At 59.1% G+C, this 45,840-nt stretch carries 48 protein-coding genes (1 of these 48 cut by a window edge); 17 read left to right on the top strand and 31 right to left on the bottom strand.

Going from position 1 to position 45,840, the window contains the following annotated elements; all coding sequences use genetic code 11:
- Window positions 1-152: 152 nt before the first annotated feature.
- The 10 genes from tssH to tssB all read right to left on the bottom strand — a co-directional run bounded on the left by tssH (window position 153) and on the right by tssB (window position 12,351).
- A complete protein-coding gene (gene tssH / locus QZ534_RS09510) occupies window positions 153-2,786 on the bottom strand; it encodes a type VI secretion system ATPase TssH (protein WP_296933998.1) in 2,634 nt (877 codons plus the stop codon).
- Window positions 2,787-2,796: 10 nt separating this feature from the next.
- Window positions 2,797-3,624: a type IVB secretion system protein IcmH/DotU gene (gene icmH / locus QZ534_RS09505; protein WP_296933996.1), complete on the bottom strand. Its 828-nt coding sequence runs from the start codon at window positions 3,622-3,624 to the stop codon at window positions 2,797-2,799.
- A 3-nt stretch (window positions 3,625-3,627) separates the two neighbouring features.
- Window positions 3,628-4,962 (bottom strand): type VI secretion system baseplate subunit TssK, encoded by a 1,335-nt coding sequence (gene tssK, locus QZ534_RS09500; protein WP_296933994.1) that lies wholly within the window; start codon window positions 4,960-4,962, stop codon window positions 3,628-3,630.
- Complete coding sequence (gene tssJ, locus QZ534_RS09495) at window positions 4,962-5,495, bottom strand: type VI secretion system lipoprotein TssJ (RefSeq protein ID WP_296933992.1); 534 nt, start codon at window positions 5,493-5,495, stop codon at window positions 4,962-4,964. The genes tssK and tssJ overlap by 1 nt, the downstream gene beginning before the upstream one ends.
- Window positions 5,492-6,808 (bottom strand): type VI secretion system-associated FHA domain protein TagH, encoded by a 1,317-nt coding sequence (tagH, locus tag QZ534_RS09490; protein ID WP_296933990.1) that lies wholly within the window; start codon window positions 6,806-6,808, stop codon window positions 5,492-5,494. The genes tssJ and tagH overlap by 4 nt, the downstream gene beginning before the upstream one ends.
- Before the next feature lie 20 nt (window positions 6,809-6,828).
- Complete coding sequence (tssG, locus tag QZ534_RS09485; protein WP_296933988.1) at window positions 6,829-7,845, bottom strand: type VI secretion system baseplate subunit TssG; 1,017 nt, start codon at window positions 7,843-7,845, stop codon at window positions 6,829-6,831.
- A complete protein-coding gene (gene tssF / locus QZ534_RS09480) occupies window positions 7,809-9,581 on the bottom strand; it encodes a type VI secretion system baseplate subunit TssF (protein WP_296933986.1) in 1,773 nt (590 codons plus the stop codon). The genes tssG and tssF overlap by 37 nt, the downstream gene beginning before the upstream one ends.
- Before the next feature lie 292 nt (window positions 9,582-9,873).
- Window positions 9,874-10,314, bottom strand: coding sequence for a type VI secretion system baseplate subunit TssE (tssE, locus tag QZ534_RS09475; RefSeq protein ID WP_296933984.1), 441 nt, complete (start codon window positions 10,312-10,314; stop codon window positions 9,874-9,876).
- A gap of 3 nt (window positions 10,315-10,317) precedes the next feature.
- Complete coding sequence (gene tssC / locus QZ534_RS09470) at window positions 10,318-11,799, bottom strand: type VI secretion system contractile sheath large subunit (RefSeq protein ID WP_296933982.1); 1,482 nt, start codon at window positions 11,797-11,799, stop codon at window positions 10,318-10,320.
- 54 nt (window positions 11,800-11,853) lie between these two features.
- A complete protein-coding gene (gene tssB / locus QZ534_RS09465; RefSeq protein WP_008175709.1) occupies window positions 11,854-12,351 on the bottom strand; it encodes a type VI secretion system contractile sheath small subunit in 498 nt (165 codons plus the stop codon).
- A 277-nt stretch (window positions 12,352-12,628) separates the two neighbouring features.
- Between tssB and QZ534_RS09460 the strand changes: the two genes are divergently transcribed.
- Both QZ534_RS09460 and QZ534_RS09455 read left to right on the top strand, forming a co-directional pair.
- Entirely contained in the window at window positions 12,629-12,889 is a 261-nt protein-coding gene (locus QZ534_RS09460) for an acyl-CoA-binding protein (RefSeq protein WP_296933979.1), read from the top strand.
- 133 nt (window positions 12,890-13,022) lie between these two features.
- Window positions 13,023-13,340 carry a site-specific integrase gene (locus QZ534_RS09455; RefSeq protein WP_296933977.1) on the top strand — a complete coding sequence of 106 codons (318 nt, stop codon included), beginning with the start codon at window positions 13,023-13,025 and terminating at the stop codon, window positions 13,338-13,340.
- Window positions 13,341-13,349: 9 nt separating this feature from the next.
- On the opposite strand, the gene QZ534_RS09450 is transcribed toward QZ534_RS09455, so the two are convergent.
- Window positions 13,350-13,811, bottom strand: coding sequence for a hypothetical protein (locus QZ534_RS09450; protein WP_296933975.1), 462 nt, complete (start codon window positions 13,809-13,811; stop codon window positions 13,350-13,352).
- Window positions 13,812-13,922: 111 nt separating this feature from the next.
- Window positions 13,923-14,438 (bottom strand): transcription elongation factor GreB, encoded by a 516-nt coding sequence (gene greB, locus QZ534_RS09445; protein ID WP_296933973.1) that lies wholly within the window; start codon window positions 14,436-14,438, stop codon window positions 13,923-13,925.
- Between the two features lie 303 nt (window positions 14,439-14,741).
- On the opposite strand from greB, the gene QZ534_RS09440 reads away from it, so the two are divergent.
- Window positions 14,742-15,023: a hypothetical protein gene (locus QZ534_RS09440; RefSeq protein ID WP_296933971.1), complete on the top strand. Its 282-nt coding sequence runs from the start codon at window positions 14,742-14,744 to the stop codon at window positions 15,021-15,023.
- On the opposite strand, the gene QZ534_RS09435 is transcribed toward QZ534_RS09440, so the two are convergent.
- From QZ534_RS09435 to ftsY, 8 genes are all read right to left on the bottom strand, one after another.
- The gene (locus QZ534_RS09435; RefSeq protein ID WP_296933969.1) at window positions 15,017-16,507 is read right to left on the bottom strand and encodes a HAMP domain-containing sensor histidine kinase; all 1,491 of its coding nucleotides are present in this window, start codon (window positions 16,505-16,507) and stop codon (window positions 15,017-15,019) included. The two genes, QZ534_RS09440 and QZ534_RS09435, sit on opposite strands and share 7 nt — an antisense overlap.
- On the bottom strand, window positions 16,494-17,174 hold the full coding sequence (locus QZ534_RS09430; protein WP_008175694.1) for a response regulator transcription factor: 681 nt from the start codon (window positions 17,172-17,174) through the stop codon (window positions 16,494-16,496). The genes QZ534_RS09435 and QZ534_RS09430 overlap by 14 nt, the downstream gene beginning before the upstream one ends.
- A 103-nt stretch (window positions 17,175-17,277) precedes the next feature.
- Window positions 17,278-18,057, bottom strand: a complete 780-nt coding sequence (hyi, locus tag QZ534_RS09425) for a hydroxypyruvate isomerase (protein WP_296933967.1) — start codon at window positions 18,055-18,057, stop codon at window positions 17,278-17,280.
- A 7-nt stretch (window positions 18,058-18,064) separates the two neighbouring features.
- Window positions 18,065-18,976, bottom strand: a complete 912-nt coding sequence (locus QZ534_RS09420) for an NAD(P)-dependent oxidoreductase (RefSeq protein ID WP_296933965.1) — start codon at window positions 18,974-18,976, stop codon at window positions 18,065-18,067.
- A gap of 236 nt (window positions 18,977-19,212) precedes the next feature.
- Window positions 19,213-20,073 (bottom strand): RNA polymerase sigma factor RpoH, encoded by an 861-nt coding sequence (gene rpoH / locus QZ534_RS09415; protein ID WP_296933963.1) that lies wholly within the window; start codon window positions 20,071-20,073, stop codon window positions 19,213-19,215.
- A gap of 192 nt (window positions 20,074-20,265) precedes the next feature.
- The gene (ftsX, locus tag QZ534_RS09410) at window positions 20,266-21,273 is read right to left on the bottom strand and encodes a permease-like cell division protein FtsX (RefSeq protein WP_296933961.1); all 1,008 of its coding nucleotides are present in this window, start codon (window positions 21,271-21,273) and stop codon (window positions 20,266-20,268) included.
- A complete protein-coding gene (gene ftsE / locus QZ534_RS09405) occupies window positions 21,263-21,955 on the bottom strand; it encodes a cell division ATP-binding protein FtsE (RefSeq protein WP_148608588.1) in 693 nt (230 codons plus the stop codon). The genes ftsX and ftsE overlap by 11 nt, the downstream gene beginning before the upstream one ends.
- A 29-nt stretch (window positions 21,956-21,984) precedes the next feature.
- Window positions 21,985-23,190 carry a signal recognition particle-docking protein FtsY gene (gene ftsY / locus QZ534_RS09400; protein WP_296933956.1) on the bottom strand — a complete coding sequence of 402 codons (1,206 nt, stop codon included), beginning with the start codon at window positions 23,188-23,190 and terminating at the stop codon, window positions 21,985-21,987.
- Between the two features lie 161 nt (window positions 23,191-23,351).
- Here ftsY and rsmD point away from each other — a divergent pair, with 161 nt between their 5' ends.
- Complete coding sequence (gene rsmD, locus QZ534_RS09395) at window positions 23,352-24,002, top strand: 16S rRNA (guanine(966)-N(2))-methyltransferase RsmD (protein WP_296933954.1); 651 nt, start codon at window positions 23,352-23,354, stop codon at window positions 24,000-24,002.
- A gap of 78 nt (window positions 24,003-24,080) precedes the next feature.
- On the opposite strand, the gene QZ534_RS09390 is transcribed toward rsmD, so the two are convergent.
- On the bottom strand, window positions 24,081-25,259 hold the full coding sequence (locus QZ534_RS09390; RefSeq protein WP_296933951.1) for a fatty acid desaturase: 1,179 nt from the start codon (window positions 25,257-25,259) through the stop codon (window positions 24,081-24,083).
- A 140-nt stretch (window positions 25,260-25,399) separates the two neighbouring features.
- Between QZ534_RS09390 and mutM the strand changes: the two genes are divergently transcribed.
- From mutM to QZ534_RS09355, 7 genes are all read left to right on the top strand, one after another.
- Window positions 25,400-26,212 carry a bifunctional DNA-formamidopyrimidine glycosylase/DNA-(apurinic or apyrimidinic site) lyase gene (gene mutM / locus QZ534_RS09385; protein WP_296933947.1) on the top strand — a complete coding sequence of 271 codons (813 nt, stop codon included), beginning with the start codon at window positions 25,400-25,402 and terminating at the stop codon, window positions 26,210-26,212.
- Between the two features lie 137 nt (window positions 26,213-26,349).
- Window positions 26,350-26,679: a hypothetical protein gene (locus tag QZ534_RS09380; RefSeq protein ID WP_296933944.1), complete on the top strand. Its 330-nt coding sequence runs from the start codon at window positions 26,350-26,352 to the stop codon at window positions 26,677-26,679.
- 95 nt (window positions 26,680-26,774) lie between these two features.
- Entirely contained in the window at window positions 26,775-27,464 is a 690-nt protein-coding gene (gene yrfG / locus QZ534_RS09375) for a GMP/IMP nucleotidase (protein WP_296933941.1), read from the top strand.
- A 41-nt stretch (window positions 27,465-27,505) separates the two neighbouring features.
- Window positions 27,506-27,913: a ribosome-associated heat shock protein Hsp15 gene (hslR, locus tag QZ534_RS09370; protein WP_296933939.1), complete on the top strand. Its 408-nt coding sequence runs from the start codon at window positions 27,506-27,508 to the stop codon at window positions 27,911-27,913.
- A gap of 68 nt (window positions 27,914-27,981) precedes the next feature.
- A complete protein-coding gene (hslO, locus tag QZ534_RS09365; protein ID WP_296933937.1) occupies window positions 27,982-28,836 on the top strand; it encodes an Hsp33 family molecular chaperone HslO in 855 nt (284 codons plus the stop codon).
- 172 nt (window positions 28,837-29,008) lie between these two features.
- Window positions 29,009-30,544 (top strand): phosphoenolpyruvate carboxykinase, encoded by a 1,536-nt coding sequence (locus tag QZ534_RS09360; protein WP_296933934.1) that lies wholly within the window; start codon window positions 29,009-29,011, stop codon window positions 30,542-30,544.
- Window positions 30,545-30,660: 116 nt separating this feature from the next.
- Window positions 30,661-30,939, top strand: a complete 279-nt coding sequence (locus QZ534_RS09355; RefSeq protein WP_296933932.1) for a hypothetical protein — start codon at window positions 30,661-30,663, stop codon at window positions 30,937-30,939.
- Window positions 30,940-30,960: 21 nt separating this feature from the next.
- Here QZ534_RS09355 and QZ534_RS09350 read toward each other — a convergent pair whose 3' ends face one another.
- Both QZ534_RS09350 and QZ534_RS09345 read right to left on the bottom strand, forming a co-directional pair.
- A complete protein-coding gene (locus QZ534_RS09350; RefSeq protein ID WP_296933930.1) occupies window positions 30,961-33,024 on the bottom strand; it encodes a TRAP transporter large permease subunit in 2,064 nt (687 codons plus the stop codon).
- A gap of 26 nt (window positions 33,025-33,050) precedes the next feature.
- Window positions 33,051-34,115 carry a hypothetical protein gene (locus tag QZ534_RS09345; protein ID WP_296933928.1) on the bottom strand — a complete coding sequence of 355 codons (1,065 nt, stop codon included), beginning with the start codon at window positions 34,113-34,115 and terminating at the stop codon, window positions 33,051-33,053.
- Between the two features lie 294 nt (window positions 34,116-34,409).
- On the opposite strand from QZ534_RS09345, the gene QZ534_RS09340 reads away from it, so the two are divergent.
- Window positions 34,410-34,682: an HU family DNA-binding protein gene (locus QZ534_RS09340; RefSeq protein ID WP_064229608.1), complete on the top strand. Its 273-nt coding sequence runs from the start codon at window positions 34,410-34,412 to the stop codon at window positions 34,680-34,682.
- Between the two features lie 40 nt (window positions 34,683-34,722).
- Here QZ534_RS09340 and QZ534_RS09335 read toward each other — a convergent pair whose 3' ends face one another.
- The 8 genes from QZ534_RS09335 to gshB form a co-directional block, all read right to left on the bottom strand.
- Window positions 34,723-35,688: a putative solute-binding protein gene (locus QZ534_RS09335; RefSeq protein WP_296934002.1), complete on the bottom strand. Its 966-nt coding sequence runs from the start codon at window positions 35,686-35,688 to the stop codon at window positions 34,723-34,725.
- A gap of 285 nt (window positions 35,689-35,973) precedes the next feature.
- Complete coding sequence (locus QZ534_RS09330; RefSeq protein WP_296933926.1) at window positions 35,974-37,278, bottom strand: dihydroorotase; 1,305 nt, start codon at window positions 37,276-37,278, stop codon at window positions 35,974-35,976.
- Window positions 37,275-38,288, bottom strand: a complete 1,014-nt coding sequence (locus QZ534_RS09325; protein ID WP_296933924.1) for an aspartate carbamoyltransferase catalytic subunit — start codon at window positions 38,286-38,288, stop codon at window positions 37,275-37,277. The genes QZ534_RS09330 and QZ534_RS09325 overlap by 4 nt, the downstream gene beginning before the upstream one ends.
- A gap of 27 nt (window positions 38,289-38,315) precedes the next feature.
- Window positions 38,316-38,825, bottom strand: a complete 510-nt coding sequence (pyrR, locus tag QZ534_RS09320) for a bifunctional pyr operon transcriptional regulator/uracil phosphoribosyltransferase PyrR (RefSeq protein WP_296933922.1) — start codon at window positions 38,823-38,825, stop codon at window positions 38,316-38,318.
- 45 nt (window positions 38,826-38,870) lie between these two features.
- On the bottom strand, window positions 38,871-39,302 hold the full coding sequence (gene ruvX, locus QZ534_RS09315) for a Holliday junction resolvase RuvX (protein WP_296933921.1): 432 nt from the start codon (window positions 39,300-39,302) through the stop codon (window positions 38,871-38,873).
- The gene (locus QZ534_RS09310) at window positions 39,295-39,861 is read right to left on the bottom strand and encodes a YqgE/AlgH family protein (RefSeq protein WP_296933919.1); all 567 of its coding nucleotides are present in this window, start codon (window positions 39,859-39,861) and stop codon (window positions 39,295-39,297) included. Before QZ534_RS09310 ends, ruvX begins: the two co-directional genes overlap by 8 nt.
- Window positions 39,858-40,724 carry an energy transducer TonB gene (locus QZ534_RS09305; protein WP_296933918.1) on the bottom strand — a complete coding sequence of 289 codons (867 nt, stop codon included), beginning with the start codon at window positions 40,722-40,724 and terminating at the stop codon, window positions 39,858-39,860. The genes QZ534_RS09310 and QZ534_RS09305 overlap by 4 nt, the downstream gene beginning before the upstream one ends.
- A 48-nt stretch (window positions 40,725-40,772) precedes the next feature.
- Entirely contained in the window at window positions 40,773-41,726 is a 954-nt protein-coding gene (gene gshB / locus QZ534_RS09300) for a glutathione synthase (protein ID WP_296933916.1), read from the bottom strand.
- 297 nt (window positions 41,727-42,023) lie between these two features.
- Here gshB and pilG point away from each other — a divergent pair, with 297 nt between their 5' ends.
- The 5 genes from pilG to QZ534_RS09275 form a co-directional block, all read left to right on the top strand.
- Complete coding sequence (gene pilG / locus QZ534_RS09295; RefSeq protein WP_008175635.1) at window positions 42,024-42,416, top strand: twitching motility response regulator PilG; 393 nt, start codon at window positions 42,024-42,026, stop codon at window positions 42,414-42,416.
- A gap of 31 nt (window positions 42,417-42,447) precedes the next feature.
- A complete protein-coding gene (pilH, locus tag QZ534_RS09290) occupies window positions 42,448-42,810 on the top strand; it encodes a twitching motility response regulator PilH (RefSeq protein ID WP_008939836.1) in 363 nt (120 codons plus the stop codon).
- A 20-nt stretch (window positions 42,811-42,830) separates the two neighbouring features.
- Window positions 42,831-43,376 (top strand): chemotaxis protein CheW, encoded by a 546-nt coding sequence (locus QZ534_RS09285; RefSeq protein ID WP_296933912.1) that lies wholly within the window; start codon window positions 42,831-42,833, stop codon window positions 43,374-43,376.
- Window positions 43,377-43,467: 91 nt separating this feature from the next.
- Window positions 43,468-45,543 (top strand): methyl-accepting chemotaxis protein, encoded by a 2,076-nt coding sequence (locus QZ534_RS09280; protein ID WP_296933911.1) that lies wholly within the window; start codon window positions 43,468-43,470, stop codon window positions 45,541-45,543.
- 27 nt (window positions 45,544-45,570) lie between these two features.
- Window positions 45,571-45,840, top strand: partial view of a protein-glutamate O-methyltransferase CheR gene (locus QZ534_RS09275; RefSeq protein WP_064229598.1) — the beginning only. It continues 630 nt past the right edge of the window; 270 of the gene's 900 nt are visible here — the first part of the coding sequence; its start codon is at window positions 45,571-45,573; its stop codon lies off the right edge, out of view.

Here is a 45,840-nt window from a genome sequence, read left to right as displayed (position 1 = left end):
GCTCCGCCCCTCACTGCTTACTGCTCCTGCGTCGCAGTGAGGGTCCTGGCTTGGCCATCCCTGGCCAACCCGTGAAGAGCTTTCGCTCTTCACCCATGGCTCCGCAGGGTATTTGGAAAGCCGAACCACAGGGTCCGCTACCTCCAGTTACCTCAAGCAACAGTTCCCACAAACTGATGCTCATCTACACCGAGAGTCACTTTTCTTACCGGCTCCCTCGCCGCCAATTTCTCCAGCAACGCCAGTGAAACAGGCGGCAACAATTCACCCTCTATGATCGACTCAAGCATCCTTGCGCCGTTTTCACTTCTTGTCGCACGGCTTCGAATAGCCTCGATAAGTCCTTCTTCCAGTTCCACGTCGGTGTGGTAACGGCCCTTGATCTGGTCTGCCAGCCGCTGGAGTTTGTCGCCAACGATACGGTTGAGGGTTTCCTCGCCCAGGGGTAAATAAGGCACCACTTCCATCCTTGCCAGCAAAGCGGGCTTGAAGAAGTTGGCCAATTCCGGGTACAGGGCCTCTTCCAGGCTGGCCGGCGAGTCGGCGTGGTTGACGATGGTCTGGTAGCCCAGATTGGAGGTGAGGAAGAAGACGACGTTTTTGCAGTCGATCAACCGGCCTTCGCCGTCGGCCAATTCGCCTTTGTCAAACGCCTGGTAGAACAGGTTGAGGACTTCCGGATGGGCTTTTTCGACTTCGTCGAGCAAGACCACGGAGTAGGGTTTCTGGCGGATGGCTTCGGTGAGGATGCCGCCTTCGCCAAAACCCACATACCCGGGAGGCGAGCCGATCAGGCGGGAGACAGTGTGTTTTTCCTGGTATTCGGACATGTTGATGGTGGTGAGGAACTGGCGGCCGCCGTAGAGCAGTTCGGCCAGCTGTACAACGGTTTCGGTTTTGCCAACGCCGCTCGGGCCCACCAGCAAGAAGGCGCCCATGGGGCGGCCCGGCCGGCGCAAGTCGGCGCGGGCGGTAAGCAGATGTTGATGCAGGTAGTCGATGGCGGTGTCCTGGCCTTTGATATGCTCCTGAAGATACGCCGGCAAATGGGTGATTTTTTCAAGTTCGTCGGTGGTCATTCGATTGACCGGGATGCCGGTCCAGTCGGCGATAACTTCGGCCACCTGTCTGGCATCAACGCGGGCGTGTACCAGCGGCTCGTCGGCCTGGAGTTCAGTCAGTTCCTGCTCAATTGCGGCGGCTTCGCTTTTCAGATCCGGGCGTTCTTCTGTATCTCCATCGGTCAACTCAGAGGTATCCGCTTCGCCCTGCGATTCACCGGTGAGCAACTGTTCCCGGATATCCACCAGTCGGGCCACAAGTTCGCGCTGGTCGTTCCAGCGTTGTTCAAGGGCTTCGGATTCAGCAGTGATCCTGGCAATTCGCTGTTCCAGTTCCCGTTCCCGTTCGGCATCCACAGTCTGGCCCAGAGTGTGCTCCCGGCTTAGCAGGTTCTGTTCCATGGCCAGCTGATGCAGCTCGCTGCGGACGTGGCTCAGGCTTCTGGGCGGCGTGCTCAGATTCAGGCTGACCCGGGCGCAGGCGGTGTCCAGTACATCGATGGCTTTGTCCGGTAGCTGACGGCCGGCAAGGTAACGGGCCGACATGTCAGCGGCGGCTTTCAGGGCGTCGTCGGCGATCAGGACCTGATGGGCTTTTTCGTAGACGGTTCGCAGGCCGCGGAGAATGTGGACGGCTTCGCCCGGTGTCGGCTCGTCCAGGGCGACCGGCTGGAAGCGCCGGCCCAGGGCCGGGTCTTTTTCGAAGTATTTCTTGTACTCGCGCCAGGTGGTCGCGGCGATGGTGCGGAGCTCGCCCCGGGCAAGGGCCGGTTTCAGCAGGTTGGCGGCGTCGGAGCCACCTTCGCTGTTGCCCGCGCCGATCAGGGTATGGGCTTCGTCGATGAACAGGATGATCGGCGTGGCAGAGCCTTTGACCGCTTCAATAACGCCTTTGAGGCGCTTTTCGAACTCGCCTTTCACAGACGCACCGGCCTGCAAAGCGCCCATATCCAGCGTCCAGAGTTCGACGTTTTTCAGGCGATCCGGCACATCGCCGTTGACGATGCGCAGGGCGAGGCCTTCTACCACGGCACTTTTGCCGACACCGGCATCACCGACCACGATGGGGTTGTTCTTGCGGCGGCGGCAGAGGATGTCGATCATCTGGTCGATCTCGGCGTCACGGCACACCACGGGGTCCAGTTTGTCTTCCCGGGCGAGTCTGGTGAAGTCGGTGGCGTAGCGGGTAAGCGGATCCATATCGGTCTGCGAGGCCGACCTGGCGTCGCCGTTTTCGCCCAACTGAAGGCGTTCTGCGGAGCCATCGGTGAGCCGGTCAAACTGCTTGCGCAGCTGCTCACGGTTGATCTCCGCCAGTGCCTGAGCCACACAGGGCATCAGATAGCGCTCGGCATTCATCAGCAGGGCCAGGAATACGGCGCCGGAGCAAAGCTCAGTGTGACCCAGTTCGGTGGAAGCCAGCAGCCAGGCATCCTGCAGCAGTTCCACCAACAGTGGTGAGAACGACGGATAGGGCTCAGCGCTTTGGGCCTCACCGTTCAGGCTGTCGCCCACCAACGGTTGCAACTGCTGATGCTCAATGCCGGTATGCTCCAGAATCTGGCGCACATCGGAAAACGGGGTTTCCAGCAGTTTGAACAGCAAATGGGCCGGAGTGATTTCCGCGCCCTGGCGGCTGATGCACAGGGCGGCAGAAGCCTCCAGTGCCTGGCGAGAGATGTCGTTGAGGCGCCCGATCAGCGCCGGCAGTTCTACCCGAATCACGTTGATGTCCTTATTTCGGTAGTTGGTCGAGTACGCGCAATACGTCCGTGATGCGCTCGTTCAGTGCCATGTTATACAGGGAGTAGATGCCGGCCATGGCCGCCACAAACAGACCAGCAATGCCCCAGACGGGCATGCCACTGCGCAACCGGTTCCGGGTTGGCGCTACATTCGCGCGGGCATCCGCAAGAGGCGCCGGTTCCAGCTCCTCCTGCAACGCTTTCAGTTGTTCGTGCAGGCCACGGACAATCTGGTCGTATTCATCCCGGCCGTTTTCCATCACCTTGTACCGCCCTTCGAAACCCAGACAGAGACACAGGTAGATGAACGACAACATGTCGCAGTAACGGGCCGGTTCCTGCTCCATCCGGGCAAGAATCGCAAACACTTTCTCCCCACCCCAGGTCTCGTTGTGGAAGCGGGACAACAGGGAGTGCTGTGACCAGACGCTGTGGGCGCCCCAGTCGGTTCCCAGCACGGCCTCGTCGATGAAGGCGCAGAGAACATACCGGTAGGCGACAACAACTGGCCGGTCGTAACCCTGTTCCACCAGTTCCCGGTCGATGGCAGCGATCTCATCCACCACCTGCTGGTAGAGGGTTTCCACCGCGCGATAGTCTGCCAGCCTGCGTATCCTGATCACCAGGCCAAGCAATGGTGTGGCGGCATCAATCAGGCGGTTATGTTCCAATCCTCTGAGCTGGAACTGCTCGTCGACCTGCCCTTCCCTGTTGCCCTCAGCTGTTCCCCGTCTGTCGGCAAAAATCAGATCACTGAACGCACTGCTGCCGGAATTCCTGCTGCCACTGGGTAAGTCCATTACCTGTGCATCTGCCATGATTTAGCTCCTGATTGCCCAGAACTGCATTTCCATGCCCGGGAAACTGCCGGCCACGTGGAATGCAAAGCCGCTCGCGTTGTCAAGCATTTGCCAGGCCTGGCTCTGGTCGTCCAGGCGGAAGTAGACGAAGCCGGCGTGGTACGGCAATTGCCGGGGTGCGACCGGTAACGGGGCGAGCGGTATTCCCGGCAGTTGCAGGCTGATGAGATCCCGGATTTTTTCCACCGAGGCCACCTTGCACTGCTGGGTGAACTGCTTGCGCAGATCGTCCAGTGGCATGTCGGCTTTGACCGCAAGAATGAATTCCGCATCCCGGACCAACTGGGCGTCCTGAACCGGGGCCACGGTCAGGCCGTACTGGCGCTGCTGGAGCTGGATAGCCAACGCCCTCGGTTCCAGCACCGTGCTCAGGGACTGCCGCAGAACCTGCATGAGCGGGGTAAAACAATCCTCCGGCAGATCGTGGTCATAGGCCGGGTACTCTCTCGGCAGGCGTCCTTCGTCGGTAAAGGTCACCAGCTCGCCACACAGCTCAAGCAGGGCTTCGAACAGCCGTTCGGGATGCAACTGGCGCAGGCGGGCCAGGTGCATGAATCTGGGATGAGCCCGGTTCAGCATCTCCAGCAACATAAAGTCCGCCACGTCCGCAACGCCACCCTGCCCCGGTGCACCGACACGCTCGGCGATATTGCGTGCCCGCTCCCGCATCAAGCCTGCCATTTCACCGACGAATCGCTGCAGCCTGGGTGCGGCTCGCACACTCAGCATGGTGGGGAGGAAGTTCGGATCCATCACCAGGCTTCCGTCCGGGCGTTTTTCAAGAATCCGGCCAATCGCCAAGGCCGCATAGGCGCTGCGATCTTCCCTCTCAAGCATCAGGCGGGGCGCCACTCGGCCCACATCAATGGTGTGGGCATCGCCGTCGATCGAGTGCAGATCCCGGATTTCCCGGGAGTCGGCACGGAACCGACCGGCCACCGGGGCGTCCGGCCATTCCACTTCCGCCAGGCTTTCACTGCCCAACGGCAACGCCAGGTAGACGACCTGATTGGCCACGGAGGCATCGGTGATTTCCATGGGCTCCGGCATCACGTCGTCCTGGGGCAGGCTGAAGCGGGTGCCATCCGGGAACAGTCCGGATGCCCGCACGAGGCCAATCCGTCCGAAACTCAGGTACTCTGCATTCAGTTCCAGGTTGCTGAAGCCATAAAGATAATCGGAGATCGCGAGCGCCCGTTCATTGATCTGGTGTTCCAGATATCGCTGCTGTTGCTGGAAGTGCTGGGGCTTGATGAACAGGCCATCACTCCAGACGACTCGATTGGTTAGTGCCATCAGGTGTCATCCGAATGCTTGAGTTGAACTTCCCGCTCCCGCAGATTCACCAGCAGGTTGTAGCGGCCGCCGATTGGATCCACCTTTACCACCTTCTTCCACTGGGACAGGTTGGGGTAGGCGTAAAAGGCGATCACGCCGATAAATCGGGTATCATCGCCAATCTCGAAAGGTTCGATGAACTTGAACTGGCCCGGCACCAGGGAGTAATCGCTGTGGTCCACATAGTTCTGGCCCAGTGACGCCTCCAGGTCACTCAGTAGCTGGTCGAAATCCCCGGCCATCAACAGTGAGCTGTCCCGCATCTCGATGATCTGAAACGCAATGGGCGTGGGTGCCAGGGATTCATTCGGGTTTACATCCGGTTCGGCCACCATGGTCAGACCAACCCGGCTGGGCAGATCCTCCGGGTATCCCACCGGGATATCCGGGTCCCAGAGCACTTTTGCGGTTTTGGTGACCGCGTTATAGGGGGTGCTGCATCCGGCAAGCACGAATACGATGGCCAGCAAACTCCATTTGCAGGTCTTCACAACGGGTTCTCCCTCTGTAGTTGGCGCAGGTTCTGGTCGTAGGCCTGTTCGAACACTTCCTGGAACAGACGCTCGAATCCCTGCTGACGGCTGGATTTCAATTCCCGGTAATAATGCTGGTACATATCCCATGCCCAGCGTCCCTCGTCCTCGTTCTGGCGCAGTCCCCGTCGGTAACCATGGAAACGACGCAGCAAGGCCTCGGGCGAAAAAGCATGCAGGATGGCCTCCAGTGCCTCGCTGATAGCCTCACGGGTTGCCTGCTGGTGGTGATTGAGGCTCTGCAGACTCTCCCGTACCGCTGCCGGCGCCGAGAGGTGAACCGGGCTACGGTGGCTGGCGAACAGGGTCTGCACCGTGTCTTCATACCCCTCACCCAACCGCAGTGGATTATCCTCAATGGGTTGCAAACGGGTTCGCAGCGCCTGATGTCTGCTGTCTTCGCCCTGGTGCAGAGCCAACAAACCCTCCACGGTCGCCTTCAGAGTCTGCCCCGCTTCCTCCAGGAACAGGCGCATCTCATCGCTGTCGGCAAAGTCCAGCCCGGCTTCCATACCCCGCAACAGGGGGGCACCACTGATGTGTTTGCTGCTCTGGTCTGAAGCCTCCCGGCGATCAGTACTCTTTGTAATCTCAGACATCCTGTCTTTTTCTCCTTTGCGAACGGGCAGGCCCATCGCTACATCGCGGTTTTCACGGTACTCATCCGAAACCTCCCTTCCAGCAGCTCGCCAGGAGGTTTCACTCACCATCAGCGCGTCGGTGTCCGACGTTTGTTCTTCCGGCTGATCGGTCCACGGTGCCAATGGGTCATCACTGGCCGCCTCCCCGGCTACCGGGGCAAAATTTTGCAGCGGCTCCGGGTTCTCGGTCTGGCTGGTTGAGTCCTCGGCCCGCACCAGCGGCCCTTCATAGACATTGATCAGTTGCCCGGCCCGCTCTGCTTCACCGCTCTCAAGCAACGGTTCGCCAACAGCCTCGGCCAACTCCGCACGAAGCTGATAGCGACCGATACTGACGACGTCTCCATGTTTCAGGCGTGCCCGACGGCCCCTGCCCACAGGCTGACTTGCGCTATTGATGTAGGTCCGGCCACTGCGATCAATCAGGCAGAAGCCGCCATCCAGAAAACGGATCTCCGCGTGACCGGGAACCGCTCCCGTTCGCTGGGAGGATAACCGCCAGGTATCACTGGCCGCTGTACCGATAGAGCCACCGCGAGCGCTGAAACAATGCTCGATGGTTGCTCCACCGCCGGCAACGGTCGGATTGGTGACTGTCAGCTTGAGGCCCGCAGCCTGTTGTTCATCCATGAATGCCTTCCCTGCCGGGTTTACCGGCGAATCTGAATCCGGACCGCCGGTCGGCGCCGGGCCTTTTCCGGGGTCACGAAGGAATTCCAGCCAAGCCGCACATCTTCCCCCAACTGCATGGGGCGGATGTCCTTCGGACGCATTTGAAGCTCCAGGTCGTAGGCCAGTTGCTCCCGTGTAGCGAACTCCACCAGTTTGACCAGGCGCTGGTGGTCCTGGCCATTGGGCAGGAAATCCGCAAAGCGCTGTCGACTGAGATTCCGCAACCGGAGTACGAATTTGCCACTGCGATCCCGGATGGCCGATCCCACCAGTGTGTCGCTGCCCAGACAGGCGTTGGTCTGGCCCAGTCGGGTCTGTTGATCATCGGCGATAGCCACCTTACGCAGAACCCACTGTTCAATACTGACATCCTCCAGATCGAAGCAATGGGCAACGATGCCGCTCACTACCTCCGGCGACCGGCTGCGACCGGCCATCAGGCCGGAATAGGCCAGCATCTTTGACCAGTTAACCGGTGTCGCCTCCCGCAACCGGCTGTCGCCAAGCCCGATCAGGGCAAAGATCAGCTCTGAAAAGCCGTCCGAGGCACCGGGTTGAAACCGAACGTAATAGCGATACTTGCGCCACGCCCGGTGGAACAGCGTAACCAGGCGATGATTGAAAAAATCCAGAAAATGCCGGCGGATACCCAGATTCTGGCCCGCTTCCCAGGCCAGATCCTCCAGGTAATAGCCCGGCAGCGGCGACTGCGATCCGTGCAACCCCAGAAAGCTGACTTCCATCTGGTACGGGGCGTGTTCATGTTCCGGCGACAGCGCCGAGACCACGTCGCTGCCGGGAAACCCCAGGCCGGCAGACGCCGAAAACCGGATCCGCTCCTGCCGGGGCTGGTCATCGGCGGTGCGCTCCAGGTCGTCCCCGTGGTGCCGGTGAATCAAGTCCACCAGCTGGAAAAAACTGTATCGCCGCGCATTACCCAGAACGGGTTGCAGCTCGGCTACATCAGCGGCTGCTGACCTTGCTGTAACGTCCATGTGTACCGTTCCTGGTTATCGGTGTTCACCACTTCCAGTTGGTGAAATGCGTTGATACTGGCATAAAGAGCAAAGAACTGGCTGAGAACCGTACCGAACAGGTAGAGATCGCCTTCTGATGCAAAGGCCTGCTGGTCCAGTTTCAGTACCGAGCGAATCCCCCGCACCGGCAGGCCCCTGACCATCCGGTCAACCGGAGCCGTCTCGATACCGGTAATACCAGCCAGTCGTTTCTGGGACACCCGCTCCGCCTGGCGGTCCACCAGGGCCCGGAAATCATAGACTCGAAGCACTGTTCGCAGCGCATCCACGTCCAGCATGGACAGGTAATTGAGGGACAGATTCGAGATCAGCGTCCACAACAGGCTGCCATCCAGAGTTGGCCGCAGGGTCGCAGTGGGCCGGGTAATGTTACTGAAGGTGGCAAACGCCGGCGTGCTCTCGGTGGCCATGCAGATTTCGCCCACCGCCAGCTGGCTGGGGAGCTGGCGGTTGGTGCAGGTGAGGGTGAGGGAGATCGCCTCCTGCCGGTTAAGGCATTCAGACTCGTCGCCCCGGACGAACGATATGTAATGGTCAAAGCCATCCCCACGAACGCTGTCTCGGGCGCGGATCCGGTAGTAAAGGGCGGTGCGCCCGCGGTCCCGTTCCACTTCATGCTGGAAACTTTCAAACGCGGTGTAGATCCGGGGCTCACCGCGCCCTGACCGGCCCTCCAGCCAGCCTTCCACCTGCTCGATGCTGAATACTTCAAAATGATCCGGCGAGCGGCTGGACGGCGAAATCCGGTATTCGGTCTGGCGACCGTTCAGATCCACTGGCTCGCCCTCGTGGGTGAACAGGTTCACCGCCGGGGTGCAGTAGAGTTGGAAATTGTCCTCCCGCACTTTCACATCCGGCGGCAATATCCGGCTGAAATGAAAACGCAGGCTGATTTCGTCCGCCTGCACCGCCGGCAGCCGGCGGGCCAGGCCGTGGATGTCCACGAAACGGAAGGCTTCCGGGAAGCTGAGGTATTCCTGCAGGATGCGGTAGCCGGGGTAGGCGTTCTTTGGGTACGGCAGCAGAGCCTCGTCGTTGCCAAAACCCACCGGCTGCAACAGTGAGGCAGGTAGGCGGTAAACAGCGTCGCCCACCACCAGATCGATGCGTTCCAGGTAATGGTTGAGCCACAGGAACAGCGTCTCGGCAATGTGGCTTTCGCCACCGAGATAAAACCGCAAACTGCCCATGCCGAGAGACGACAGCGGCTGATCCGTATGCAGGGCCAGGTCCACGGTCACGGATGAGACTTCCCGCGAGTGTTCCGCGTGGGCCGCAGCGACGCTGACCGGGTAAACGTCCACCGCCCGGCAGGTGCGGAACCGGCACTGGGTCTGGCGCATGGTGTCGCCCAGGGGCCGGCTTTTGATTTCAGTGTGTCGGTCCACCCGCTGGCGTTCGCTGATGGCATGCAGTTGCGGGTCGAAACGCATGATGGTGCAACTGGGCACTGGTCGAAGGTAATTTGGCCACAGCATGTTCAGCAGCGAATGGGTGATTTCCGGGAACTCGTCTTCGACTTTTTCGCGGAGTTTTCCGGTGAGAAACGCAAAGCCTTCCAGCAGCCGTTCAACATCCGGATCGGTGCTCTGCTCGGACAAAAACCGGGTCAGCTGAGGATGGGCATCCGCGAATTCCCGGCCCTGGAGCCTGAGAAAACTCAACTCGTCCCTGTAAAATCGATTTAACTTCATCGTTACTGCACCTTGTCTGGCTCCGAGCAGGGGCGTGGTTGATCTTTCCAAAAGACGCTTCAAGCCCGTCCATGGGACGCTTGGGCTCCGCCATCCATGGCTCCGCACACTTTTGGAAAGATCAACCACACCCCTGCTCTCATCCTTGCCTTCAAAACAGCCCAGAGCAATTAGCACTCAGGTCTGCCGGAGGGGGTGGGGATGCTTTTCTGGCGGGAAAAAAGATGTCTGAGCGAAGCGAGTTGTTTTTTCCCAGAAGAAAAGTGTCGCCACCCCCTCCTTTCCCTGCTGTCTAAATCACGCGGTAATACCGCTTGTCATCCAGAACCAAATCTATGGTTGTTTTGTCGTCTTTCGAACCGACGTTCAGATAGACCGTCACCTGAAACCGCAGCTGCAGCGGATCGGGTCCCTGGGGCAGATTGACCACATCAACCCGCTTCACCCTGGGTTCGAACTTCTCGATGCACTGCCGGATCGCGCCTCGGATCTGGACGCTCAGATCGTGGGTGCCGAGGGTGGCGTCGTTGAAATCCAGTAACCCCAGGTCCGGTACGCTGGCGCTGTTGCCCGGGTGGGCATTCAGCAGGCGCACCAGGTGGCGCTTGATGGACTCAACCACGTGGGTTACTTCTCCCATACTCTGGCCGGCCGGTTCAGCCGCCTGCTCCAGTCGTTCGAACAGGCTGCCGGTGCCGGCCTGCGATCCGTCGCTGGCCGGGTGCTGGAACACGGATCAGTCCTTGTCCAGCCGGCCAACCAGTGACAGTTCGAAGTTGGCACCCATGTACTTGAAGTGCGGACGCACCGCCAGGGACACCTGGTACCAGCCCGGATCGCCTTCCACGTCAGAGACGGTGACCTGAGCCGCGCGCAAGGGCCGACGGCTGCGGACTTCTGCGGGCGGGTTTTCCTGGTCGGCCACGTACTGGCGAATCCAGGTGTTCAGTTCCCGTTCCAGATCCTGGCGTTCTTTCCAGGAGCCGATCTGTTCCCGCTGCAGTACCTTGATGTAGTGGGCCAGGCGGTTAACGATCATCATGTAGGGCAGCTGGGTACCCAGCTTGTAGTTGGTTTCCGCTTCCTTGCCTTCCTTGGTGTTGGGGAACTGCTTGGGTTTTTGCACCGAGTTGGCGGAGAAGAACGCGGCGTTGTCGCTGCCCTTGCGCATGGTCAGGGCGATGAAACCCTCGTCGGCCATTTCGTATTCGCGACGATCGGTGATCAGCACTTCGGTCGGAATCTTGGCTTCCAGCTGGCCGAAGGATTCGAACAGATGCACCGGCAGGTCCTCCACCGCGCCGCCGCTCTGAGGGCCGATGATATTCGGGCACCAGCGGTACTTGGCAAAGCTCTCGGTCAGGCGCGTGGCCAGCAGATACGCGGTGTTGCCCCACAGGTAATGCTCGTGATCGCCAGACACGTCTTCCTTGTAGTTGAAGCTGCGCACCGGGTTTTCGGTGGGGTCGTAGGGCACCCGCAACAGGAAGCGCGGAGACGTCAGGCCCAGGTAGCGGGCGTCTTCAGATTCCCGCAGGGACCGCCACTTGGCGTATTTCGGGCCCTCGAACACGGCCTTCAGTTCCTTGATGGCCGGCAGTTCCTGGTAGCTGTCGACGCCAAAGAACGACGGTGCCACGGAGGACAGGAACGGAGCATGGGCCATGGCGCCGACCGACGACACGTACTGCAGCAGCTTCATGTCGGGCGTGGACGGGGTGAAGGCGTAGTTGCCCACTACCGCACCCACCGGCTCACCGCCGAACTGGCCGTATTCGGTGGAGTAGATGTGCTTGTAGAAGCCGGTCTGGGTGACATCCGGCGCAAATTCGAAGTCTTCCAACAGTTCGGTCTTGGTGGCGTGGAGGATATCCACCTTGATGTTTTCGCGGAAGTCGGTGCGATCGACCATCAACTTCAGGCCGCGCCAGGAGGATTCCAGCTCCTGTAGCTTGGGCGCGTGCAGGATTTCATCCATCTGGGCGCTGATCTTGCGATCCAGCTCCACCACCATCTGGTCCACCAGGGCCTTGTTGACCGGCTGGCCTTTTTCGTCGCTTTTCAGCAGGTTGGCAATAAACGTTGCCACGCCCTTGCGGGCAACATCGTAACCCTCATCCGCCGGCGCCATGCGGCTGTTGGCCATGACCTGGTCGAGCAGAGAGCCTTCTGCAACGGATTCGGAGGCAGCAGATTGCTGCACAGCAGTATCAGACATACCACATCCCTTCAGTACGTTTTGATGAAAATAGGAGAGTGAGCGTGCGTTCGCTTACTCGTTGCTGTCGGTGGCCAGTTCCAGTTCGGCCAGCAGCTTGTCCCGGGCGTCGTCGTTGTCCAGCAGTTCCTGCAGCTTGGACCGGAACGACGGTACGTTACCCAGCGGGCCTTTGAGCGCCACCAGGGCTTCCCGCAGCTCGATCAGCTTGTTCAGCTCCGGAACCTGACGAGCGACACTGTCCGGGGAAAAATCATCCAGGGTCTGGAATTCCAGGTTCACCGGCAGCTCGTCGGCTTCCTCATCCAGCTTGTTGGTCACGGTGGTGGAAAGCGTCAGGCCGGCTTCCTTCATGACCGAACGGAAGTTGTTCTTGTCGACGGAGATGGCCTTGCGATCTTCGATGGGGGTTTCTTCGGCGTGTCCCTTGAAATCGCCAACCACGAACATTTTCAGCGGCAGCTCGGTTTCGGCCTGCTGATCTCCGGTGGCGGGGACGTATTTGATATTGATGCGCTCTTTAGGCGCGACGGAACCGTCTTTTGAAGACATGCGCTTGCTCCCTGTGCAAATCATTTGCAGTTGTCCAATCCCTTGTACGCACCTTCCTGGCACGCAACGCGAAAAACTCTACACAGATCATTTGCCTTTCTCAAGCAAAAACTCGCCAGCATTTTTCCGGAATGTGCAGCCGGGCAAGCTTTTGCCAGAATGCTGAGGTTTCCCTTTCCGCCAATGACCTGGAAAGATTCAGTCAATGACGGAGCCGGTGGCTGTGGCTATACTCGGCCAACAAACAGGACCAAAGTAAAACCATACGGAGATCAACATGAGTGACCTGAAAACCCGCTTCGAGGAAGCTGTCAACTACATCCAGACCGCCGAGGGCGACTTCAAACCCTCCAACGAGATGAAACTGGAATTCTATGCGCTCTACAAACAGGCCACCGAAGGGGATGTGTCCGGCAAGCGCCCGGGCATGATGGATTTTGTCGGCCGTGCAAAGTTTGATGCCTGGGAGAAGCTCAAGGGCATGTCCAGCGATGACGCCATGCAAAAGTACATCGACAAGCTCGAAGCCCTGAAATAATCGGCCTTCCAGCCCGGACTCTGGTCACAAAATGACCAGAGTCAATCTTCCTGAATAAAGCTTTGCGCTCGTAAATCTCTTGTCATAAGATGCGCCCAAAATAACAATACCAATTCATCAGCAAGAGTTATTTATGGACATCACCGAGGCGCTGGAACAATCCCAGCCAGGCTTAGTGGCACGGATCAAGGACGCCATTCACAAGCACAAGCTCAATCAACGCTCAGAGCAGACCTACCTGCACTGGATTACCCGGTTCGTACTGTTCACCGATCTCAAGGATCCGGATGCGCTGGCCAATGAAGACCGGCAGCAATTTCTGGACTATCTGAGTGATCGTATGCGGTTATCCCGGGCGCGTTTCAACCAGGCCAACCAGGCCCTGGCATTCTTCTATGAGGATGTACTGGGCAAGACGCCTGTCGGCAACAACGGCTGCGCCGCCGCCTGATAGCCGGTTTTAGCGCTCGTTCATATTGATGTTCAGCGCGTCGTAGGTGCGGTTTTCGGGTGGACGGATCACGTAGTTGTTGCTGTGGGTCTGCCCGGGAATGGACTTGGGATTGCTGAACCGGAACTCCACCGGAATCTGCGAGCGACCAAGGTCGGTTCGGCTATCACCGGGGCGAAGGCCAAGCGGATCCAGGTAAAAGTCGTCTTCAATCCGGGGCTTGAGCGGCACACCCGCAGCCGGCGCTGTCAGACCACCCTCGATAACGGTATTGGCCAGAGTCTCCTCCTCCATGGAATTCAACTGAATGGTATTGATGGTCGAGCGCTCTTCATACTGGAACGCACTGTCTTGCCTGTCACTCTGCGCAACTGCCCCACCGGCAGAAACGGCAGCAGCCAAAAGCCCCGCCAATACCAGCGATGTGCTCACCCTGCTCTGAAGGTTCCTGATTTCTCCACGCATACCCACGGCAATTACCCCGGCAGACGATCCTGTCTGCGACCAATTGTGACAAATTTTGATCAGTCTATCGCCAAATCACACAATCTGCCCGGGCACACGCCAATTTTGTGACATCATTCACTTGTCGTCGCCAGGCGCCTGGTAGCGAATGCCAACCACAAACACCGACTTCCAGCCTTCCGGGGTTCGAACGCTCACTTCGTCGTCGAGGCGCTTGCCAATCAGGGCTCGGGCCAGAGGAGCGTTAATGCTGAGATAACCCTTGTTCAGATCAAACTCGTCGGCGCCTACCAGGCGATAGGTCTGCTCCTCACCGTCCTCGTCCTCTACCGTCACCCAGGCGCCAAAAAATACTTTGTTCCGGTCATCCGGCAAGCGGTCAACCACGGTGAGTTCCTCCAGGCGTTTGCTGAGGAAACGCACCCGTCGGTCGATTTCCCTTAACTGCTTCTTGCCGTAGATGTACTCGGCGTTCTCGGACCGATCGCCAAGGGCGGCGGCCTCACGCACCGCCTGAGTCACTTCCGGGCGTTTTACCTTCCAGAGATACTGCAATTCCTCACGCAGGGCCTGCTCGCCTTCGGGCGTAATGTATCTGGGGCGTGGCCCGCCATTACCGGAAACCTGGGTCATTGGTCTCGTAACGTCCTCTGCCAGTCGGGAGTCAAAAAATGCAAGGGCATAAAAAAACCCCGTAAAAACGGGGTAAGGCTAGCGCTGTGCTGGAGGGAGAAGCAAGCAACAATTCGTGCAGGCTTCCAAAGCTACAGTTTCCATTATGCACACCCTTGGTTACACCAGCGTGGCCGAGGAATTACCTTTTCGTCAGGGAAATTACGAACGCTGGCTCGCGGAATTAGGTTGCAGACTCTAGGTTCGGAGCATAGCGTAGCGTTTATCTTCTTTTCGAACGTTTCCATTCTCGGAGAAAACAACATGGATACTCAGAAGCTGCTGAACCTGGCGCTCAATGGCGTGGATGCTCTTGGCTATCGTCTGGACCAGTACGGGATTACTGGCAAGATCAACCGGCACAACATCGCGGCTTTCCTGGCAGCAGAACAGAAGCATCTGGAAGGCGAATGGGACAGCATTCAGGTACGGGTAAACCGTCGCCGCTCACAGGTTGAAAAGATTAGCCATGAGATCGAATCCCGCAAAGACGCCTTGATCGGCCCGGTGCTTTCGAAGATCAACCGGTTTCGCGCCAGTCAGTGAGTCTTCACGCCGGTGGATTCTGAGGCGGCGTGGGTTTCCCCGGCCGCTGAATCCGATGGCTGTTCCGCCTGGGTCGCTCGAATGCGTTTGCGGGCCTCGGTAAAGGCAGGGATCTTCACAGCCACTGTCAGCCCCGGCGATTCTTCTCCGGGGTGAGTATCGCTCAAAACAATCCGGCCCTGATGAATCTCCGCAACAGCACTTACCAGGCTGAGGCCCAGACCGTTACCCGGTAGCGAACGGCTCTTTCCCACCCGGTAGAAGCGCTGGAAAACCTGGTCTTTCTCCGCATCGGGAATACCGATGCCACTGTCCCGAACTTCAAAGACGGCTTCTGAACCTTCTCGCCGAACCGAGACGCCGATAACGCCATGCTCGGGGGTGTACTTGATAGCGTTATCGATCAGGTTACTGACCATCTGGAACAGAAGGTCACGGTCACCTTCAATCTTCACACCACTCTGCAGATCCTGTTCAAACGATTGGTCTTTATCTTCGGCCAGGGCTTCGTAGAGCTCGCAGGCATCGGCAACCAACTCGTCCAGCGGCACGGGCTTCATATCCGCGGTATTGCCCCGGGTTTCCAGTCTGGCGATGCGCAGGAGAGCGTTAAAGGTCGCCAGCAACTGATCGGCTTCAGCGACGGCGCGGCCGGCCTGCTCCCGTGCCTCGTCGTTATCCACCGACATCAGGGTGTTTTCCAGCTGGTTTCGCAGTCGGGTCAGCGGCGTGCGCAAATCATGGGCAATGCTGTCGGAAACGTGCCGGATGCCTTCCATCAGGTACACAATCCGGTCCAGCATCTGGTTCAGGTTCTCCGCCAGCTGGTCGAAATCATCATCAGTGCCGCGGGTGGGAATCCGCAGGGACAGGTGGCCGTTCATGATGCGGCGTGAAGTGTTGTTGATCACCTCGATACGCCGGGTGGTGCTGCGGCTCATCAGAAAACCACCAAGCAGCGCGAGTGCAAGGGTAATCCCCATGCCCCAATTGATGGCAGTTTCGATCACCCTCTTGAGGTTGGTGAGTTCGTCGACATCGCGCCCCACAAGCAGGCGCAGGCCACCCTGAACCTCGAAGATTCGCGCACGGGCCAGGCGTTCAGGCCCGGTCCAGCCCACAGATTCGTTCAGGGTAAAGTTGATCCAGCCACTCTCGGAACGGCTGCCTTCCGGCCAGGTCTCGATATTGCCGGCCAGTTTGAGGAAGTCGTCGGTGGTCAGAAGGTAAATGGATTTGGCGTTGGGATCGCGGGCAACACGCTCGCGGATGATTGTGATCAGGCCGTTTACGCCACGACCACGGTATTGCTCCGCCAGACCCGCGATTTCCGCTTCGATGGTTTCGTCGGTCTGGGCGGTCATGAACCCCGCTGTACGCCAGTAGATAAAGGCCAGTAACAGAAATACCGAGGTGGCAAACACCACCATGTACAGCAGGGCTAGCTGGAAGGACGAGGTCCTGAGCTGGCTAAGCAGTTTCACGTAACATGTACCCTGCACCCCGAATGGTCTGCAGTAAGGGCGTATCGAATTCCTTATCGATCTTGGCTCGCAGCCGGCTGATGTGCACGTCAATCACGTTGGTCTGGGGATCGAAATGGTAATCCCAGACCTTCTCCAGCAGCATGGTCCGCGTGACCACCTGGCCGGCATTGCGCATCAGGTATTCCAGCAGACGGAACTCCCGGGGCTGGACATCAATATTCTGGCCGGCGCGCTTGACGGTCCGCGCCAGAAGATCCATTTCCAGATCGGCAACCCGAAGTACGGTTTCGGTTTCGGCCGACTGCCGATTGCGCCGCACCAGGGATTCGATACGGGCCAACAGTTCGGTAAACGAGAACGGCTTGGTCAGGTAATCATCACCGCCGCCCCGCAAACCCTCAACGCGGTCATCCACGTCACCCAGGGCGCTAAGAATCAGGACTGGTACCTGATTTCCGGTGGCCCTCACGGTCTTGATGATGGAAAGGCCATCCATACCCGGCAGCATGCGGTCCACAATCATGATGTCATAATCTTCGCTGGCCGCCATCATCATGCCTTCCTTGCCATCGGCCGCATGATCGACCACGAAGTCGGATTCCTTCAGACCTTTGACAAGATAGTTTGCAACGTCCTGATCGTCTTCGATTACCAGCGCTTTCACCGGTTCTCCTCCCGATAGCGGATTACATTAACGACAAGGGTACGAATAAGTTGGCAAACCGGCCAGTTACGATCTTGTAAGAGGGTGTCGCCATTGGCGACGGTCAGACCCTCCCCGAAAACCAGCCGAGGCTGTCACCCGTTGCCCCTGTGGGCCGGTATTCCGCGCTTACCCAGCCGTCATAACCCATGGCATCGATGGCCTTAAAAACATTCGAAAAGTTAATCTCCCCGGTGCCCGGTTCGTGGCGTCCGGGGTTATCCGCAAACTGAATATGTCCGATCCACGGCAGCAGGCACTCCATGGAGCGCACGAGATCCCCCTCCATGATCTGCATGTGATAAAGGTCGTACTGCAGGCGCACGTTGTCTGCGTCCACTTCCTCGATCAACGCGAGCACCTTACCGGAGGTGTCCAGAACGAAACCGGGCATGTCCACCCGTGAGTTGATGGCCTCCAGGCACAGGGTGATGCCCTCGTCCGCCAGCCTGGCTGCTGCCCAGGCGACGTTATCGGCCAGGGTCTGCCAGACAACCTCATCCGAAACGTCAGCGGGTTTCAGCCCTGCCAGGCAGTTCAGCTGTTGGCAGCCCAGAGCGCGAGCGTATTCAATCGCCTGGCCCACCCCGGCCTGGAACTCCTCAACCCGGTTCGGCAGGCAGGCAATGCCCCGTTCACCAGCGTCCCAGTTCCCCGGCGGCAGATTGAACAGCACCTGAGTCAGCTGGTTATCGTTCAGCATCTGGCTGAGCAGTTCCTTGGGATAGGCATAGGGGAACAGGTATTCCACCCCCTCAAAACCGGCAGCCCGGGCCATGGCGAAGCGCTCGGGAAAGTCGACTTCCGTGAACAGCATCGACAGATTGGCAGCAAAACGGGGCATGGCGTGGTTACTCCTTCCGGGGGCGGCCAAGGGAGCCAAGCAGGGCACCGTTCAGGTGCTCCAGCTCCAGCAGCAGGCCACTGTGGTCGACATCACTGTGACCATTGGCCACCAGCGACAGGTATTCATTGTGAGTCTGCTGGGCCAGCGGCAGGGTTAACCCTTCCGCCCGGGCCTCATCCAGAATCATCCGCATGTCCTTGAGCTGAATCCGTGCCGGCGCGCCGGGGGCAAAATCCCGATCAATCATCCGTTGCCCGTGCAACTCCAAAATCCGGCTACCGGCAAACCCACCCAGCAACGCTTCCCGCACGGCCGCAGGATCGGCGCCGCCTTTCGCTGCCAGCAGCAGCGCCTCGGACACGGCACCAATGGTGATTCCAACAATAGCCTGATTGGCCAGCTTCGCCAGCTGCCCCGAGCCCACGGGCCCAATGCGCGTGCATTTGCCAAGCGCCTCAAACACCGGCCGGGCACGATCAACATCCGCTTCCGAACCACCCGCCATGATACTCAGGCGAGCTTCCGCCGCACCCACCGTACCCCCGGACACGGGCGCATCCACATAGCCCGCGCCCCGCTCTGCAGCCAACTCAGCATGGCGACGGGCCACGGTAGGCTGGATGGAACTCATATCAATCACCAGCGCCCCCGGCTTCAGGGCCTCAAGAGCCCCCTGCTTCACCAGCACCTGCTCAACCACATCGCTATTCTCCAACATGGTGATCACCACGTCGGCATTGGCAACCGCCTCCGCCGGGGATTCGGCAATGGTTGTTTCAGAAGCAAAGGGCTCGCACTTGCTGGCCGTTCTGTTCCAAAGGGTCATCGGAAAGCCGGCGTTCAGCAAATTCCGCGTCATGGGCGCACCCATCAGGCCAATGCCAAGAAATGCGATATGAGGGAGTTTATTAGTCATTTTTCAGGCCTCTGCACAAAGGTTCGAGAAGGGATTGGGTGGGCCTTTCCAAAACCGTGCGGAGCCATGGATGGCGGAGCCGAGCGTACAGGGACGTATTCACAGCGTGTTTTGGAAAGGCCCACCCAATCGCTTCTGCCCCCAAGGTAAAGTTTCCGATTATACAAACAAAAACGCCACCAACCGGAACCGGTGGTGGCGTTTTAACGACTCAGTCTCGAGATTGGGCCGCCGGTTCAGGCCGCCTCAACCATCTGCATGCGAATCTTCTTCATCGCATTCTTCTCAAGCTGCCGGATACGCTCCGCCGACACGCCGTACTTGTCCGCCAACTCATGCAGCGTCGACTTGCTCTCGGACAACCAGCGCTCCCGAAGAATATCCTGGCTGCGTTCATCCAGCTGCGCCAGGGCCTGCATCAGCCGACCGTTGGAATCGTCGGACCAATCAGCGTTTTCAAGCTGGGTCGCCGGGTTACTGCGAGCGTCTTCCAGATAATACGCCGGTGCCTGATAGGCGTTGTCGTCATCGTCGTCCTGCGGACCGTCAAATGCCGTATCCTGGGACGCGAGCCGGCCTTCCATTTCGCGAACAACCTTGGGTTCTACGCCCAAATCCTCGGCAACGGCATTAAGTTCATCATGGCTGAGCCACGCCAGCTTCTTCTTCTGGCTGCGCAGGTTAAAGAACAACTTGCGCTGGGCCTTGGTCGTGGCCACTTTCACAATCCGCCAGTTGCGCAGGATAAACTCGTGAATCTCTGCCTTGATCCAGTGAACAGCAAAAGACACCAGCCGCACACCGTATTCCGGATTGAAGCGTTTGACCGCTTTCATCAGGCCCACGTTGCCTTCCTGAATCAGGTCCGCCTGTGCCAGACCATAACCCGAATAGCTCCGGGCAATGTGAATCACAAAGCGCAGGTGAGACATAACCAGCTGACGGGCGGCTTCCACATCGCCCTCATAATGGAGCCTTTCAGCCAGCTCCCGCTCTTCATCCACTGTGAGCACCGGGATGCGGCTCGCAGCCTGAATGTAAGACTCGAGATTCTGACCCGGAACCAGTCTGTCAACCAGTTGTAAACTCGTACCCATGCTCTAACCTCCGAACCCAACGGCCCTTAAATATACCAACTACTTTTTAGACCGCCAAGAACTCTGAAAGTTCCCGAAATCTCCAGTAAAACGTTTCAAATCAACTATCTGGAAATCTCACCGTGGCTTTACTGACTGACAACCTACGCCAGTAGAAGCTGTTTCTTCAATACGGTTTTCCCGCTATCCGGATCATCTTCCTCCGGCAATATCCCCCGGTTCCATGTCATCTAGATGACGCTTCACCGCGACCCAGGCGCCCAGCCAGCCTAGCAGCATTGCCACAATTATCAACGCCAGGGCCCCATCGAACTGCAAACCGTCGAGGGAAAAATCACTCCGGTACAGTCCAGCCAGCCGCTCTATGGGCCCGCTAAGCCACCAGAGGGACAACTGCAACAGAATCAACGCAACAATTCCGCCACCGAGTCCGAACCAGGCGCCGGTGTACAGAAAAGGTCTGCGGACAAAGCTGTCCGTCCCACCCACCAGTTTCGCAACCAGGATTTCGTCCCGGCGGCTCTCGATCGACAGACGCACGGTGTTGCCGATCACCAGTACAACCGCAGCGGCCAGCAGGATCGCCAGCGCCCAGACGGCACGGGCAAGAAGATCAGTCATGGCATTCAGACGCTGCAACCAGCCCAGGTCCACCTGCACCCGCTCTACGCCTTCCATGCCCTCAACAAACCGCACCAGCCCCTCGACACCCTCGGTGGAACGGGCGCCTTCCTCCGGGGTAATCAACAGTGTGTGCGGCAGCGGGTTATCCTCGAGATAATCCAGGGCATCTTCCAGGCCCGATGAGGCCCGGAACTCCGACAGCGCCTGGTCGCGATCAACCAGCTCAACGCTGGCGACCCGGCCGTCGCCGGCAATCTCATTGCTCAACACCCGTGCCCGCTCAAGCGGCACGTCCAGCTCGATGTAGGCGGTCACCCGGGCACTGCTTTCCCAGCCGGCGCTGACCCCCTGAAGGCTGGTCAGCAGCAACAGCAGTGCCACCGGCAAAGCCAGGGCAACGCCCATCACGGTCCAGGTCATCAGACTGGCCACTGGGTTACGCCAGAGGCGACGAGCGCTATCCTCGGCGACCTTGCGATGATGGGTAAAATAGCTTTCCGCCTGCTCGCGCCACGGCGAACGGGCCTTGTTCGCGCCCCGTGCGGGTTGGGATTTTTTGCGAGTATCAGCGGCCACTGGCACCTCCTCCTATTACCGAGGTGCCGCCAGTCACCAGACGGCCATGATCGAGCTTCAGCGTTCGCCGGCCCATCTCGTTGATCAGGGCGATGTCGTGGGTTGCGATTAACACGGTTACGCCCACCTGGCTGAACTGCCCGAACAGATTCATGATGTCAGCAGACAGCGCCGGGTCCAGGTTACCTGTCGGCTCATCGGCCAGAAGCACCGGGGGTTTGTTGACCACTGCCCGGGCAATACCGACTCGCTGCTGCTCCCCGCCGGATAGCTGCATCGGGTTCATTTTTTCCTTCTGCAGCAGCCCTACCTTGTCCAGGGCAGCTCGCACGCGCCGGCCCGTATCTCTTGGCGACGCACCCATGACTTCCAGCGGCATGGCGACGTTGTCGAAAACGGTCCGGTCAAACAGCAGTTGATGGTTCTGGAAGACCACGCCGATATGGCGGCGAATATAGGGGATCTGACGGCGGGGGAGGCGGTTCAGAACCTGTCCACCGACCACCACCTCGCCGGCACTGGGGCGCTCCATCACCATGATCAGTTTCAGAAGGGTACTTTTGCCAGCGCCGGAATGCCCGGTCAGAAACGCCAGCTCGCCGCGCTCCAGGCCAAAATTGACCTGGCGCAGAGCGGTGTGATCACTGTCGTAACGCTTGGTGACCTGGCGAAATTCAATCATGGGCGGCTTCCGCGCGGCTGGATTCCGGGCTACTCGTCAAACAGAGCGTCCACAAAGGTTTCGGCGTCAAAGCTGCGCAGGTCGTCCACCTGTTCACCAACACCAATAAACCGGATTGGCAACTGCAACTGACGGGCGATGGCAAACACAATACCGCCTTTAGCCGTGCCGTCCAGTTTCGTTAACGTAATGCCACTCACGCCGACGGCCTGCTGGAACACCTGGGCCTGGCTCAGAGCGTTCTGGCCTGTGCCTGCATCCAGCACCAGCATGACTTCGTGGGGCGCAGAGTCGTCCAGCTTCTTCATCACCCGGACCACCTTCTCCAGCTCCTGCATCAGGTTGTCCTTGTTCTGCAGCCGGCCGGCGGTGTCGGCAATCACCACGTCGACACCACGGGACGTGGCAGACTGGATGGCATCGAAAATCACCGAGGCGCTGTCAGCACCGGTGTGTTGCGCCACCACCGGTACATTGTTGCGCTCCCCCCAGACCTGCAACTGCTCTACTGCCGCAGCGCGGAAGGTATCGCCGGCGGCCAGCATGACCGATTTGCCTTCGTTCTGGAATTTCTTGGTGAGCTTGCCGATGGTGGTGGTCTTGCCGACCCCGTTTACCCCCACCATGAGGATGACGTAGGGCGTCTTGCCGGAGTCGATCTGCAGAGGTTTGGTCACATCCTTCAGCAGTCCATGCAGTTCATCCCTCAAGGCCTTGCGCAGAGCTTCCCCGTCCTTGAGCTGATTGCGCTCGAGCTTGTCGGTAAGCGAATCAATGATTTCGGAAGTGGCGGTAACACCCACATCCGCCATCAACAGCGTGGTTTCGATTTCCTCCAGCAGGTCCTCGTCAATTTTCTTGCTCAGGGAGAACAGGTCCGACAGGCCGCCGGTCAGGCTCGCCCGGGTCTTGCCCAATCCTTTTTTGATTCGCTCGAAAACGCTGACCTGAGGCTCAGGTTCCGGGGCTTTCTGAGGCTCTTCCGCGGGCTCGGGCTTGGGCTCCAGAACCGGTTCTGGTTCTGGCTCCGCCACCGGCTCTGGTTGTGGCTTTGCGGCGGCAGGCGCTTCACTCTCGCCTTTTTCCGGCTCCGGAGCTGGCCCTTTGGCAACCTCCGGCTTGCGCTGTGGCACCGGCTTGGGGCGTGGCGCCCGGCTGCGGTTACCGGCGATATCCAGGACAAATACGAGCACAAGAAGGGCCAGAAGGCCGATTGAAATCCACTCTGCCGTCATAAAAGTCAATCCATCAGTCTGAATGGGCGGGACAAAGAAAGCCGACATTCTAGCAGACTGTCCCGTTGAAGTGAGGGCCGCCCGGATTATCGCGCCCGGCCCGGTTTCCGGTAAGATGCGCGCAGAGACCCAGAACCCAGCACAGTCCCGGAGCCGCGACTATGGCGCGCCGAAAACCCACCAGTCAGAGCCCTTCAAAAAGAAACCCTCCCGGTCGCGGTGCTGCTTCGGCGCACAACAAAATCGGCACCGGTGAACTGCGAATCATCGGCGGCGACTGGCGCAGCCGGAAACTGCGCTTTCCGGATGCCGGTGGCGTGCGGCCAACTCCCGCTCGAACCCGGGAAACCCTGTTCAACTGGCTGGCCTTTCACCTTGCAGGAAGCGACTGCCTGGATCTGTTCGCCGGCTCCGGCGCACTTGGGCTGGAGGCCCTGTCCAGAGGTGCCGCACGAGCAACCCTCGTGGATCACACCCCGGCCCTGGCGAAGGCGCTAAGGGACAACCTCAGGCTCTTGAAATCCGAGGGCGGCGAGGTGGCGTGTTCAGACGTAGAGAGCTACCTGCGCCAGAGAAACCGGCCACCGTTCGACATCGTGTTCATGGATCCGCCGTTCCGCCAGGGCTGGCTGGAGAAACTGTTTCCGTTGCTTGAGGAACAGGCCTGGATCAAACCCGGCGGCTGGGTTTATGTGGAACACGAGAGCGAATTACCAACCCCGGCAGTGCCTGCATCCTGGCATCTGCACCGTCAGAAAAGCGCGGGGCAGGTCACCTACTCGTTATTCCGGGTCGCTCCCGAGCCCGAATGAAAAAGGGGCCAGATGAAGGCTTTCATCTGGCCCCGCGTTCACCGCCGAAACCGTTTCAGGTGGACTCCTGGCTCCCGATCAGGCCGAGGGGCGCAGCGAATAGGCCCTGAGATGTTCGGCAAACTCCTCAAGATACCGGATACCGCTGGCTTCCGCCTCGCGGCACCATTCCATCAGCGCGTTCAGCTTGTCCTGGGGTTTGAGCCCACGCTGGCGCCAGAGCGCCTGCAGCTCGTGGCTCTTCTCGTAGATCTGGCGCAGGACCGCATTGCGTTCCAGCACGGACTCGAGAGTTTCCTTTTCCTTCGGATGGATGAGCGTAATCTCGCGTGAAAGCAGCTGCTTGAGCTTCCGGTACCGGGGCCGGATCTCGTCGTCCATCAGCGACTTCTGCTGGCGCAACACCGGCTCCATAACCCGCTTGCGGTACTGTCGCATGATGTCGAAGCGGTTGTTGGCGATGGCCTGGACGGTCTCAACATCTACTTCAAGCTTACCCGGCACATGGTGCGCAATCGGACGATAGCCCTTGGGCTTGGCCAGGCCGAACAACTGGAACAGACGAATATAGCCCCAGCCGATATCCACCTCGAACCAGCGACGGGACAGCTTGGAGGAATTCGGGTAGGTGTGATGATTGTTGTGCAGCTCTTCGCCACCGATCAGAAAACCCAGCGGGCTGATGTTGCGGGCGTTGTCGGCACACTCGTAGTTCCGGTAACCCATCCAGTGGCCAATGCCATTGACCACACCAGCAGCCCACACCGGGATCCACATCATCTGTACCGCCCAGATCCAGATGCCGTGCACGCCAAATAGGGCCAGGTTGATAACCGCCATCAACGCGATGCCCAGCATCTTGTAGCGGCTGTAGACATTACGCTCTACCCAGTCTTCCGGGGTCCGCTGGCCATAGCGCTCGAGCGTTTCCGGGGTCGCAGATTCGGCATAGAGCTCAGCACCCTGGAACAGAACCTTGCGAATGCCCAACACCACCGGGCTGTGGGGATCTTCCTCGGTTTCGCACTTGGCGTGGTGTTTACGGTGGATAGCGGTCCACTCTTTGGTGTTCTGGGCGGTGGTCAGCCAGAGCCAGAACCGGAAGAAGTGTTTCAGGGCCGGATGCAGGTCCAGCGAGTTGTGCGCCGAGTGGCGATGCAGATAGAGCGTAACACTGACAATCGTGACGTGTGTCATTCCGAGGGTGACCAGAATGAGCTGCATCACCGACAGGTCCAGGAGACCGTTAAACCACATAGCAAATCCTCAAAATCATTATCTATGGCGCGAGGCCAACCCAGCCACTTTAGCGTACAGCTGTAAGCCACAACAACAGCATTTGGATGCAAAATTGTTACTGATTACACTTACCCGTTTTCCATCGGAGATGCCCGCTCGTGCCTGAACTGCCAGAAGTAGAAACCACCCGCCGGGGAATAGCTCCCCATTGCGAAGGTGAGACCATTACCCGTGTGACTGTGCGCAACGGCAGCCTGCGATGGCCTGTACCCGCGGACCTGGCCGAGCGGCTGGAAGGTCAGATCATTAGAAGCGTAGACCGTCGGGCCAAGTATTTGTTCCTGAATCTCAATCAGGGCTCAGTGATCGTTCACCTTGGCATGTCCGGCAGCCTGCGTATTATCACCGACAATACCCCGCCGCTGGCACATGACCATATCGACCTGGCGTTACAGTCCGGCGTCATTCTGCGATTCAACGACCCTCGCCGGTTTGGCTGCTGGCTCTGGGCCGACTCTGCCTCAGAGCACCCACTTATCAGCCATCTTGGCCCCGAACCCCTGGCCCCCGAATTCAATGGTGCACTGTTGTTCCGGCTGTCCCGCGGCAAAAATACCCCGGTGAAGTCTTTCATCATGGACAATCATGTCGTGGTCGGGGTGGGTAACATCTACGCCAACGAAGCCCTGTTCAAATCCGGCATCCATCCCCGCCGAAAAGCAGGAAGAATCAGCCTCGACCGCTATCACAGGCTGGCCGAAGCCATCCGGGAAACGCTCAGTGCCGCTATCCTGATGGGCGGCACTACCCTGCGGGACTTTGTGAACAGTGACGGCAAGCCCGGCTACTTTGCTCAATCTTTATTGGTATATGGTCGCGGCGGCCAGCCATGCAAAGAGTGCGGGACGACGTTGAAAGAAATCCGAATGAATAACCGATCCACTGTTTACTGCCCACGTTGCCAGCGTTGAACGCTTACGAGATGGCACATTCAGCAACGAAAAATCGTTTGAAAATGCGCAAATATGATTCATAGTTAACAGAGGATTTACGCCCAAGGTATACAATGGGGCGGTATTTAGGGCCAAAAAGCTCAGGAGACAGTACGATGACCCGCAAGATTTCCCGCACTCTGGTGGCCACTCTGGCGGCCTGCCTGATGGCATTCTCTTCTCTCGGACACGCCCAGGCCGTGGATGAAACCCCGTCAGCGCTGGCCATGACCGGCGATGCGATTTTTGTTCGTCCGGCCCTGCTGGCAACCACCATTGTGGGCGGCGCTGTCTACCTGGTATCCCTGCCCTTCTCCCTGCTGGGCGGCAACGCCGATGAAGCCGGTGAGGTTCTGGTCATGGGGCCTGCCAAGGCGACCTTCGTGCGCTGCCTGGGATGTACCCGCACCGGCAAGAAGCCCGAAACGGTACATACCAGCAACTGATCCGGCTCCATCGGGCACGCCTCCGTACTTTCACGGCTTGCCCCGACGAGTGAACTGCGGCAGCCTGAAGCAAATTCTTCAGGCTGTTTTTGTTTATGGTTGACTGGTCCTCGCTTAACACCGTGTTCCTGGATATGGACGGGACACTGCTGGATCTGCATTTCGATAACCACTTCTGGCTCGAGCACCTGCCGACCAGGTACGCCGAGCACTATGACCTTCATCCCCAGGAAGCGAAAGACCGACTGATCCCGATGATCATGGCCGAGCGCGGCTCACTGAACTGGTATTGCACCGATTACTGGAGCGAGCGCCTGTCCCTGGACATTACCGGGCTGAAAGCTGAGGTGGGCGACCGGATCGGATACCGCCCTCACGTCACGGATTTTCTCGATGCCCTGAGGCAATCCGGGCTTCACTCGGTGATTGTCACCAACTGTCACCCGGACCCTCTGGCCCTGAAGCTGAAACGAACCGGCCTGGACACACGGGTGGATGCCATAGTCTCCAGCCATCAGCTAGGCAAGCCCAAGGAAGACCCATCGTTCTGGCAGGATCTCCAGCAGGTGACGCCCTATGAGGCCGACAACACCCTGATGGTCGACGACAGCTTCCCGGTATTGGAAAGTGCCCTGGCAGCCGGTATTGCCCAGTGCCTTGCGGTCCTCGCGCCCGACAGCCAACAGGAGGCCCGGCAACGGCACCCGGAAATTCCCTGCATCCACCACTTCGACGAAATTCTCCCGACCCTTCGCCAGCGGTCGCCCCTGCCATCCGGCCGATGACAGGGTTATAATTGACGAACAAGCCCATCAGGTGAGGAGACATGACGGCATCAACCGCTGACGACCAAAGGGTAAGACTCGACAAATGGCTCTGGGCCGCCCGCTTCTACAAAACCCGCTCCCTGGCCAAGGAAGCGATTGAGGGGGGTAAGGTCCACTACAACAGCCAGCGCTGCAAGCCCGGCAAGCTGGTAGAAACCGGCGCGAAGCTGACACTGCGCCTGGGCTGGCAGGAAAAAATCGTTATAGTTGATGACATCAGCGACCGGCGCCGCGGGGCACCCGAAGCCCAGAAGCTCTACCACGAAACCGAAGACAGCGTTAAGAAACGCGAGGAAATGGCCTGGCAGCGCAAAACCATGCAGGCAGCGCAGCTTCCCCCGGCCAGACGCCCCTCGAAGAAAGACCGCAGGGACATTCAGCGCTTTCGCGAACAGAACGGCCTCTGAACCCATTTATACATCCCCGCCTTCAGTCAACGTGCAACGACCGGCATTTAGCATTCAGGAGACACAACATGGCATCCCGCGACCAGTTCCAGCGCTTTATTTTTGAACACAGCCAGGTGCGGGGAGCCTGGGTGCAGCTGGCAGACAGCTATCAGGAAATTGGCAGCCAGGCGCCATATCCGGACACCGTCCGCGAACTCCTCGGGGAAGCCCTGGTGGCAAGCATCCTGATGAGCAGCACCCTGAAGTTCGAGGGCACCCTGTCGGTTCAGGCCCAGGGAGAGGGGCCATTGCGCACGTTGATGGCCGAATGCAGCCACGACCGGCATATCCGTGGGCTGGCCCGCTTTGACGAGCATGCGGTCAGCGAAGACAGCTTCCATGACCTGCTCGGTGAAGGCCGTATGGCCATCACCATTACGCCAAACCGCGGCAACCGCTACCAGGGTGTGGTGCCCAGGGATCAGGAGACCCTTGGCGGCTGCCTTGAGGAATACTTTGACCGTTCAGAACAGATTCCCACCAGCCTGTTCCTGTTTGCCGACGAAAACGGTGCTGCCGGACTGATGCTCCAGCGCCTCCCGGGTGCCACGGAAGAGGATCAAGACCTCTGGGATCGGGTAAACCATCTGGCGCGGACCGTCGAAGCTTTCGAGTTGCTTCAGCTGGACAGTGAAACCCTGCTTCACCGCCTGTTCCACGAGGAAACCGTCCGGCTGTTTGATGCCGAACCGGTCGCCTTCCGGTGCAGCTGTTCCCGGGAGCGCACGCTCGGTGCCCTGGAAGCCATTGGCCGCGAGGAGTGCTACAGCATTCTGGAGGAACAGGGCTCCATCGAGATGGACTGCCAGTTCTGTCACGCTCACTATCGCTTCGATAGAAATGATATTGATCATCTTTTCACCGGTCATACGCTACACTAGAAGCTCGTTCGATTGGCCGGGAAACCGCTGATAGCAAGGCTTCCCGCGCAGTCGTTTTTTACCGGCGTCTCTGGCATAATAGCGCGCCTGAATTGACCCGATTGCTCAGATTTCCGTCAATTTTGGGGGGCGGCCTGAGCAATCACTAAGACATCCCGAGGGCGAGGTCGAAGTGAGCAACACTTATAATGATCTGAGTACAGCACGACTGGTTGAGGTGGCACTGGCACGTGACGAAGGCCAGCTGGCATCCAACGGTTCCCTGGTCGTAAAAACCGGTGACCGCACAGGCCGGTCTCCTATGGACCGTTATATTGTCGAGGAGCCCAGCACCTCGGACGATATCCACTGGGGTCCGATCAACCGCCCTTTCGACGCCGAAAAATTCGACGCCCTCTGGGATCGTGTTGAAGCCTACATCGCCGAAAAAGACCAGTTCGTGTCTCACGTTCATGTCGGTTCCGACCCGGAACATTACCTGCCGGTCAAGATGACCACCGAGACCGCGTGGCAGAACCTGTTCGGTCGCAATCTGTTTATCCGCCCGGACAGCTACAACCCGGCCGACAAGCAGGAATGGCAGATCCTCAACGCCGCCAACTTCGAGTGCGTGCCCGAGCGCGATGGCACCAACAGCAACGGCTGCGTAATGATCAACTTTGCCAAGCGCAAGGTTTTGCTGGCAGGCATGCACTACGCCGGCGAAATGAAAAAGGCCATGTTCTCGGTACAAAACTTCCTGTTGCCCGAGAAAGACGTGCTGCCCATGCACTGCTCCGCCAACGTCGGTGAAGACGGCGAAACCTGCCTGTTCTTCGGTCTTTCCGGCACCGGCAAGACCACCCTGTCGGCAGACCCGCACCGCTATCTGATCGGCGATGACGAACACGGCTGGGGCCCGGGCACGGTATTCAACATCGAGGGCGGTTGCTACGCCAAGTGCATCGACCTGTCCCGCAAGAACGAGCCGATCATCTGGGATGCCATCCGCTTTGGCGCTATCGTCGAGAACGTGGTAATCGATCCGGAAACCCGCGAGCCGGATTACACCGATGTGTCGCTGACCGAGAACTCCCGTTGCGCCTACCCGCTGGACCACGTTGAAAAACGCGTGATCGAGAACCGTGCCGGAGAACCGTCCCACATCGTGTTCCTGACCTGTGACATGACCGGCGTTCTGCCGCCCGTGTCCATCCTGAGCCGCGAAGGCGCCGCTTACCACTTCCTTAGTGGCTACACCGCGCTGGTTGGCTCCACCGAGATGGGTTCTTCCTCGAAACTGAAGTCAACCTTCTCCACCTGCTTCGGCGCGCCTTTCTTCCCGCGTCCGGCCGGCGTATACGCCGAGTTGCTGATGAAGCGGATGGACGAGTTTGGCAGCAAGGTCTTCCTGGTGAACACCGGCTGGACCGGCGGCCCCTACGGTGAAGGCCAGCGCTTCAGCATCCCCACCACCCGTGCCATCATCGCCGCCATCCAGAACGGCGACCTGGACGACGTGGAAACCGAACACCTTCCGACCCTCAACCTGGATGTGCCCAAGCATGTTCCGGGCGTCGACACCGAGCTGCTGAACCCGCGCAACACATGGGTAAGCCCGGATTACTACGACGGCAAGGCCCAGGAGCTGATCGCCCAGTTCGTCGAGAACTTCAAGAAATTCGACGTGGCGGATTCTATCGTCGAGGCCGGCCCCAAGCTGAGCTGAAAAGCTGAAAACAGGGTCAGATGAACGCTTTCATCTGACCCCTGTCAAGGAAGCGCCCTGCGAAAGCACGGCGCTTTTTTTGTATGATAGGGCGACACAATCAAGGAAATGGCTTCATGAAACAACGCCTGCGACAGCTTTTCGCCCCCCTCCTCAAACCCCTGGAGTCCGGGAAAGTCGGGCCCAACTACAAGTCGTCCCACCGGACCGTTCTGAACGTCGTAGGGGTGTTGTTCCTGGTGTTGGCAACGGTATCCGTTACTGCACTGGTATACACCGGCAAAGTCGGCGCCCTGATTCCAATGCTGGTGTTTCTGGGTGTTGGCGGGGTTTGCGTGGTTGTGGGAACCCTGGGCTCGGATGCCGCGGTGTCGAAGATGTGGGGCAACCGCTAGCGGCCACCCCGCATTCCGGGATCAGGCATAGAATAGAAGCGGCACAAAGGCTACCAGCACCAGCGAAATTCCCATGGCAATCAATGGCATGATGATGCGTTCATGGCGCTGGTAAAAAGTACCACCCTCCTGCTGGGCTGCCAGCACTTCCGCCTCTCCCACGACCTGCCGGGTCAACAGATGGTTCAGGGCCACCGGCGGGCTCAGGTAGCCGAGTTCGAAGGCCACCAGGGTAACCATCCAGAAATGAATCGGATGGATACCACTGGAGTAGGCGATCGTGGCAACGGTGGCCGTCACCAGGATCACGGCGCCGAACGCGTCCATGATCATGCCCAGGATCACCAGGATCACCACCATCAGCAGCATGGCCGACCAGGCACTTTCGAACGATTGCGGGAAGACCTCCATCAGGTGAGCCCGCTCGATCACCCCACCGATGCTGACCGACAGACCCAGCAACAGCAACAGCGCGCCGATTTCCGCTGTCGTGTCGTTGGTGGCGCCGCGGAGACTTCGCTCCAGCCCCTGATGGTTAATTTCCCCTGAGGCTTTTCCTCTCCGGTTTTTCAGGCTGACATGCTCATAGATGAGGATTGCCAGCATGATCACCGGCAGAAGCCTCGGCGCCGAAAACTCATCCATGCTCACGTCCAGTGCCAGACGATAGAACAGCACTACGGCAGCGATTACCAGAACATAGGGAATCAATGGCTTGAGCGCCTGAGTCATGGCCGGGAAGGCTTCGGCAGAAGGGGCCAGGTTGAACTGGCTCTGGCGATTCACACTCAGTGCCACTATCGCGAACATGGTGGCGGTCAGTACGAATACCCAGATGCCCCAGCCAAACAGTTCATCAGTAGTGACTTCCCGGTTCAGATAAGCAATGACAACCACCAGCAGGCAGGGCCGCAACACCACGCCCAGCGAGCCGGACATGGCGGTGGCTGCAAGGGCCAGATGGCGCCGGGCCCCTGCGGCACGCAATTCACTGTAGATCACCGCGCCGGCGGCGATCACGAAGATGCCGGAGGCACCGGTGTAGGCCGTTGGCACGGCCGCCACCAGAACCGCTACAACCGCCAGCATTTCCGGCGGCATTCGCCAGGGCCGGAATACATTGAACACCAGGGTGGCCAGGCGGGTCTGCTTCAGCATCATACCCACCCACACATACAGACCGACATTCAGGAACATGTCGGACAGCTCCATCATCTTGCCGAGATAGATACCAATCCCGGAGGCGTGTCCGATCAGGGCGAAATAGGTGCCGGATATCAGGCACATCACGGTATACAGTGGAACTGCCAGGAAGGCCTTGTTCAGGTTGCCACCCTCCTGAAGGTCATCCGGCCCCCGGAACAGCCGGTAAAGGCTGGCGAGGGTCAGGCAGGCGAAACCGACGATCCAGAAATTGTGCAGCAACAGCTCTTCGGACGAGACCGCCGTGTCTGAACCCAGGCTGGACTGGCGAAAGATTGCGCTCGAGCCCAGTAGCATGGCATTGGCGATGGTTTGCAGGGTGTGGGAAACCGTATAATCCAGCCTGGTCTCCATGGCGCGCATGGCGATGTGATGGCGGGTCAGCGTCGCGGTCACCGCACACAACATGACCAGGATCACCAGAATGAAACGCTGGGACTCCAGGCCAAACGCAATCAGGTCCGCAATGAATAGCTCAACAGCCCGATAGGCTTTTACACCCGGTGTCAGCTGGTCCCTGAGATTCTCGAAATTCCGGTGGGCCTCGCGGCAGTCAGCAACGGCCCGCTCGATAGCAAGCCGAACATCGGCCGGGTCTTTTTCCTCGGCCCCCAGCAACGCTGCCATGGGGTCATCCGCCGCATCATCGGCCGCCATTTCCGCAGCAACTGCCGCCTCGATGTCACGGTTCGGGTCGCAGGTGGGCTGAACCGGGTCCATCCGCAACTTGTAGTAGCCACTCCAAAGCTGTTCACCGCCCCGCAACATCTGGTTGTGAATGTCGCTGCTTGTGGAGAAGATGACCACCGCCAGCAACAGCAGACACGCCGGCAGTGATGAAAACCACTCCAGCCCGCTACGATGAAAACCGCCCTTCGACATAACTGATTACTCTGGGTAGGGAGTGGTTACAGCAGATCGTCCAGATCCATGGTTTCGACCTCTTCCCGCTGGTCATCCCAGAAGGTGCCGAGCTGGCCCATGGGCGTACGATGCCCGGTGTTCTCGACCCACAGACGATCAGACACCGCGACGATCATATCGGTTGCCATGGCGTCTACAAATCGCCAGTCCTCATTGGCCGGCGTATTCTCGACAGATTCAGCGTGTTCCCGAATCACGTCCCGTACCATCGCTTCGTCACCCTTGTTCAGAGCCGCGATGGCGTGGAATACGTGGGGCAAACGAACACCGGCGGCATCACCCTGTTCGCCAGCAATGGCGAGCCGCTCAAAGGCATCCTCTCCCGCTGGCTGAGCGCCCGGGATCATGGCCCAGACCGTTGCTCTCAGAGCCATGGGCGCGCCCCACCATTTCTCATTATCAAGACAGCTCGTGGCCCGCGCGGCAATGGAACCAACGTTGGCAGGCACGCCAATGGAGGAGGTGGACTGAATCTGGGCGTTCAGGGCCTGAAGACCGGACAGCAGGCCGGCCATGTAGATAAACTCATCCATGTCATCATCGAAATCGGGGCACTCGCCGTCGGCGGGGTTGCCGTAATGGGCATTGTGGTGTTGCCACGCGGTGTAATAACGCCGGGCAGCAACCGTATGGGCCCGTTTCTGGCGGATCATGGCATCTTCGGCGGCATTCCCGTTCATGCCGTGCAGGGCGGCAAGTGCGGCCAACTCGTGTTCCCTGGCCTCTTCCTCGGCACAGCCGCCGGCAGACAGGTAGAGCATGACCGCCAGCTGGTCCGGCTCATTGGTGACTCGACCGAAGGACATCAGCAATGGCGCGGTCGCCTCACTCATGGCGCACCCCATGGCCAGGTCATTGCTCTCCATCAAAAAGGGTACCGTGTGATTCCGGGAGAAGCCCTGCATCACATCGCCAGTAGTCTTGTAAATCATGTGATTGACCACACCACAACCACTCAGGGCCACACTGGCCAAGAGAGCTGCCACCAGATTACGGGCACCGCGCACTGTAAAAAGCGCCGTGCGGGAGGGATTCCGGAAATGGGTCATACCTTCTTCACCTTTTGCGTTTTTGTTCTGAAGCAGTCCTGCTGCAATCTCACGGGCCAGACTCTGACGGAGGATCCGGTTTGTTACAGACTGTAACCAGACACGCATTATGGCCCACGAATCGCGGTTTTTATGCGACCGATGCCGCAAATGACGCTAAATGAAACACACCATTGCTGACGGGGGTTTGCACAATGCGTCGGGAGCCACTATAGATTGGAGCAACCGTGAGTCGTTGTGATTCCGGCCAGGACAGAGAGCCAAACAACAGAAATACAATAAAAGGAGTATCCGATGCGTAAACCTGAACTCGCCGCGGCCATTGCCGACCGCACCGGCCTGACCCGAGACAAGGCCAGCGAAGTGATTACCGCGTTTACCGACCAGGTATCGGCCGCCGCCTCCCGGGGCGAAGATGTCACCCTGATCGGCTTTGGCACCTTCAATATCCGCAGCCGCGAGGCGCGGGACGGACGCAACCCGCAAACCGGCGAGACCATTCGCATTCCAGCCAGCAAAACCGTCGGCTTCAAGGCCGGGAAGGCCCTGAAAGACGAAATCCGCTAGTCAGGCACAGGCCCGCATCTGCGGGCCTCATCAACTCCCTTCAGGTGCCGGCGACAGAGGCGCACTCGGAACGGGTGGCATCCACCCGGCAGCGAATCGCTTTCATCAACTTGATGGCCCGCTCATCGTAAACACCGTCCTCCAGTAACGACAGCCGCACCTTGCGCAGCATCTTGTCGTATTCGGCAGTATCTTCCCGCGGCAATTCCATCCAGACGTCTGAAGGAATCTCCGCCTCCGCCTGGGCGATAATTTCATAGGCCTCGTCAATCCGCTTGATCGCCTGGTCGCGGACCATCTGGCCCGCAGAATCCGGGAACCGATCCCGATGGATGATGACCTGGAAGTTCATATACCCCAGGGCATATTTGACCACGGCTCCGTTGGGCTGAACGCCCTTGTACAATTCCAGAGGGGTGTAGGCGACGGCGGGTGCATAGGCGAGGTCAACGCTGCCGTTATTGAACTTGCCGGCAAAGTTGGCGGAATTGGAGCCCACCACGGAGGCGCCCACATGGCGAACCATTCGCACGGATGCCTGGTCGTAGTCCAGGGTAGCGATGCGTTTGCCCTGCAACTTCTCGACCGAATCGATACTGCGGTCCCGGGTGTGCAGGTAGATGGCTCCCCCCGGAAACACACCGGCCACCTCGTAGGGGCCGTCAATCAGGAACGGCCGGGCCTTGGGCTGGCTCAGCGTGTTGTACAGCAGGCGCATTTCCTCTTCGCCGGGCACAGCGCCCATGGCTTCAAGGCTGCCAGTGAACTTGTTGAATTCCCGGGCACGGGTGCCGGTGAGCAGAACGGCGTCGCACTGTCCTGCCTTGAAGTCCTCGGCGGCCACCTTCTCATCGGTGTAGGCGCGAAGATCCAGCTTGATGCCGTTTTTCAGGGCAACCGGCTGGAAGGTCTTGGTGATGGCAAACAGGGGGCCATTGGCACCAACCGGGTCAAAAACGCAAAAACTGCGTTCCAGAGGCTCATTCTGTGCCTGCGCCTGCCCCATTGAGGGAAAGACCAGACTGGCACAGAGGGCAGCCGCCATGGCTACCCGCTGGGGGAGGTTTGCTGATTTCACGGGATGACTCCTGGTTATTATTGTCGGGCGCCGGTGTCTGCAAATGCACCGGCCAGGCCACGCTTTCCTTGGTCGACCATAGGGCGACGGCTACAAGAATACGTTGGCACGGGTGCCTGCCATCAAGGGTTTTTCAGCAAAAGGGGGAGATTCTGTGATGGTGTCGACAGAGGTTCCGCAACCTCTGCCGCACTTTCGGACTGGATCAGTGGATCAGCCAGCAAACTGGGGCCAGGCCTGTCGCCCCTCACTGAGGGTCAGCCGGACGACACCCGGAAGTTTGCGATCGGTCACCGGCGCATGGCGACAGGCCGAAACCAGTGTTTTCGGGCCTGGTGTCCAGAAGGCATCGGGATCGAACAGGCAGATATCGGCCGTTTCACCCTCCGCGAGTCGGGCCGTGCGGCCAAGTACGGAGGCCGGACCGGTAGTCAGTGCCCGGATCAGGTCAGGCAGCGCCAGTTCGTTCATTTCCACCAGTTCCAGACCCAGCGACAGTACACTTTCGATGCTGGACAGACCCGGCTCGGTGGCCGCCATGGGGGCCTGTTTGGCGGCGGTATCGTGGGGCTGATGCTGGCTGACGATGGCATCAATCACCCCGTCCCGGACACCGGCTATCAGGGCCTTGCGATCGCTCTCGCTGCGCAGTGGCGGCCGAACATGGAAGCGGCTGTCGAACCCGGCCAGGGCCTCCTCGGTGAACACCAGCTGGTGCATGGCCACATCGGCGGTTACTGCAATACCCCGGCTACGGGCATCGGCCAGCATTTCAACACTGCGACCGCAGGACAACTGGCTCAGGTGCAGACGAACCCCGGTTTCCTCGGCCAGCAACAGCATTTCCATAACCGCGGCGGTTTCCGCCACTTCCGGAATCCCGAGCAGGCCCAAACGAGAGGTTACCAGGCCGTCGTGGGCATAGCCGTCAGCGGCCAGGGCCTGGTTCTCGGGGCTGAACATTACTGTCAAGCCAAAGGTCTGGGCATAGGCCATGCACCGGCGCAGAATGCGGGCATTCCGCACGCCCCTGGAACCATTCCCTACTGCGACACAGCCCGCTGAGGCCAGTCCTGACATATCACTGAGCAGATCGCCCTCAAGGCCCCGGGTTATGGCGCCTATAGGCAAAACCCGGATCGGTGAACGGCTGGCAGCACCATCACGGATCAGGTGGGTGACGGCACTGGAATCGTTTACCGGTGACGTCTCCGGCGAGGCGCACACGGTGGTAAATCCGCCGTGGGCCGCCGCAAGGGTCTCCGAAGCGATGTTACCTTTCTGGCCGTTGCCCGGCTCACGGAGGTTGCAGCACAGATCCACAAAGCCGGGTGTGATCACGCCGTTTTCTGCATTGACGGTCTCGTCGGCCGTCTCGCGGGCCGCAGCTTCGCCCACCGCAACAATACGGCCATCGCGAATCAGCAGTGCGGTATTCGCCTGTTCTGCGCCCTGACCATCGAACAGTCGGCCTCCGGTAATCTTCAGACTGCGTCCGGAATTGTTGACGCTGCTCATGCCTGGTCCCTCTCACTCAGTTTCTGCTGGCGCTCGGCCACCTGGCCACCCATGGCCATGGACATGACCGCCATCCGGATGGCAATACCATTGGTAACCTGGTTCAGAATCACCGATTGTGGCCCGTCGGCCACCGCCGATTCGATTTCAACGCCCCGGTTTATCGGCCCGGGATGCATGACAATGCATTCCGGATGAGCCAGTGCCAGTTTCTGCTGGTTCAGGCCGTAAAGCCGGTAGAATTCCCGCTCGCTGGGCAGCAGCGCACCTTCCATCCGCTCTTTCTGCAACCGCAGCATGATCACCACATCCAGATCCTTCATCCCCCGGGCCATGTCGTATTCCACCGTGCAGCCCAGGCTTTCCACATCTTTGGGAAGCAGGGTACCCGGGGCTATAACACGAACTTCTTCCGCGCCCAATTCGTTCAGGGCGCGAATCTGGGAACGGGCTACCCTCGAGTGCAGCACATCACCGACGATGGCGACTTTCAGCCCCTCGAACTGGCCCTTGTGCTGGCGAATGGTGAGCATATCCAGCATAGCCTGGGTCGGGTGGGCGTGACGGCCGTCACCAGCGTTGATAATGGCCACTCCCGGGGTCACGCTCTCGGCAATGAAGTGCGGCGCACCACTCTGGGAGTGGCGAACCACGAACATGTCACTGGCCATGGCTTCGAGGTTGAGGAGGGTGTCCGACAGGGATTCGCCCTTGGAGGTGGCCGAGGTGCTGATATCCAGGTTGAGCACATCCGCAGAGAGGCGCTTGGCCGCCAGCTCAAAGGTGCTGCGGGTGCGGGTACTGGACTCGAAAAACAGGTTCACCACGGTCCGGCCACGGAGCAACGGCACTTTCTTGATGGTGCGCTCACCGACTTCGATAAAGGAATCTGCCGTATCCAGGATGTCGGTCAGCAGGGCGCGGTCGAGGCCGTCGAGGGTGAGGAAGTGCCGCAACTGACCATCCCGGGTCAGCTGCAAGTGGTGCGGGGAAGAGTCGTTCGCGGTCATGGGTCGCCTGTTATCTGATTCGGAGGTTTATTGTCCGGCTTCCTGAAGCTCAATACGGAGCGGGTCGGGGCCGCGCAGCTTGACGCGCTGATGGGATTCCAGCGCCATTGTCTTGCCAGCCACGTCCGGCTGGATGGGCAGTTCCCGGGCACCGAGGTCAATCAGGGTGGCCAGTATGATACTGGCTGGGCGACCATAATCGAAGATCTCATTCATCGCTGCGCGGATGGTCCGGCCACTCATGATGACATCGTCAATCAGGATGATGTCCCGGCCCTCGGTATCAAATGGCAGGCTTGAGGGTTTGACCCGGGGGTTCAGGCCGATACGGCTGAAATCATCGCGGTAGAAGGAAATATCCAGTTCGCCGAAGGGCTCTTCGATGCCAAGGCGTTTACTCAGCACGTCGGCCAGCCAGACGCCACCGGTCCGTATACCGATCAGAACCGGCGATTCGACGCCCCGCTGCTCAAGCGCCCGGCGCAGCCCGGATTCCATCTGATCAAGCAACTGATCAATATCAAGCAATGCCGTCATTCAGTCCTCACTGTTTTGTAAACCGGCCTGGGTCGTGCACCGGCATCATTTTTCCCGCTGACCAAACCAGGTTTCCAGGATCAGCACCGCCGCCCGGTCATCTACCCCGTGACGACCAAAATCACGACTGCCCCCGGCGGCCATCACCTCGCCCTTGGCCTCGAAACTGGTAAGCCGCTCATCCACCATCTCGACCGGCACATGGTAGCGACCATGCAGACGTTTGCCGAACTTGCGGGCCCTGGCACACATGTCGTTCTCGGTGTCGTCCATATTAAGGGGCAGACCAACCACCACCAGATCCGGGCGCCACTCCTCGAGCAGGGATTCAATCTGTTGCCAATCCGGGATACCGTCGCGGGCGGGAATCAGCGCCACGGGCTGCCCGGTGCCCAGCAATTCCTGGCCGACGGCAACACCAATCCGGCGGGTACCAAAATCAAATGCCATGACACGATGACTGGCTGACTCAGGCATGGCCAACCGATTCACTGAGCTGGTTCAGGTCAATGCCGATGAGCCGGAGTATCGCCTTGTAGCGCTCTTCCCAGGGGGTTCGGAACAGGATGTCTGTGGTGGCCGGGCAAGTCAGCCAGGCATTACTGCCCAGCTCCTCTTCAAGCTGGCCCTCACTCCAGCCGGAGTAGCCCAGGGCCACCAGATATTCGTCGGGGCCTTCGCCACGGCCAATTCCTGCCAGTATGTCCCGGGATGTAGTCAGCAGGACGTCGTCGGTGACCTTTGCCGTGTTCTGCCAGGTGGTTCCGGGAGGATGCAGCACAAAGCCCCGCTCCGGCTGCACCGGGCCACCACTGAATACCGGCAGATCCAGCTCGCCCCCTGCCAGATCCAGCTGTTCCAGAATCTCGCCCAGATGGATGTCCAGCGGGTGATTGATCATCAACCCCAGGGCACCGTCGTCGGAATGCTCACAGATGTAAATCACGCCGCCATGAAAACGCGGATCCGCAAGGTAGGGTGATGCCACCAGAAAATGGTGCCGCAGGCTATGGGGAGAGTGTTTCGATGCTGTCATCCGGATGTCAGCCCCCGACGCTGGAAGGACCAGGTACGTATGATTTCGAGTTCATCCACCTCTTGCCGCATTTCGTCCGGAAATGGTGCAAACGGTGAGGCCATCCTGACTATACGGATGGCAGCATCATCCAGGACGGTGCTGCCGGACGACTGCAGGATGGCCACCTCTTTAATGGTGCCGTCTTTCTTGAGCGAAACCAGCATTCGCAGTGTGCCATAGATTCCGGCATTACGCGCCTCGGTCGGGTAATTGATATTACCCACCCTCGTTACCTTGCTCACCCAGTTCTGGACATACCAGGCGTTAGTGGACTTGAGCGTGGACGCCGCGGTGACGCGCATCACCCTGGGCTTGCGGGCATAGGCCTGCTGCTGGGCATCGAAGCGCGCTTCCAGGCTGGCAATTTCCAGGCTGCGTTCCATCAGGCTCTTTTTCTCCCGCACCGGCAGGGGCTCTTTTTCCGGTTTGGTGCGCTCCTCAGGCTGCTGAACCTTCTGGCTGGATGAACTCTCGGTCTGCACCACCTGCTTTTCCTGGCGCGGCTGGGGCTCGGTCTGGGCCGGCGGCTCGGGCTGAACCTGAGCGACTTCAGGCTGGCTCACCTCTGCCGGTTGCGGGGTGGTCATTTCCCGAACCTCTTCCTGGGTACCGCTGCCCTTCTGGCTGGTCTGGGCCAGAAAGTCCGCTTTCTCAGGGGCTTCCTCATCGTCAAACTGGGAAAGGGTGATTTCCATGGTCTGAGCCGAGGAACGGGGCGGTTCGGGCGCAAAGGTAATTCCCAGTACCACGATGGCGTGCACCGCCAGCGCCATGAAAAGGGTGAAGGAAAACCGGTCGAAGTCGCTTACCTGAACTGCCATTCCTGATACGGATCCTGTCGTTAAACCTGCCCGGTTACCATTACCGGATTATGCCTGGCCCAGGCGTTTTGCGATTGCGTCCATTAACAGGCCACCAATATCGATCCCGAACGCCGCATCGAGTTCCCGGATGCAGGTCGGGCTGGTGACATTGATTTCGGTCAGATAGTCACCGATTACATCCAGGCCGACAAAAATGAGGCCCTTCTCTTTAATCACCGGCGCAACCCGCTCGCAGATCTCCCGATCCCGGGCGGTCAGCTCCCGCCCCTCACCCCGGCCGCCGGCGGCAAGATTGCCCCGATTCTCGCCGTGGGACGGTATTCTCGCAAGGGAATAGGGTACCGGCTCACCGTCGATCAGCAGGATACGCTTGTCTCCATCGCTGATTTCGGGAATGTATTTCTGGGCCATGGCCTGATGGGAGCCATAGTTGGTCAGGGTTTCAATGATGACCCCCAGATTGAAGTCGTTCTCCCGGATACGAAAGATTGAGTGCCCACCCATGCCGTCCACCGGCTTCATGATGACATCGCCGTGTCTGGCGTAGAACTCGCGGAACCGGGTAGCCGAACGGCTGACCAACAGCGGTGGTGTCAGGTCCTCGAATTGCGTGGCAAAGAGCTTCTCGTTGCAGTCGCGAAGCGTGGATGCCGGGTTGACCACCAGGGCACCCTGCTGCTCGGCTGCCTCCAATATATAGGTGGCCATCAGGAACTCGCGATCCACGGGCGGGTCCTTGCGCATCAGAATCACATCCAGATCACCAAGGGCCCGGTCCTGGCTGGAGCCAAAGCTGTACCAGTTTTCCGGATCCATGTGGACGGTCAGATCACGGGTATGCGCCATGGCCCTGCCACCGTCAAGATACATGTCCGGCAGTTCCATGTACTCGATTTCCCAGCCACGGTTCTGGGCAGCCAGCAACATGGCCAGTGAGCTGTCTTTCTTGAAGTGGATATCTTCAATCGGATCCATCACGATCCCGAGTCTGACGGTCATGGGCGTTCCTGCACTCCTGAGGGTTAAAAACACGAACCGGTCTGCAGAGCGGACCAGGCATTAAGTGCTATGCTGTGACATCAGATGGTATTGTACCCGAGCTGCAAATGCATCCGGAGAAATCCTCAGTCAGTTACGTGACGTTGCGGGCAGAAGTACATTTGGTCACAAACTAATACTTTTTATCCGGCCATTGATAATCTATAAATGAGCGGGGTTTATAGAAGAACCTTAAGGTTTGTGTTAAAACCCCCGGTTTAAAATAATGACAGTCGCTGAGCGCAAGGCAGTTGGACAATGGATGACAACTTCGAGAATTTGAAGATCATGGTGATCGACGACAGTAAAACCATACGTCGCACCGCAGAAACCCTTCTGAAAAAGGTCGGCTGTGAGGTCATCACCGCGACTGACGGCTTTGACGCTCTTGCAAAAATTGCCGATTCCCAGCCGGATATCATTTTCGTTGATATCATGATGCCCCGCCTGGACGGCTACCAGACCTGCGCACTTATCAAGAACAATTCCTCCTTCAAAAAGACGCCGGTTATCATGCTCTCCAGCAAGGACGGGCTGTTCGACAAGGCCAAGGGCCGGATCGTCGGCTCGGACCAGTATCTGACCAAACCGTTCAGTAAGGATGAGCTGCTCAATACCATCCGCCAGTATGTCCCACAGGCGGAACAGTAAACCTGCTGACCCAAGAACCATTGAGGAAACCATGGCCCGCATTCTGATTGTTGACGACTCCCCTACCGAGGTTAAGAAAATCTCCACGATCCTGGAAAAGCACCAGCACGAAGTGCTGACCGCCGACAACGGCGCAGACGGTGTTGCCAAGGCCCGTGCCGAAACACCGGATCTGGTTCTGATGGATGTGGTTATGCCCGGCCTTAACGGCTTCCAGGCAACTCGCCAACTGACCCGCGCACCGGAAACCGCTTCCATCCCTGTGGTCATCGTAACCACCAAGGATCAGGAAACTGACCGCGTATGGGGCACCCGCCAGGGCGCCAAGGGTTACCTGGTCAAGCCGGTTAACGAAGACGACCTGATCAAAACAATCAACAGTCTGATTGCCTGATCCCCAACCGTGGAGTACGCATGTCCGACCAGGCCGCCCCTTTTGCCGTTCTGACGGATATCGCCGCGCGCAGCCGGTCGCTGGCTGCCGGCCTGCCGGAACAACAGGAAGCCGTTGAACTGTGGAACGGCATCGGCTTCGTTCTCGCAGGTGAACGCTACGTGGCCCCCATGGGCGAAGTCACTGAAATTCTCCATGTCCCCCGGTTCACCCACATACCCGGGGTTCGCCCGTTTCTGCTTGGCGCGGCCAATGTCCGTGGCCGCCTTCTGCCCCTGGTTGATCTCGCCGGTTTTTTCGATATCCCCCGCTCTTCCCGAAGCCAGCGGGAGCGGCGAGTGCTGGTTGTTGAACAGGGCGATATCTTCAGCGGGCTGGTAGTCGACAGTGTATTGGGCATGCAGTATTTCGCGACTGACAGTTTCAAGGATTCGCCCGAGGGCGTACCTGAAAACGTTCGACCGTTTGTCTCAGGCGGTTACGAACGCAACGAGGAAGTCTGGAAAGTGTTTTCGGCCGTCGATCTGCTCGAGGACGAACGATTTCTGGACGTCGCACAGTGGTAAGGGTGGTGACAATGGCAGGAACATCACCCTGACCGCCTGAAACCCGAAAAAACAAACTTGCCAATTTCTTGAAGAGGCCGGGAGCCAGAAAATGAAGAACAGAGCCGGAAGACTCAGTATGGGACAGGGAGGCAACAAGCTGGTTGCCGGCCTGATCGCCGCGCTGATCGCACTCACCATCCTGCTCGTTGTCGTGCTGTTCATTATCAACCAGGACAGCCAGAACGATCAGGAATACATCGCCAACACCGCCGAGCTGAGGGTGCTCTCTCAGGAAATCGCGAAGAACGCGACCGAGGCTGCCGGCGGTACCGCCGAGGCCTTCAACCAGCTGCGCCGCTCCCGTGACGAATTCCAACAGCTCTGGACCAACGTAACCGAGGGTAATCCGGAAACCGGTCTGCCACCGAGTGAACTGGCCCAGCAGAGTGGCGTTCAGGAAAACTGGAACACCGTGCGGGAAAACGCCGACAGCATCCTCTCTACCCAGGATGCGGTTCTCGGCCTGCATGAGGTTGCCCGGACCCTGAACGAAACCATCCCGCAGCTGCAGGTCGAGTACGACGATATCGTACAGATCCTGCTCGACAACAACGCACCCGCCGAACAGATCGCACTGGCCCAGCGCCAGTCACTGCTGGCGGAGCGGATTGTTCGCTCGGTCAACAACGTACTCTCCGGTGACGAAGACGCGGTTATTGCCGCCGACCGTTTTGGTCGTGACGCAAGCCTGTTCGGTCGAGTGCTCGAGGGCCAGCTGAACGGCAACCCTGCCATGGGCATCTCACGGGTAAATGACGAAGACGCCATCTACGGCCTCGAAGCCGTCGATGAACTGTTCCAGTTCGTTTCCCAGAACGTAGACGCAATCCTTGAAGCCTCTCCCGACCTCTTCAAGGTTCGTACTGCCGCCAGCGATATCTTCCAGAATTCCGAGATCCTGCTTTCCGAACTCTCTGTACTGGCCGAAAACTTCCGGACCCAGTCCGCCTCACGCCTGGTCAGCCCGACCCTGGCCTTCGCCATCCTGGCCGCCATGGTTGCGATCGTTGTGTTTATCGGTCTCGCCCTGTACCGCGAAGCCCAGGCCCGACTGGCTGCTACGCAAGAGCAGAACGAGCAGAACCAGAACGCGATCTTGCGACTGCTGGACGAACTGGCCGACCTGGCTGATGGTGACCTGACCACCGAGGCCACGGTAACCGAGGACTTCACCGGCGCGATCGCCGACTCCATCAACTACGCGATCGACCAGATGCGCGGGCTGGTACAGGCGATTCGTGGTACCGCCGTACGGGTAGCCTCAGCGGCCCAGGAAACCCAGGCTACGGCCATGCACCTGGCTGATGCTTCCGAGCACCAGGCCCAGGAAATTGCCGGTGCCTCCGCCGCGGTTAACGAGATGGCGGTGTCCATCGACCAGGTATCCTCGAACGCCGCCGAATCCTCCGCGGTTGCGGAGCGGTCGGTTGCGATCGCGAAGAAAGGCGCGGAAGTGGTACAGAACACCATCCGCGGCATGGACAACATCCGTGAACAGATCCAGGAAACCTCCAAGCGGATCAAGCGTCTGGGTGAGTCTTCCCAGGAAATCGGTGACATCGTATCCCTGATCAACGACATCGCCGACCAGACCAACATCCTGTCCCTGAACGCAGCGATCCAGGCCTCCATGGCCGGTGACGCGGGCCGGGGCTTCGCGGTGGTTGCGGACGAAGTTCAGCGACTGGCGGAACGTTCGTCCGCTGCAACCAAGCAGATTGAAGCGCTGGTTAAGACGATCCAGTCGGATACCAACGAAGCGGTTATCTCCATGGAACACACCACTGCCGAGGTGGTCCGTGGTGCCCGTCTGGCCCAGGACGCGGGTATCGCCCTCGAGGAAATCGAGAACGTATCCATGTCTCTGGCGGAACTGATCCAGAACATCTCCAACGCCGCACGTCAGCAGTCCTCGTCGGCCGCTCACATTTCCAACACCATGAATGTTATCCAGGAAATCACGTCCCAGACCTCCTCTGGTACCAATGCGACCGCGAAGTCCATCGGTAACCTGGCAGAAATGGCGTCCGAGCTGCGGTCTTCCGTTGCCGGCTTCACCCTGCCGGAAGAAGACGTGGCGGATCAGGAAGAAGAGGAAGACAGCGACGTTCCGGTGGTGGGCTGATTTCCGTTCCAGGGCTGTTGACGGTTTATGGCGCAAATGCATAACAACCTGTCACCTGCCGAGGGCATCTGGTCACTGCGCCGACTCCCGGATATGGACGAGGCGCAGTTCAGCCAGTGGCAAACCCTGCTGGAACACCGAACCGGCATAACCCTGTCCGCCGAGCGTCGCTCGTTTCTGGAAACGAACCTTGGCATCCGGATGCGGGAAATCGGCTGCAGCAGCTATCAGGCCTATTACGAAAAAATCGTATCCGGGCCCGATGCAATCCGGGAATGGTCAACGCTGGTGGATCGG

This window comes from uncultured Marinobacter sp. (assembly GCF_913055835.1).
GTDB lineage: Bacteria > Pseudomonadota > Gammaproteobacteria > Pseudomonadales > Oleiphilaceae > Marinobacter.
The sequence above is the reverse complement of the archived record's forward strand: the minus strand, read 5'-3'. Positions and strand labels throughout refer to the sequence as shown.

What these genes read in the sequence shown, in the direction of transcription:
- tssG (WP_296933988.1), bottom strand. Translation starts at nt 7,845, where the DNA reads ATGGACGTTACAGCAAGGTCAGCAGCCGCTGATGTAGCCGAGCTGCAA.
- gshB (WP_296933916.1), bottom strand. Translation starts at nt 41,726, where the DNA reads ATGACCGTCAGACTCGGGATCGTGATGGATCCGATTGAAGATATCCAC.
- icmH (WP_296933996.1), bottom strand. Translation starts at nt 3,624, where the DNA reads ATGGCAGATGCACAGGTAATGGACTTACCCAGTGGCAGCAGGAATTCC.
- rsmD (WP_296933954.1), top strand. Translation starts at nt 23,352, where the DNA reads ATGGCGCGCCGAAAACCCACCAGTCAGAGCCCTTCAAAAAGAAACCCT.
- yrfG (WP_296933941.1), top strand. Translation starts at nt 26,775, where the DNA reads ATGGTTGACTGGTCCTCGCTTAACACCGTGTTCCTGGATATGGACGGG.
- tssC (WP_296933982.1), bottom strand. Translation starts at nt 11,799, where the DNA reads ATGTCTGATACTGCTGTGCAGCAATCTGCTGCCTCCGAATCCGTTGCA.
- QZ534_RS09305 (WP_296933918.1), bottom strand. Translation starts at nt 40,724, where the DNA reads ATGGCAGTTCAGGTAAGCGACTTCGACCGGTTTTCCTTCACCCTTTTC.
- QZ534_RS09345 (WP_296933928.1), bottom strand. Translation starts at nt 34,115, where the DNA reads ATGACCCATTTCCGGAATCCCTCCCGCACGGCGCTTTTTACAGTGCGC.
- QZ534_RS09390 (WP_296933951.1), bottom strand. Translation starts at nt 25,259, where the DNA reads ATGTGGTTTAACGGTCTCCTGGACCTGTCGGTGATGCAGCTCATTCTG.
- pilH (WP_008939836.1), top strand. Translation starts at nt 42,448, where the DNA reads ATGGCCCGCATTCTGATTGTTGACGACTCCCCTACCGAGGTTAAGAAA.
- QZ534_RS09380 (WP_296933944.1), top strand. Translation starts at nt 26,350, where the DNA reads ATGACCCGCAAGATTTCCCGCACTCTGGTGGCCACTCTGGCGGCCTGC.
- QZ534_RS09285 (WP_296933912.1), top strand. Translation starts at nt 42,831, where the DNA reads ATGTCCGACCAGGCCGCCCCTTTTGCCGTTCTGACGGATATCGCCGCG.
- QZ534_RS09330 (WP_296933926.1), bottom strand. Translation starts at nt 37,278, where the DNA reads ATGAGCAGCGTCAACAATTCCGGACGCAGTCTGAAGATTACCGGAGGC.
- pyrR (WP_296933922.1), bottom strand. Translation starts at nt 38,825, where the DNA reads ATGACGGCATTGCTTGATATTGATCAGTTGCTTGATCAGATGGAATCC.
- QZ534_RS09325 (WP_296933924.1), bottom strand. Translation starts at nt 38,288, where the DNA reads ATGACCGCGAACGACTCTTCCCCGCACCACTTGCAGCTGACCCGGGAT.
- QZ534_RS09455 (WP_296933977.1), top strand. Translation starts at nt 13,023, where the DNA reads ATGGACATCACCGAGGCGCTGGAACAATCCCAGCCAGGCTTAGTGGCA.
- ruvX (WP_296933921.1), bottom strand. Translation starts at nt 39,302, where the DNA reads ATGCCTGAGTCAGCCAGTCATCGTGTCATGGCATTTGATTTTGGTACC.
- hslO (WP_296933937.1), top strand. Translation starts at nt 27,982, where the DNA reads ATGGCATCCCGCGACCAGTTCCAGCGCTTTATTTTTGAACACAGCCAG.
- QZ534_RS09340 (WP_064229608.1), top strand. Translation starts at nt 34,410, where the DNA reads ATGCGTAAACCTGAACTCGCCGCGGCCATTGCCGACCGCACCGGCCTG.
- tssK (WP_296933994.1), bottom strand. Translation starts at nt 4,962, where the DNA reads ATGGCACTAACCAATCGAGTCGTCTGGAGTGATGGCCTGTTCATCAAG.
- pilG (WP_008175635.1), top strand. Translation starts at nt 42,024, where the DNA reads ATGGATGACAACTTCGAGAATTTGAAGATCATGGTGATCGACGACAGT.
- QZ534_RS09310 (WP_296933919.1), bottom strand. Translation starts at nt 39,861, where the DNA reads ATGACAGCATCGAAACACTCTCCCCATAGCCTGCGGCACCATTTTCTG.
- greB (WP_296933973.1), bottom strand. Translation starts at nt 14,438, where the DNA reads ATGACCCAGGTTTCCGGTAATGGCGGGCCACGCCCCAGATACATTACG.
- hyi (WP_296933967.1), bottom strand. Translation starts at nt 18,057, where the DNA reads ATGCCCCGTTTTGCTGCCAATCTGTCGATGCTGTTCACGGAAGTCGAC.
- QZ534_RS09460 (WP_296933979.1), top strand. Translation starts at nt 12,629, where the DNA reads ATGAGTGACCTGAAAACCCGCTTCGAGGAAGCTGTCAACTACATCCAG.
- QZ534_RS09440 (WP_296933971.1), top strand. Translation starts at nt 14,742, where the DNA reads ATGGATACTCAGAAGCTGCTGAACCTGGCGCTCAATGGCGTGGATGCT.
- ftsY (WP_296933956.1), bottom strand. Translation starts at nt 23,190, where the DNA reads ATGACGGCAGAGTGGATTTCAATCGGCCTTCTGGCCCTTCTTGTGCTC.
- QZ534_RS09355 (WP_296933932.1), top strand. Translation starts at nt 30,661, where the DNA reads ATGAAACAACGCCTGCGACAGCTTTTCGCCCCCCTCCTCAAACCCCTG.
- ftsE (WP_148608588.1), bottom strand. Translation starts at nt 21,955, where the DNA reads ATGATTGAATTTCGCCAGGTCACCAAGCGTTACGACAGTGATCACACC.
- QZ534_RS09420 (WP_296933965.1), bottom strand. Translation starts at nt 18,976, where the DNA reads ATGACTAATAAACTCCCTCATATCGCATTTCTTGGCATTGGCCTGATG.
- QZ534_RS09280 (WP_296933911.1), top strand. Translation starts at nt 43,468, where the DNA reads ATGAAGAACAGAGCCGGAAGACTCAGTATGGGACAGGGAGGCAACAAG.
- rpoH (WP_296933963.1), bottom strand. Translation starts at nt 20,073, where the DNA reads ATGGGTACGAGTTTACAACTGGTTGACAGACTGGTTCCGGGTCAGAAT.
- hslR (WP_296933939.1), top strand. Translation starts at nt 27,506, where the DNA reads ATGACGGCATCAACCGCTGACGACCAAAGGGTAAGACTCGACAAATGG.
- tagH (WP_296933990.1), bottom strand. Translation starts at nt 6,808, where the DNA reads ATGGATGAACAACAGGCTGCGGGCCTCAAGCTGACAGTCACCAATCCG.
- tssB (WP_008175709.1), bottom strand. Translation starts at nt 12,351, where the DNA reads ATGTCTTCAAAAGACGGTTCCGTCGCGCCTAAAGAGCGCATCAATATC.
- tssF (WP_296933986.1), bottom strand. Translation starts at nt 9,581, where the DNA reads ATGAAGTTAAATCGATTTTACAGGGACGAGTTGAGTTTTCTCAGGCTC.
- QZ534_RS09335 (WP_296934002.1), bottom strand. Translation starts at nt 35,688, where the DNA reads ATGGGGCAGGCGCAGGCACAGAATGAGCCTCTGGAACGCAGTTTTTGC.
- QZ534_RS09350 (WP_296933930.1), bottom strand. Translation starts at nt 33,024, where the DNA reads ATGTCGAAGGGCGGTTTTCATCGTAGCGGGCTGGAGTGGTTTTCATCA.